We start from the raw sequence: 54,621 nt of genomic DNA on the forward strand, positions 1-54,621 counted from the left end.
TGGCAAAAAGCGGGCAATGTTGGTGCCCTCAGGTGTCACGCCACCCCCAATCATTTCGGCGATGGAGCCGGTGACCACCACGGCAGGGAGTTCGGGGTCGAGTGTGGCGTGGGCACGTTTCATGGCACCTTCGGTGCCCTCTCGGCCGAGTTGCTCTTCGGCCAGGCCCGTCACCACAATGGGCAGTTCATGCGGCGGCAGTGCATCGGTGTAATGCAGCACAGAGGTGACAGGCAAGTTTTCGCAACCCACAGGGCCGTCGATGACCACTTGCAATCCCTTGATGGCGGTGAACACATACACCGCACCCCAGTAACCGCCTGCACGGTCGTGGTCGAGGATCAAGGGCGACTTGGGCAGATTTGGCTGGCTCATGACCCCATCTCCTCGGCTTTGCGTTTTTTCAACAGCTTGTCCAGCTGGCGGCGGGTTTCGGTCTTGAACTCTGGGCGATCTTTGGGCACGGACTCCCAGATGCCCGCCGCATGGCCTGCGCCCACGTCGCCAAAGAAACTCTTCATCGCGTCGAAGCGGCTTTGGTTGCCCATAGCCGCCTGCACCACCTGCACCAAGGAACCCGCACCCGCCACGCCCATCAGAGGACGCGCAGAAATCAGGTTGGTGAAGTACAGCGAGGGCACGCTGTTTTGCTTGGCGATTTGCACCACCGGTGTCGTACCAATGGCCAACTGGGGCCGGTACTCGTACATGGCGTGAAGGTCTTGCTCCAGTGAAGCGCGCATTTGCACTTGCACGCCCTTGGCCTGTAACCAAGCGATGTCGTGCGCGTTCCACTCTGTGGCCGGACACGCCGAGCCCACGTAACGCAAGTCGGCACCGCACTCGATGAGCAAGCGGCCCACCAGCAATTCAGAACCCTCGTAGCCACTGAGCGTGATGCGGCCTGAAATTGGCTTTTGCATCAAGAGGCCACGCATTTGCGTCAGGGCTTGGTTGCGCGACAAATCAATCTGAGACTGCGCCAAACCAGCGGCCTGCCCAATGTTTTGCAACCAGTCTTGCGTGCCTTCTAGACCCACAGGCGCGGAGCCCACCACGGGGCGTCCCGCAGCTTTGAACTCGCGCACACTGGCGGTGTAAAAAGGGTGGATGGCGGCAGCCACGCTGCAGTCGAGCGCGGCATACAGCTCACGCCATTCGCGTGTGGGGACCACGGGGCCTGCGGCCAAGCCCATGGGTTCGAGCATCTGCCCAATGATGACGGGGTCGGCCGGGAACATTTCGCCCAGCAATGCAACGGTGGGCTTGCTGCCACGTCCGGCGCGCGGTGCGGCCACCGGGCCACTGATGATTTCTTCGCGGGCGTATTTCAACATCGCACCCGCCAGCACATCTTTGGCCTCTGCGTGGGTGGGCACACCAAAGCCCGGCACATCGATGCCGATGATGCGCACGCCGTTGATCTCTTTGGGCAACAGTTGCAGAGGCACCCCACTGGCGGTGGGGACGCACAGGTTGATGATGATCACCGTGTCGACCTGAGCCGGATCAGCTTGCGCATGCACGGCCTCACGAATGTCTTCAAACAGTTTGCCCGTGACGAGTGACTCAGAGTTGAAGGGCACGTAGCCCACGCTGCGGCGCGCACCGTAGAAATGCGAGGTGAACGTCAGGCCATACACACAGCATGCCGAGCCCGACAAGATAGTCGCCGTGCGTTTCATGCGCAAGCCCACGCGAAGCGAACCAAAAGCGGGGCACATGCTCTGTGGCTGATCGTGCGGACCAGCGTCTGGCTGGCGCGGGTAATCGCGTGCGTATTGATCGAGCACGTCGGATTTGCCTGCCTCTTTGGCAGCGGCCACCATGGCCTCGGTGCCAGCATGGCAACCCATGCCGTCGCCTTGCAGGCCTGCTGGGTTGGCAGCTTGCGGGCTTGGGTGAATCGGGATGGTGCGTGTCATGAGCTGTTCCTGTGAGGTGTCTTGTATTGCTGCGTTTAGGCAGCGTCGTAGACCACTTCCAGCGAGGGTTTGATGTTTTCGTCTTTGCCCACCATGTCAAACACGGTGGCAGGTTCAAGCACCACATTGCGGCCCACCACATCGGCGCTGAACAAGCCCAGCAATTGGTCTTGCGTTTGTGGCTTGGGACGCTGGGGTGGCGCCTCGGCCACGTTCTTGGCCAACTCGGCAAACAGCGGGCCCCATTCACCATCAGGGCGGCCAATGATTTCGTAGCTGGCGCTCTTGCGGCGGATGTCTTCGTTGGCCGGAATGGAGGCCAGCACCGGAATGCCAGCGTTGCTGGCAAAGGCCTGGGCTTCGCCCGTGCCGTCGTCCTTGTTGATGACCATGCCTGCCACGCCGACGTTGCCACCGAGCTTGCGGAAATACTCCACCGCCGAGCACACGTTGTTGGCCACATACAGGGACTGCAAGTCGTTGCTGGCCACCACGATGACTTTTTGGCACATGTCGCGGGCAATCGGCAAACCGAAGCCACCGCACACCACATCGCCCAGAAAATCGAGCAGCACGTAGTCAAAGCCCCAGTCGTGAAAGCCCAGTTTTTCGAGCGTTTCAAAGCCGTGGATGATGCCGCGTCCGCCGCAGCCACGACCGACTTCAGGGCCGCCGAGTTCCATGGCAAACACACCATCGCGCTTGAAGCACACGTCGCCAATGCTGACCGCTTGGCCCGATAGCTTCAGACGCGAAGAGGTCTCGATGATGGTGGGACAGGCCTTGCCGCCAAACAGCAAGCTGGTGGTGTCGCTCTTGGGGTCGCAACCGATGAGCAGCACTTTTTTGCCTTGCTGGGCCATCATGTAAGACAGGTTGGCCAGCGTGAAGCTTTTGCCAATACCGCCCTTGCCGTAGATCGCAATGATTTGCGTCTCTTTGGTCACTTCGCTCGTGCTCACGGTGTCGGGCTCGACATCGGCCTCACGGCGCAGAACTTCTACGAACTTGATGGGTTGTGTGGTGGTGTCGGTGTTCATGCGGAAGCACTCCAATCCAGGATCATCTTGAGACAGCTCGCATCTCCGAAGGCGGTCTCGTAGGCAGAACCAGCTTGTGTCGATGGCTGGGTGTGGGTGATCAAACCGTCAAGGGACAAACGACCGGTGTGCACCAGCTCGCTGACGGCCAGTAAATCGGGGCGCTTCCACTCGGCAGCGATGCGCATGCGTGCTTCACGCATGAAGGCTGGGGCGTAGGCAAATTTCAGGTCTTGTTTGTAGAAACCAGCCAGCACCAGTTCGCCGCCGGGGCGCAAGCGCTGGATCAGACTGTCAAGCAGGCTGCCGTCACCGCTCACGTCGTAAATCGCGGCATAGTCGCGACGCGGGTCGTCTTGCGGTTGAATCACGGTGTAGCCCTGGGCACCCGCAAAACGCGCGGCCTGGGTTTCCCACACGGTAGGTGCTGGCAGCCCGGCAGCCACGGTCAGACGCGCCAGCAAACGGCCCATGACGCCATGGCCAATGATCAGCTCTGGCGCAGCAAAGGGTTCTTGCTGCCCACCACCAGACACCGCGTGGTAGGCCGTGGCAGCCAGCGCCAGCAGCACAGCCTGGGCACCCAAATGGTCGGCCACTGGCATGACTTTTTGAGCCGTGACCACCAAGCGTGAAGCCGCACCCCCAAACAAACTTTTGACACCAGAAAAACAGTTGGCACCTGGCACGAAGACGCGCTGCCCTTCTTGCACGCCGGTGTCTGTGGCCGAACGAACCACACGACCCACCGTTTCGTAGCCCGGCACCAAGGGGTATCCCATGCCTGGAAATGGCGGCATGCTGCCGTCCCAAAGCATGCGCTCGGTCCCGGTGCTGATGCCGCTGTATTCGACGGCGACCTCCAGTTGCCCAGCCTGCAAATCAGGCAAGTCCAAGGCCTGCAAGCTCAATTGCTTGGGGCTGTTGAAAACGACGGCTTGAGATTTCATAGCTGTATTCTTTACCTTACATTGTCATATGTCAAAGTTAATTGACACTTTTTTCAATACCAACGGGTAAACACTTAGATTTACGCCCCAAAAGTATCTGGGCGTGTATGGGCATGGCGTTGGGCACCCGCTCGACATGGGTGAAGCCAGCCGCTTTGATCATGTCCATCAACTCTTGCGGGGTGCGCAGGCGTCCATCCCCCATGGCCAGCAGATAAAAATGGAAATAAGCATCGACCGAGGCGTCGTTTGAGCCCCCTCCAGGCTCGGACAGGGCCATCGGCTCGGCCACCAAAATAGTGCCCCCGACAGGCAAGGCGTCGTAGGCTTTTTGCAAAATCTGACGCACCACGGCATCGGGGTGGTCGTGGGCCACACGGACCAAGCTGATGAGGTCAGCCCCTTGAGGCAAAGGGTCATCCAGAAAACTTCCCGGGTGCAGGCTGACCCGATCACTCAAGCCCTTGGCTTGAAGGTTTTCGCGCGCCAACGACAGCACGGGGGGCAAGTCAAACATCATGAAGTTCAGGTGTGGCGCATGCACGGCCAACTCGCTCACAAACCGACCCCGGCCTGCCCCCACGTCGAGTACGCAGCGGTGTTCGCCAAAAAAATACGACGACAAAATCTCTTGCACCACAAAGCCTTGAGAGGCCGCCATCAGCTCGGAGTACCGGGTGAACTTGTCTACACCGTTCGCGTCAGGTGTGGGTGCGGATTTGACATGCGCATAGGGCCAGTAATCGGCCATGCCACCGCGCCAAGCGTCGCCCAAGAAGTGCAATGGGTCCTGCATGTCTTGGTAGAGCAAATGGTTGTGCTCAATCATTTGAGCAATGCCCTCATGTTGTGCGAGTGGCACGCCCAAGGGACCGAGGCCATAACGCCCATGACTGCGTTGCTCTAACAGGCCCAAGGCCACGGCAGACAGGAGCAAGCGCTGCAAAACACTGGGAGCGAGCTTTGTGCGACGCGCTAGCTCTGCCAGATCGGCGGGAGCATGGTGCAAGGCCCGAAACAAGTCCAGACGCACACACGCCAGCAGAACTTGGCTGTGCACAAAACCGGACATGAGGTCAAACAGCTTGTGTGTGCGCCGGCGCGTGAGCCAGCGGGTCAAAGGGTTGCTCAAAGACCACCGGTACAAGCCCGGATGCGCATACCAGCGCTCAAGCTGGGCTTGCCAGAGGTCTTTGAATGTGGTCCTCGCACGATGGCCGGCGACAGTGGTCAGATCGAGTGGCTGAGACATGTGGATTCTTTCGCGTGAGGAGGTATTCAGCCCGCGCTCAGTGCGGCGTGCTGACTCGGCCAGAGGCCAAGCTCGCATGAGCTTTGAAATAACCATCGCACAGCGCCTTGGGCACCAAGCGTTCAGCTTCGTGCTGCACCAACTGACACAACATGTCACGGTAAGAGCAAGGAGGGATAGATGAAGCCGCTTGGTCAATCAGGCGGTCAAAATGTGCGATGGCCCCTTCCAGGCCTAGCGCTTGTGCTGAGCTGGGCCGCGCATGCAACACGTCCTGACCAACTGGCTTGCCCAAGCTGGCAGCATCGGCGATCACGTCCCGGATATCGTCTGCCACTTGATACGCCTCACCCAAATACGCCCCCAGGGGTGTCCAAGGTTCGGGGGGATGGCCACTGCTGAGTGCGCCCGCGCGGGTCGCTGAAACGAACAACGCTCCGGTCTTGGCCCTTTGATATCGCCCCAGGTCGGCACTGATTTCGCACTCCCAGGCCTGACCAGCCACGATGCCATGGGGCAAGCCCACGCCCTGCGTCAAGTTGTTCATCAAGGTCAAAAGTCGCTCGGTGTGCGGAGCTCCGGCTTGCAGCATGACCCGATAGGCCATGACGATCAGTCCGTCCCCAGCCAGCAACGCCAGCGGTTCGCTGAATGCCTTGTGCACAGAGGGGCGACCGCGCCTGGTGTCGGCATTGTCAAAAGCAGGCATATCGTCGTGTACCAGCGAAGCGCAATGCATCAGCTCCAGGGCCACCGCAGCGGCATTGGTCAACTCGGGCGCATCGTCACCGCATGCAGCAGCCACCGCCATGCACAACTGGGGCCGAATGCGGGCTCCTCCCGAAAAAACCGCATGCCGCATCGCGGCGACCAAACGCGGCGGGGCCCCGTCCCCCACCGCTTGCTCGAAATGGATGCGCAAGGCTTGCTCGGTGCGTGTCAATAAACTCATGGAACCTCCGATACGGAAGACTTGTCAACTGAAACTGACAAATACAAGTGTCAATATAGTCTTAATATTTTTGCTGTCAATCCTAATTGACACCAACCCTCATGATGAACACAAAATTACAGAATCACCATGCGCGACCAAGCCCAGCTACCATGCCCACCCAAGGGGGCGCACCATGGGCATTTGGTTGGAGTTAGGTATTTTTGGGTTGGTATTTGTGTTTGCTTTTTGGCAAATGCACGATGTGCGCAAGGCACAAGAAAAAACTCGTCAGCAGCGGGCTTTGGAGCAAACTCGCAAGGAGGCGGCATCGACGCAAACGACAGACGCCAACACTCAAAACGAAACCACCTAAGCTTAGGGTGAGCAGCGAATTGCGGTCAACGCAGTACGGTTGAGGACAAACAACTTAGTTGAGCGACGATTGCATGCCGAGCCCCCCCGATCAGAGATGGAAAGGCGGCTTCACATACATGTGGGGACAGCAAAGAACTGTTTGTATGTGCTGGTTGAGATGGACTTGTCCTCTCGACCTTTCATAGTTTGGCCGTTTTAATCACAGCCAAACTCATCTCTGAAATTCAGTGACATCCATCGTCACATGGAGAACGGCCAAAAGAAAAGCACTTAGGCGTTTCCGCTCTAAGTGCTTGCTTTATTTGGGGTGGCTGATGGGGCTCGAACCCACGACAACAGGAATCACAATCCTGGACTCTACCAACTGAGCTACAGCCACCGTAGAGGCAATATTATAACCGAGGAGTTTTGATCTCCACCTTGAATTTTTCTTTCAATAAGCCGTAATAGGCCAAACCTTCTGCCGATGCCCACCACTGGGCGTATTGCGCACGTTCTCGATCACGATTCTGAGCTGCGGCCCCCTCACGTGACATGATTTTTTCCACTTTAACAACGGCATACCCACTCGTGCCGAGGTCCACACCCACCCAAGCTGGCAGTTTTTGAGCATCAGCGCGCAAGGCGGCTTCAACCAGCGCACTGGGCTGTTGCTGAGTTTGCTCACGCGAGATCACCAGTGCAGCAGGCAGTTTGGCCGTGTCTGCATTGGCCTTCCACTCAGCCAACTTGGCAATGCCCTCTTGGCGAGCGCGTGCAGCAGACTGCTCTGCCACCCATTGTTGACGTACACGGGCTTTGACCTCATCCAATGGCAGTGTGCGTGCCGGGCTGTACTGAATCACACGCGCAGCAGCCAACTGGTTGGCTCCAACTTCCACCGCTTCGGTGTTGCGCTTTTTCTCAATTGAATCAGCAGAAAAAACGGCCGCCAACAGTTTGGGATTATTCAAAGGCGCGGTAGCTGTTTCTGCAGGCTCACGGCTTAAGTTTTTCGCCGTCAACACGTCAAGTTTCAAGCGCTCAGCAACGGGCTTGAGGCTGTCCGACTGCTCGTACACCATGTTGGTGAATTGCTCGGCCACCTCAGCAAATTTGCGTTGTGCCAACTGACGGCGCACCTCAGCTTCCAAGCTCGGGCGTTGCTCTTCAAAGCTCTTGACTTTAGGTTGCTTGATGTCTGTCAAACGGATGATATGAAAACCAAACTCTGTTTCCACCACCCCACTGGTCTCACCCTTTTTCAAAGAGAAAGCGACATCTTCAAAAGCCTTGACCATGGCACCACGGGCAAAGAAATCCAAGTCGCCCCCTTTGGCTGCAGAGCCAGGGTCTTGTGAGTTTTTACGAGCCAAGTCTGCAAACTTGTCAGGCGACTGTTGAACCAAGGCCAACAACTCTTGCGCTTTGGCGCGGGCTTTGTCGCGCTCAGCAGAAGGCATGGATTTGTCTGCACCAATCAAAATGTGGCTAACCCGACGCTCTTCGAGTGCGGCCAAACGCGACTGGTTTTGTTCGTAATAGGTTTTGAGCTCAGCTTCAGGCACTGCAATGCCTTTTTGCAAAGCAGCCAAGTCCAGCAACACATATTCCACATCGGCACGCTCCGTGGATTGAAAACGATCTGCGTGGGCTTTGTAATACGCCTGCAAGTCCTCATCGCTTGGGCTGACCTTGGTCACAAAATCAGCAGCAGCAAAGCGCACAATTTGCACTTGGCGTTGTTCATAAAAAGCATTCAGCGTCACATCGGCCAATGCAGCAGGCGCAAAACTCGTCACCCCTACACCTGCCATGACCTGGCGTGATGCCAAGTCAACCCGGACTTGGTTTTCAAAAGACTCTGGCGTCATACCCTGACTGCCCAATAGCTGGCGATAGCGCTCCATGTCTAACGTGCCATCGGCGCGACGCAATGCGGCAATGCTGGGGTTTTGTTGCAACTCAGTGGCCAAACGCTGGTCACTGGCGCCGAGTCGCAATTGACTGGCCGCAGCTTGCAACAAGCGATCTCGCACCAAGCGCTCCAGCGTGCTGTATTTGGCCTGGGGGCTGTCAAACACCTTCACGTCCACGTTGGGCATGCTCGCTCGCATGCGTTCGACCTGCGCACGATGCGCGTTGTCCCACTCGGACTGGGTGATCTCTTGTCCATTCACGTAAGCGACGGCCTCGCCTTTTTCACGAAAACGGTTGTAGCCATCGATGCCAAACAAAACAAACGATGGAAAGATCAGCAGGAACAGCAAAAACTGCATGATCCGGGTGTGGCGACGGACAAAATCAAACATGCTGTGAACTCGACATACTTTGGGTATCAATAAAAAAGGCGAACTGTGGTGTTCGCCTTATTCGAAAGTGGTGGGTGCTGACGGGGTCGAACCGCCGACCTACTGCGTGTAAGGCAGCCGCTCTGCCAACTGAGCTAAGCACCCATCCTTGATCCGAAGATCAGTTCAAAGCGTCTTTCAGACCTTTGCCTGGACGGAACTTTGGCACCTTGGCTGCTTTGATTTTGATCGCAGCGCCAGTACGGGGGTTACGACCCGTACGTGCAGCACGCTTGCCCACAGCAAAAGTACCAAAACCAACCAAAGAAACCGTGCCGCCTTTTTTCAAGGTGGTCTTCACAGCACCAATGGTGGACTCCAAAGCACGGGTAGCCGCAGCTTTGGAAATGTCAGCGTGCTTGGCAATGTGCTCAATCAGTTCAGTCTTATTCACAAAAATCCCCTCTCAATGAGATGTGATGTTGATCAAAATTTACAGCTGGTTTAACCCTAAGAAAAGATCACTGATCTTGTCTCAGAAACAGTCTGCGTTGGCAGTGACGCTGCTGTTGGCATTAGAGCCATGGCCCTTGTGGGTGTCAATCAGACAAACACCGGGCATCGCAGCGTGGCAGCGGATTCTAGTCGTTTTTTTAAGTGATTTGATGAAATTGCGAATGATAGAAATCTCACAAAACTTCAGCAATTGCTTTGCCCACATCGCTGGTGCGCGCGGTCCCACCAATGTCTGGCGTCTTAGGCGCACCACTCTTGGGATCGAGCACTTTTTCGATCGCGGCAAGCACTGCATCGTGCGCATCTTTGTGTCCTAAGAATTCCAACATCATGGCACCGCACCAAATTTGACCAATCGGATTGGCCAAACCTTTGCCTGCAATATCGGGGGCAGAGCCATGCACAGGTTCGAACAGCGAAGGAAATTTTCCTTCTGGATTCAAGTTGGCACTGGGCGCAATACCGATGGTACCGGTACATGCGGGGCCCAGGTCACTCAAGATGTCGCCAAACAAATTGCTGGCAACCACCACATCAAAGAAATCAGGACGTTGCACAAAGTGTGCGGTCAAGATGTCGATGTGAAATTTGTCGACGTTGATACCGGGGTAGCCCTTGGCCATCTCCACCACACGCTCGTCCCAGTAAGGCATGGTGATCGCAATGCCGTTGGATTTGGTGGCACTGGTCAAATGCTTTTTGGGGCGGCTTTGCGCCAATTCAAATGCGAACTTCAGCACACGGTCCACGCCAATGCGCGACATCACCGTCTCTTGCATCACGATTTCGCGCTCTGTCCCTGGGTACATGCGCCCACCAATGCTGGAATACTCACCCTCGGTGTTTTCACGCACGATGTACATGTCAATCTCACCCGGCTGACGTGGCGTGCCATCGCGACGTACCACGGGAGCAATGATGCCGGGCATCAAGCGCGCTGGGCGCAAGTTGATGTACTGGTCAAACTCACGACGAAACATCAGCAAAGAGCCCCACAGCGACACATGGTCTGCAATCTTTTCAGGCCAGCCCACGGCACCAAAGTAAATGGCATCGTGGCCACCGATTTGGTCTTTCCAGTTGTCAGGCAACATCTGGCCGTGCTTTTCGTAATAGTCCCAGCTCGAAAAATCGAAATGGTCAAACTTCAAATCAATGCCAAATTTGCGCGCAGCAGCATCCATCACACGGATACCCTCAGGCATCACCTCTTTGCCAATGCCGTCGCCAGCAATGACCGCAATTCGTTTTTGACTCATCTTCAACCTTTAAAAATCAAGCGTCAATTTTAGGTGGACGCACCACCAAGCTGACGCCCAAAGCCGTCAGCGCAATGCCAGCGATTGTCACGAAGGTGATCGCTTCACCAAACAAAAACCAAGCAATCACCGCCGTGGTGGGAGGCACCAGATACATCAGACTTGTCACAGAAGCCGCAGCGCCGCGTTGGATCAGCATGTACAGCAGTGAACTCCCGCCAAGAGTCAGCCCCACCACAGACCAAGCCATCGCGCCAACCATCTCGCCATTCCATTGCGCCTGCTCTGTTTCCATCAATGCAATCGGCAAAGTCACCAACAAAGCGGCCATCAGTTGCACTGTGTTGGCACTGCGCACATCACACGGCGTGACATAGCGTTTTTGGTACAAGGTTCCGGTGGTGATGGACAGCAAAGCCATGGTGGCCATCGTCAAACTCCATGCACTCACCTCCACGCCACCTTCAAATTTGCGCGCCAAAACCAGTGCCAAACCTAAAAATCCGAGCAACAAACCTAACCACTGCCGACGTGACACATGACCACCGCGAGAGGACAACCACACCGCCGTCAGCACGGGTTGCAAGCCGACAATCAAGGCAGACAAGCCCGATCCCATCCCCACTTTGACGGCAGCCCACACGCCCCCCAAGTAGCCTGCGTGCATCAACACGCCCGTGACAGCCAAGTGCCCCCATTGCGCCCGCCCTTGAGGCCATTGAACACGAGCCACGCGGATCCACACCAAGAAACAGGCAATCGAGAAAAAGTAACGCCACGCCAAAAAGGTAAACGGCGGCGAATTGGGCATGCCATAGCGCGCCACGATAAAACCGGTGCTCCAGATGCCCACAAACACGACGGGCATGACACGCAACCAGGCCAGCTTGTGCTGATCTCCCATAAAGATTATTTGGCGTGGCGCAATATGTCTGGCCAGGCTTTTTGCAGGTAGTACACCATCGACCACACGGTCAAGACACCGGCAATCCAAATCAGCACCAAGCCCCACATCGCCGTGTCAATGACGCCAAACAACATGCCATCAAACAGCAAAAACGGAATCGCCACCATCTGTACCGTCGTCTTGAGCTTGCCCAGCACATGCACGGCCACGCTGCGCGAGGCGCCAATTTGTGCCATCCACTCACGCAAGGCCGAAATGGCAATCTCACGACCAATGATGATCAAAGCCACCAACACATCAGCACGCCCCAAATGAACCAACACCAGCAAACTGGCACACACCAAAAACTTGTCGGCCACCGGGTCTAAGAAGGCACCAAAAGCAGATGTTTGATTGAGCTTGCGCGCCAAGTAACCATCCAGCCAATCGGTCAAGGCGAACACCACGAACATCACCGTCGCCCAAAGGTTTTGATCTGCCTTGTCCATCGGCAAATAAAACAGCCCCACGATCAGCGGAATCGCCACGATTCGGGTCAAAGTCATCAAAGTGGGAATGGTCCACATAAGCGTCACTCGTAAACGATTTGGGCCTGACCCTGGTGGGCCTGAGCCATCCAGCTGGCCAGTGCCGCATCGCTGGGGAAAAATTTGGCGTTGTCGCCAAGTTGTATCTCGGCCTTGGCGCCCTCGCGCAACAGCCGCAAGCGTACACCCATGCCACGCACCAACTCGCCCTGCTCCGATTGCTCCACCTTGGCGGGGTGCTCACGCAGCAAACGGGCAATGTCGGGGGCCGTGCCGTTGACCAACACGCGCAGGTATTTGCCAAAGCGGCAACGGGCCTGCGCCAAATCCCACACCTGGGTGATCGAAAACCGCAAGCCGCCCGAGAAACGATCTGGCGTGGCCTTGCCCATGACAATCACCAACTCATCGTCTTTCAAGGTATTGCGGTAGGTGTTGATGGTGGCCTCGTCGGCCGTGGCTTCAATCACCGCCGACTTGTCGTCGAGCTTGAAGATGGCCAACTTGCCGCGCTGGCCATTGATCACCCGCATGTCACTCACAATGCCCGCCAACAACTGTGGCTCACGTGAATCCATCAGGTTTTCAATGCGCTGCTTGGCAAACTGGCGCACCTCACGCTCCACTTCGTCAAACAAGTGGCCTGAGATGTAAAAACCCAAAGCCACTTTCTCGTGTGTCAAACGCTCTTTGACGCCCCATGGCAAGGTCTCCACCAAATCGGGCTCTTGCGTGCTCGAACCGTGGGTGTCCTCACCCATCATGTCAAACAAGCCTCCCTGATTGGCATTGGCCTCGCTGGCACTGGCAAAGTCAAACGCGCGTTCCACGCTGGCCAGCAGGGCCGCACGGTTCAAATGCAAGTTATCAAACGCACCGGCTTTGATCAACGCCTCCACCGTGCGCTTGTTCAGGCGGCTGCGGTCCACACGGCGGCAAAAATCGAACAAGCTCGTGAAAGGCCCCTCGGCCTCGCGTGCGGCCACGATGGCCTCGATCGCTTGCTGGCCCGAACCCTTGATGGCTCCCAGGCCATAACGAATCACTTTGTCTGAAATCGGTTCAAACCGGTAGACACCGCGGTTGACGTCGGGCGACTCGAACGACAAGCCCATCTTCTGCGCATCTTCAAACAAGACCTTGAGCTTGTCGGTGTCGTCCATCTCCACCGTCATGTTGGCGCAGAAAAACTCGGCCGTGTAATGCACCTTCAGCCAACCCGTGTGATAGGCCAGCAGCGAGTAAGCAGCAGCGTGCGACTTGTTGAAGCCGTAGCCCGCGAACTTCTCCATCAAGTCGAAAATCTCGTCGGCTTTTTCTTGGGGAATATTGTTCTTGGCTGCACCGGCGCGGAAGATTTCGCGGTGCTCGGCCATCTCTTCGGCCTTCTTCTTACCCATCGCACGGCGCAACAAGTCGGCGCCGCCCAGTGAATAGCCACCCAAGATCTGCGCGGTCTGCATCACCTGCTCTTGGTAGACCATGATGCCGTAGGTCTCCGACAACATCTCAGACACCAAAGGGTGCGGGTACTCGATCTCTTCGCGCCCGTGCTTGCGCGCCACAAAGCTCGGGATCAGGTCCATCGGGCCTGGGCGGTACAAGGCGTTGAGCGCGATCAGGTCTTCCAGGCGCGTCGGGCGCGCGTCGCGCAACATGCCTTGCATGCCACGACTTTCAAACTGAAAGACGGCTTCGGTTTTGCCGTCTTGGAACAAGCGGTACGTCGCCGCGTCGTTGAGTGGAATGTTCTCAAACGCGAAGTTTTCTTGGCCTTTGTGGCGTTGGATGATGAAGTCGCGCGCAATCTCCAAGATGGTCAGCGTGGCCAAGCCCAAAAAGTCGAACTTCACCAAGCCAGCGGCTTCCACATCGTCTTTGTCGTACTGGCTCACCGCCGAGTCACTGCCAGGCTGCTGGTACAGCGGACAAAAATCTGTCAGCTTGCCCGGCGCAATCAATACACCCCCAGCATGCATGCCCACGTTGCGGGTCATCCCTTCAAGTTTTTGCGCCAACGCCAGCAAAGTTTTGACTTCGTCTTCTTTGTCCAGACGCTCGGCCAAGATGGGCTCGGCCTCAATGGCCCCTGCGATCGTGATGTGCTGACCCGGTTTGTTCGGAATGAGTTTGCTGATGCCGTCGCAAAAGGTGTAGCTCATATCCAGCACACGTCCCACATCACGGATGGCCGCACGTGCGGCCATGGTGCCGAAAGTGGCAATCTGGCTCACCGCATCACGACCGTACTTGTCTTTCACATAGTCAATCACGCGGTCGCGGTTGGTCTGGCAAAAGTCAATGTCAAAGTCGGGCATTGACACCCGTTCAGGGTTCAAGAACCGCTCGAACAGCAAGTTGTATTGCAGCGGGTCCAAGTCGGTGATCTTGAGGGCATACGCAACCAACGACCCGGCACCCGAACCACGGCCCGGCCCTACGGGACAGCCGTTTTTCTTGGCCCAGTTGATGAAATCGCCCACGATCAAAAAGTAGCCCGGAAAGCCCATCTTCAAAATCGTGCCGATTTCGAACTCCAAGCGCTCCACATAACGTGGGCGCTCTTTGTCTCGCACACCCACATCAGGGTACAGATGGGCCAAGCGTTCTTCCAGCCCTTCGTGCGAGGCAAAACGGAAATACTCGTCAATCGGCATGCCGTTGGGCGTGGGGTAATTAGGCAACTGCGGCTTGCCCAGCGACAAGGTGAGGTTGCAGCGGCGCGCGATCTCCACCGTGTTGGCCAAGGCCGAGGGCACATCGGCAAACAAGGCCTGCATTTCAGCCGATGACTTGAAGTACTGATCGCGGGTGAAGCGTCGCACACGACGCTGGTTGCCCAAAATCTCGCCCTCAGAAATACACACCCGCGCCTCATGAGCCTCGTAGTCGTCAGGCAAGGTGAACTGCACCGGATGCGTGGCCACCACTGGCAAGCTCAAGCGCGCAGCCAACTGCACCGCGGCCAGCACATGGGCTTCGTCTTCGGGCCGCCCGGCGCGTTGCAACTCCACATAAAAGCGGTGCGGAAAAATACCCGCCAACTGCAAAGCCACTTCGCTGGCCCGCGTGGTGTCGCCTTGCACCAAGGCCTGGCCCAATGCACCCGCCTGGGCGCCTGACAAGGCAATCAAGCCTTGCGACAGCTCCTTGAGCCATTCCAGTTTGATGACACCCACCGCCTTGATGACGTTTTGCGTCCAGCCACGGCTGATCAATTCGCACAGATTCAAATAGCCTTGGTGGTTTTGCACCAACAAAATCATGCGCGAGGTCTGCGCTGCGTCTTGGGTCAGGCTTTCCAGAAAAATTTCTGCCCCCACCAAGGGCTTGACGCCTTTGCCACGCGTCTCTTTGTAGAACTTGATGGCACCGTACAGGTTGTTGAGATCGGTGATGGCCAAGGCTGGCTGCTCATCGGCCGCGGCAGCCTTCACGATCTCGTCAATGCGGTTGGTTCCATCGACGACAGAAAACTCGGTGTGAAGGCGCAGGTGAACAAACATGCCGCAGATTGTAGGGATTCAAACGACCGCACGACCTCTTTAAAATCGTTGGGTGAACACGATTTTGAATATTTCTTGCTACAAGTTTGTCGCCATGCCCGACGCGGCCGACTTGCACCAACCTTGTCTTGACCAAGCGCTCGCGCGTCAACTCAAAGGCACGATTTTGATTGCCGAAGAAGGCATCAACTTTTTTCTGGCGGGCTCTGCTGAAAGCGTGCGCGGTTTTTTGGACTGGCTGCGCCTAGACCCGCGCCTGGCAGATCTCAACCCCAAAGAGAGTTGGTCAGCCACACAGCCCTTTCGCAAAATGCTGGTCAAGGTCAAGCGCGAGATCATTCGCATGAACCACCCCAGCATCCGCCCCGAACAAAGCCGCGCTCCTGCGGTCACACCGGCCACTGCCAAACGCTGGCTCGACCAAGGCCATGACGACGAAGGCCGCGCAGTGGTGACACTGGACACACGCAACCAATTTGAAATTGACCACGGCACGTTTGACAACACCCTCAACTGGGGTTTGTCCAAATTCACCGAATTCCCAGATGCTGTGCAAGCGCACAAAGCGGCGCTGCAAGACAAAACCGTGATCAGCTTTTGCACCGGTGGAATTCGCTGCGAAAAGGCCGCCATCTACATGCGCAACGCCGGTCTGGAACACGTCTACCAGCTCGAAGGCGGCATTCTCAAATACTTTGAAGAAGTGGGCGACGCGCACTACAACGGAGGTTGCTTTGTGTTCGATGAGCGCGAAGCCCTGGCACCTGACTTGAGTGCCGTCAAATAAACACCTGGGCAGTCACGCCTGCAACAAATGCAGCACGTCTGAGCGGAACTCGCGGGTGTACAAGATGGCCACCACCAGCATGGTGGTCAACACAAAAATCAACGGTGAAAAAAACCAGCCCATGGCGGCGAATGAAAAATAATAGGCTCGTAAGCCACCATTGAATGTTTCTGCGGCCAAGCCCGTCATGGCAGCAGCCCGGTTGGCAAACACCACCGGATCAGCCAGCCCTTGCTCAAAGTCTTTGGCAGGTGGCATTGAGCCGATCAACAACGAGACAAACGTGTATTGACGCATTGACCACGAAAAGCGGAAAAACGCGTACACAAAAATCACCACCAACACCAAGATCTTGAACTCAAACACCAAGGTGGGGGTTTGTTCGGCAAACGGTATCTCGCGCACCAGTTCTGCGGCTTTGTCGGTGGTGCCTAACAAAGCAAACAAACCACCCAAAATCAAAATGGTGGTGGAGCAAAAAAACGAAGGGGTGGCCGACAGGCTTTGCGTGATGATGCCGTCGAGCATGCGTGGATCACGCGCTGTGGCCTGGAGCATCCACAGATGACGGTAACGATTCGTCAGGACGAGGATAGAAGTTTGATCATCGCTCCAGTGCTTGGCAAACAACGCGTAGCCCGCCCACAGCACCACAAAAAATCCGAGTGCAAACCAATCGGCCCAGGGGAGGAGTTGAATGATTTTCATGGAATCATGCTAACCCCAATCCTCCCCTCTTCAAACACTCAGCCGCGCAACTTGGCAGCCACTTGGGCCACACGTTCGCCATAGGCTTTGGCGGTGTCCAAGTCACCTTGGGGAATGTCGGCTGCGGGGCTGGTGGGGCCAACTTGCGCCATCAAACCCGAGTTAGAACCGATGCGGTTGATGTTGCCATCGTTCAGTGCGGGTTGACCCACCCAGATCATGCCGTTTTGCATGGCCAAGGTGATGAAGTACTGAATGGTCGACAACTTGTCGCCGCTTGGGCTGGCCGAGATGGTGAAGCCACCCGCCACTTTGTCTTTCCAAGCACTGGTGAACCAACGCTTAGACGTTGCGTCAGCAAACTTCTTGAACTGCCATGACGCCATACCCATGTAGGTGGGCGAGCCAAAGATGATGGCGTCAGCCGCATCCACCACCGCCCAGTCGGCATCGCTCAAATTGCCATCGGCGTCGATGGTGATCAGATCCGCTTTGGCACCTTCGGCCACAAATTGAGCCACGCGCTGGGTATGGCCGTAACCGGAATGGAAAACAACAACAGTTTTTGTCATGAGAGGGTCCTAAGTAAACGAAAGAAAAAGAGTGACTATGTTTTGTCGGTACGAATTATTCCGCGGCCTTTTTGGCGTCCAGGCTGAAAGCACCGGCACCCGCAGAAGCCAACACCAACAAGCCACCGACAACAGCCACGTTCTTGAAGAACAACAATTGCTGCACAAAAGCTTGGTCAGGCGCAGCCGCCCAGAAAGCGTGGAAGAAGAACGTCGCGACCAAAGTAAACAAGGCCAGCACTGCCGCTGCAATGCGGGTTTGGAAGCCCACGATCAGTGCCACAGAGCCCACAATTTCGACCGCCAGGGCCAAAGCCGCACCGACCTGAGGCAAGGGCAAACCGACCGAAGCGATGTAACCCACAGTGCCTTCGAAGCCCGTGAGTTTGGACAAACCTGCGGGCAAAAACAAAGCAACAAACAGCAAACGACCGACGAGATTGAGAACGTTGTTCATGAAAATTTCCTTTAAGAAGAGAAGTGAAAAATAAAAAATCAAGATGCCAGGTCAAAGACCAGCACCTCGGCTTCTGTTCCCTGATTCAGGGTGATGTTCGATTCGCCATCCAGCATGGCGGCGTCGCCAGCATTCAATGCCACGCCGTTGACGTGTACGCTGCCGCGCACCAGATGGACATAACCTTTGCGATGAGGGGCCAACACCAGCGTTGCGGTTTCGGCACCGTCAAACAAACCGGCGTACAAGGCGGCATCGGCGTGGATCTTGACCAAGGCACCCTCTGGCCCGGCAATGCGGCTCAAGGCACCGCGTTTGCTGGCGGGTGGCACTGTGTGCTGCTCGTAACTCGGTGCAATGCCGCGTACATTGGGTTCGATCCAAATTTGAAAGAAATGGGTGGTTTGCTCAGGCGCGTGATTGAACTCGCTGTGCATCACGCCACTGCCTGCGCTCATGCGCTGCACGTCGCCCGGTGGAATGCCTTTGACATTGCCCATGTTGTCTTTGTGCGCCAACTCACCGCTGAGCACGTAGCTGATGATTTCCATGTCACGATGGCCATGGGTGCCAAAACCCGTGCCGGGTGCAATGCGGTCTTCATTGATCACACGCAAATTGCCCCAGCCCATGAACTCGGGATCATGGTAATTGGCGAATGAAAAACTGTGGAACGAGCGCAACCAGCCGTGGTCGGCGTAGCCGCGATCTTGGGATTTGCGAAGGGTCAGCATGGTTTGATTTCTCCTGTGACCTGAACTGTAGGCCTGACCAACACCTGGCAAGTGCATCTCATTTGATGGCATCATTCAAATAATTTGAACGATCAGGCCCAACCCCATGCCCTCTCCCCGTGACGTCCTGACCCCAGATTCGCTGGCCATGCTCCACGCCATTGAAAAAGCAGGCAGCTTTGCCGCCGCAGCGCGAGGCCTCGGCCTGGTGCCCAGCGCTCTCACCTACCGTGTGCGCCAAATCGAAGACGCGCTGGATGTGCTGCTGTTTGACCGCAGTTCACGCCACGCCAAACTCACCGCCGCAGGCCATGAACTGATGCGTGAGGGTGAGCGACTGTTGGCCGACATGGACGCCATTGCCAACCGCGTGCGCCGCGTGGCCACAGGTTGGGAGAGTCAGTTCACCATTGCAGTGGACGGCATCATCGATCGCATCACCGTGATGGAGCTGTGCGAAGCCTTCTTGGCGCAATCACCCCCTACCCGCTTGAAGCTGCGCGACGAAACCCTCACCGGCACCCTGGAGGCACTGACCAACGGCCAAGCGGACTTGGCCCTTGGCATTCCCGGCAACCCCGGCGGCAGCGGCACTGCAGCGGGCATCCACAGCCACCTTCTGGGCCCAATGCGTTTTGTCTTTGCCGTGTGTCCACAGCATCCGCTGGCAAAAGCCCCGGAGCCCTTGAGCGATGTGCTGATTGGCCAACACCGCGCGGTGGCCGTGGCCGACTCGGTGCAACGCGGCAGCGGCATGACGATTGGCTTGCTGCCAGGGCAAGACGTATTCACCGTCCCCAACATGATCGCCAAGATTGACGCCCAGGTGCGCGGTTTGGGCGTGGGTTTTGTCCCCGAGTCTCTGGCCCAGCCCTTGATCGATGCCGGACGCCTTCAAGTGCGCGAGGTCGAGCGCCCACGACGCGAAGCGCAACTCAGCTACGCCTGGCGCATTCCCGATGGCAGCGAAGGCGAACGCGGCGGGCGCGCCTTGCAGTGGTGGCTCAAGCAACTCAAGAGCCCGGCCACGCGTGCTGCCTTGTTGGTGAACCCCCGACGTCCAAAAGCCTCTCGCAGCGTGTAGAGTGCAGCTATGACACTTCACATCGCCATCATCGGCGCCGGCATGGCCGGCATCACCGCCGCACGCACCCTGACCCAAGCAGGACACCAGGTGCATGTGTTTGAAAAAAGCCACGGCGCGGGCGGACGCATGTCCACCCGTGACAGCGCGTTTGGCAACTTCGACCATGGCACGCAGTACTTCACTGTGCGCGACGCCCGTTTTTCGTTGGCGCTGCAAACCGTGCCCGGCACCACGGAAATTTGCCGCCCCTGGAGCGCCAACGCCGTGCGCGTGCTCGACCCACTGGGCCATGTGTTTGAAGCCGCACGCCCCACCAAAGAAGCCCACTTTGTAGCCAGCCCAGGCATGAACGCGCTGGTGCGCCACTGGGCACAACCGCTGGGCAATGCCTTGCATTTTCAAAACCAAGTGCAACGCCTGGAACGCAACGCCAAAGGTCAGTGGACCGTGCACAGCCTCAACAGCAGCACGGGCAAAGACGTGGCAGAAAAGCACAGCGGCTACGACCGTGTGTTGTTGGCCATGCCATCGGTGCAAGCCCAACAGCTGTTGCGCAACTCAGGCAGCGCTGTCGCCAAGACGCACTTCATGGAAGCCATGGCCAAGGTGCAAGTGGCTCCTTGCTGGACGCTGATGCTGGCCTTCCCCAACGCGAGCCAACCCAACCTGCCCCACCTGGGGCCGCAGTGGAACGCCGCGCGCAGCACCCACCACCGTGTGGCTTGGTTGGCGCGTGAATCGTCCAAACCCAAACGCAGCAAGATCGAGCGCTGGACCGTACAGGCCAGTGCCACCTGGTCGCAAGAGCACCTGGAAGACGATGCACCCCGCGTGCAAGCCAAACTCTTGCGTGCGTTCTCTGAACTCACAGGCATCCGCGCAGAGCCCAGCCATGCCGAAGTCCACCGTTGGCGCTATGCCCAAACCTTGGTGCCGTTGGGTGTGTCCCACCAGTACCACGCAGGCACAGGCCTGGGCACCTGTGGCGACTGGCACTTGGGCCACCGCGTTGAAGACGCCTTTGTGTCGGGCCTGGAGTTGGCTTTGACCGTGTGTCAATCGGCACACCGTTTGTAATTGCCCTACATCGGTCGTTTCGCTCCCTCTCCCACGGGCCCGCTGCATGCGGGCTCGTTGGTTGCTGCCCTGGCCAGTTGGCTCGACGCACGCGCACACGGCGGGCAATGGCAGGTGCGCATCGAGGACGTGGACACACCGCGCTGCATACCTGGTGTCGACCAGCTCATCTTGCAACAACTGGTGCGCTGCGGCTTGGTGTCCGATGGACCGGTGTTGTGGCAATCCACGCGCGATGACGCCTACCAAACGGCGCTGAACCACCTCATGGCCCAAGGCTGGGCTTACCCCTGTGGCTGTTCACGCAAAGACATTGAAACCGCCCAGGCCCTGCAAGGCCACGCACGCCAACGTCACGCAGCTGCCGTCTACCCCGGTACTTGTCGCCACGGCCTGAACGGCAAAGCCGCACGCGCCTGGCGCTTGAATGTGCAGCGCGTGATCGACGACTTGAAACTCACCGTGCCCTTGACCTGGCAAGACCGTGCATTGGGCCCTCAAAACCAAGACGTGGCGCAAGAGGTGGGCGACTTCGTGCTGCGTCGTGCCGATGGCCTGTGGGCCTACCAACTCGCCGTGGTGGTGGACGATGGCGCGCAAGGCATCAGCCACATCGTGCGTGGTGCAGACCTCACCGACAACACCGCCCGCCAAATCGTGCTGCAACAGGCCTTGGGCTTGCCCACACCCAGCTACCTGCACACGCCCTTGGTGTTGGGTGAGAACGGTGAGAAATTGAGCAAACAAAACGGGGCGCAAGCTTTGGACTTGCATGATCCACTGGCGGCCTTGAATGCAGCGGCGCAAGTGCTGGGTCTTGCGGCCTGCACAAGCTCTATAGAAGACGCTTTACGTCAGTGGACGCAAGCCTCACTCTCGCCAAGCTTCGTACCCCAAAGGTAAAAGCATTTAATTTTTGATTCAACTTCGGTAAAATTTAAACGTTCACCATACAACGCTGCAACATGATCAAAACCACCGCACTCAAACACAAACAGCCGAGCCTAAAGGCTGTGATGCGTGCTGTGGCTAGCTCCACCGCTGTGGAAACAGGTCAAAACATTGCGCAGCTAGAACAAAAACTACGCCCCCCCCAAAACCGTTTTGCGCACATCAAGCTGGCTCGTTAAGGTTGTCGTCACCCGCAACCATCGCCGCGCGTACAAACTCGCACATTGGCTCGTAGTTTCCAGAAAAACCAGCGTGAATCGCGTTGATGTAATCCGTCTTGCGAAGTTCCCAAGCGCTGTAATCTAGCGGCCCATGGTCGGCCTGCACGGCCATCACATCAGCCAACAAGCGCGACAAACGGCCGTTGCCCTCGCGAAATGGGTGAATAAGGATGAACTCCACATGCGTCACTGCGATGGACATCACTAACTCGTCTTCCGAAAGTTGGCTACACGGTGTATGGAGCGCCAAACAATGCGTCGCAAGAGGCCCAAAGGGAGGAATACAGGTCGGATTTTTTAATGGCCATAGCCGATGATTATCAGTGCCTATCCTCGGTGAAACGTCGATGACAACACCCGCCAGCCTTGGGGAAGCTGTATCAGCTGGTACGACTGTCGCCAACGCCGAACGAGTGATCCGTCCTCACGCAGCATGAGCCAGTCAAACGACACCAAGCAGCTATCGCAGCCCATGCGCAAGATATCAAAGTCCTGCATCTCAAACCGAGCATAGCCTTCGCTTCGCCAAGTTTGTGCCACTGCTGCATACAAGCGCGCACCCTCTGCATGCGTGGCGATGGTCATGACCGATCCATCCCCACGAACGCTGAGCGCGGGCTCATGAAAAAGCGCAGCAAATGCTGTCCAGTTTTGTTGGTCAAACAAAGACTGGTAGCGTTGAAAAAATTCAGTTACTTCTTGCATCAAACATCGCTCCAACAGTTTTAGAGGCTTGAGTGATATGAGCATAAGCCACGTACCCACGATAATCTGCGTTTCGATCAAACACGTTCCGCCATGACCACGCCCGATACCCCACAGCCCGACGCCCCCTTCATGCGCGTCATCAAAACCTATGTGCTGCGCGCAGGGCGCATGGGGCCCGGTCAGACCCGTGCCTTCGATCAATTCGGTCCACAATTTTTGGTGCCTTACCAGCCCGAACGTCTCGATGCCACCGCTACGTTTGGCCGCGCTGCCCCGCTGATTTTGGAGATTGGTTTTGGTATGGGCGACGCCACCGCCAAAATTGCACAGACTCGACCTGATGACAATTTTTTGTGTTGCGAAGTGCATGCGCCGGGCGTGGGTGCCTTGCTCAAGCGCTGCGGCGAAGAAGGCATTGGCAACATCCGCATCGTGCAACATGATGCGATAGAGGTGATGGACCACATGCTGGGCGACAACAGCCTGGACGGCGTGCATATTTTCTTTCCTGACCCCTGGCACAAAAGCCGCCATCACAAACGCCGTTTGATCCAAAGCCCATTTGTGAACCGACTGGCCCACCACATCAAGCCCGGTGGCTATTTGCACTTGGCCACCGACTGGGAACCCTATGCCGAACAAATGCTGCAAGTGGTGAGCGCAGAACCTTTGCTGAAAAACACAGCCACCGATGCCAGCGGCTTTGCCCCCAAGCCCAGCTACCGCCCGCTCACCAAGTTTGAAAACCGAGGCCTCAAGCTCGGCCACGGTGTGTGGGACTTGGTGTTCACCAAAGTCTGAGCGCCGCACCGGTTGGTCGCCATGGCTCGCCCACCCAGCGTGCGCACCATCCCCACCCGCGACGGCGTGAGCCCGAGTTGTGTCGCCTTACCCCCCGGGCCCTGGGCCACGGTGTTGGACTTTTTGGCGGAGCGTTTACCCACCGTACCTCGACTGGAATGGTCCAAGCGCTTGGCCAATGGCGAAGTGCTGGACGAACACGGACACGCGGTACACGCCGAACAGCCTTATGCCAGCGGCACCCGCTTGTTCTACTACCGACACATTGCCGATGAGCCTGATTTGCCGGTGCAAGAGCGCATCGTGTTTCAAGACGATCACTTGGTGGTGGCCGACAAGCCCCACTTCATGCCCGTCACACCGGGCGGGCAGTATGTGCGCCAGAGTTTGCTGGTGCGCTTGAAGCGCCAGCTGGGCATCGACAGCTTGAGCCCCGTGCACCGCATCGACCGCGAAACCGCAGGCCTGGTGCTGTTGTGTGTGCGCCCACAAGACCGCAACGCTTACCAAGCCTTGTTTCGGGAGCGGCAGGTGCACAAGGTGTACGAAGCCGTCGCGCCTTACCGCGCCGAGTTGACGCTGCCACTGACACGTCGCAGCCGCATCGAAGCCTGCACCACACAGTTTTTTCGCTCCGAGGAAATAGAGGGCACACCCAACAGCGAAACCACGCTGTCGCTGCTCCAGGTGCAAGGCAACAGCGCGCTGTACCGCCTAGAGCCCGTCACAGGCAAGCGCCACCAACTGCGCATCCACATGCAAGCACTCGGTTTGCCCATTGAGGGTGATCAGTTCTACCCGCAGGTGCTGCGCAACGCGGGCGCAGCCGAAGACTTCAGCCAGCCACTGCAACTGTTGGCGCGCAGCCTGACCTTCACCGACCCCGTCACGGGCAAGCAGCGCAGCTTCACCAGCGGGCAAAGCTTGCGCATGGCGGTCTGATCCAGCACGCGCCATCAGCGCTGCGAATCAGGCTCCGAATCAGACGCCGATTTCGCGGGCGGTGATTTGGTACTTGAAGCTGTCTGGCGCGTAAGAGTCCAGGCGACCGTCGGCGGTCTCTGCCACCGGGTACATCAAAAAGCCCAAGCGGTCTTCCTGGCTGCCCGGCAGGGCCACGTCGTGGGCCGTGTTCCAGCCCAACCAGTTGCCTTCCCAGCCGCCAAACAAGGTGCTGTAGACGGGTTTGACCACCGGGTTGTCGGTGCGTTTGATCCACTCGGGCGTTTCCAGGCGCATGACCTTGGCCACATCGGCTGGGTCCATCGCCACCCAACCATGGGCTTGCAAGTACACCTCGGCACGGCAGTGCTGCGCACCTTTCAAGCTGGTGGGGTTGCCCGAAAGCTCTTTGTAGCCAAAAGCCGAAGGCACCAAACGAATGCCATACACGTCGCGCGCAGGCACGCCCACCGAGCGGCACAGCCCCACAAACAAGGCGTTGATGTCGGCGCATTTACCGCCCAGATTACCGGTCTCCAGCATGGCTTTGATGTCGCCCTCGCCGCAACCGCGCACCTTGGGTTCGCGCCACGCATTGGCCACCACCCAGTTGTAGATGGCGCGGGCTTTTTGCACATCGGTGTGGGCACCTTGGGTGGCTGCGAGCGCGGTGGTGCGCACAATGCCGTCGGTCGGCAGCAAGTGCGTGGCACGGGTGTAGAAACGCTGCGTGCCTGCGTCTTCACGGGTGAAGGCTGGGCTTGCGGCAAGGTCTAAATTGACTTGGCGGTTTTGCGTTTGCACGCGGCTGGTGATTTCCACAAACGGCTTGCCCACATTGGCTGAAAACTCGGTGTAGAGCATGCGCGCGCCTTCAGCGCCATCGCTGGTCATGCGCGAGGTGCCGTTGCTGGCAAAGCTGCTCTCCAGCGAACGCTGCCAGTCGGAGTTGATGCTCGGCACGGGCAGCCACACACGCGTGGGGCCTTTGGCTTCGGCAACGTCCACACGAGTGGTCACCTCAAAGGTACGCCACTGGCCCGCTTGGGGCGCAAAGCGGCGCTCGGTAGTGATAGGAGAAGTGGCAGGGGAAGTGGTTTGGGCACGCACAAAGCTGGGCACACCGGCAAGGGTGGCCAACGCAGCGGCCCCCTTAAGAAGGGAACGACGCACGGGGGTCATGAAGAGATCTCCGAAATAGGATGAAGACCTGTCGGCACACACGAGGTGCAATCGCTGCTGCACCAATGCCCCGAAGGCAGGTCACTCTGCACAACCGCGCAAGAGCGGGTGGATTATCGCTTGGGGACCGAGGCAGGTGCCTGAAGGCGAGGCACTTGCGCCAATTGGGTCAGCCAAGTCTGCGCCTCACGCCCGCTCCAGTCCACATCGCCCATCACGCGCCAGCGGGCTTGTCCATCGGGGCCGATCAGCACAGTGGTGGGAAACACCGTCACACCCCAGCGTTTGGCCAAATCGCCTTTGGGGTCGAGCATGACCGGAAAAGTCAGTCCGGTGGCTTGAACGTAACGTGCCACGCGCAACGCAGGCTCGCGCACATTCACGCTCAGCACCAAGGTGCTGCTGTCGCTGATGTCGTGCAGGGTTTGCAAGGTCGGCAACTCTTCTTTGCAGGGCGCACACCAGGTAGCCCAAAAGTTCAGCACCACCGTGTGGCCCAGCAAGTCGGCTTTGGACCAGACCTTGCCTTGCATGTCCACCACTTCCAGCAAGGGCGTTGCGGTGTGAGCCGGCCAAGCCGACTTGTCAAACTGCGCAAGCGCTGGCTGAAAACTCAAAGCCAGCAGCACCGCTGGCAGCCAGCGCATCAAGTCACCCATCAAAGACGTTCAGCCACCCAGGCCTGCACGCTGGCCAAGGCCTTGTCCACGCCTGCGGGCTGGGTGCCACCGGCCATGGCCATGTCGGGCTTGCCACCGCCCTTGCCGCCCACTTGCTGGGCCACAAAGTTCACCAGCTCGCCTGCTTTGACACGGCCCATGGTGTCGGCGGTGACGCCAGCGCTGAGGTGCACTTTCTCGCCATCGACCGAGGCCAGCACGATGGCGGCTGTTTTGAGCTTGTCTTTGAGCTTGTCCACGGTGTCACGCAAGGTCTTGGCATCGGCCCCTTCGAGTTTGGCGGCCAACACCTTGACGCCTTTGATGTCCACGGCCTGCGTCATCAACTCGTCGCCTTGGAACGATGCCAACTTGCCTTTGAGGGACGACAGTTCTTTTTCCAGCGACTTGACTTGGTCCAGCACCTGACCAATGCGGTGGTTGAGTTCCGCCGTAGGCGCTTTGAGTGCGCCAGCGGCATGGGCCACGGTGTCTTCCAGGGTTTGCAAATAGTGCAAAGCGTTCTGGCCCGTCACCGCTTCGATGCGGCGCACACCGGCGGCCACACCGCTCTCGCCCACCACTTTGAACAAGCCAATGTCGCCCGTGGCTTTGACGTGGGTGCCCCCGCACAGCTCGCGGCTGGAGCCGATGTCGAGCACGCGCACGGTCTCGCCGTACTTCTCGCCAAACAACATCATGGCGCCGGTTTTTTGGGCTGACTCGATGTCCATCACGCGCGCAAGCGCAGCGGCATTGGCCAAGATCTCGGCGTTCACACGGGCTTCGATCTCGCGCACTTGCGCGTCCGTCACGGGCGCGTTGTGGGCAAAGTCAAACCGCGTGCGCTCGGCATTCACCAAGCTGCCTTTTTGCTGCACATGGTCACCCAGCACTTCGCGCAAGGCCTTGTGCATCAAGTGCGTGGCCGAGTGGTTGCGCACCGTGGCGGCGCGGGCTGCGGTGTTCACCTCGGCCTGCACATGGTCGCCCACGGCCAAGGTGCCTTGGGTCAAGGTTCCGTGGTGGCCAAACACGTCGGCTTTGATTTTTTGGGTGTCGGCCACCGCAAACAAGGCCGAGCCGCTGCGCAACTGCCCCTCGTCGCCGACTTGGCCGCCGCTCTCGGCGTAGAACGGGGTGGTGTTCAACACCACCACGCCGCTTTGGCCGTGCTTGAGTTCGGCCACCGAGGTGCCGTCCAGGTACACCGCCACCACTTGGGCTTCTGTCTTGAGGTCGTCGTAGCCCACAAAGGTGTTGCCCGCACCCGTGTACTCCAAGGCCTTGTCCATCTTGAATTTGCCTGCGGCACGGGCCTGGTTCTTTTGCTTTTCCATCGCGGTGTGAAAACCGGCTTCGTCCACGCTCAGACCGCGCTCGCGGCACACGTCAGCCGACAAGTCGAGTGGAAAACCATAGGTGTCATGCAGCTTGAAGGCCACTTCACCGGGCAACTCTTTGACGCCACCGTCCAAGGCTGCATCCAAAATCTGCATGCCGATTTCGAGCGTTTCAAAGAAGCGCTCTTCTTCCACACGGAGCACGTCAGTGATGCGCTCTGCTTGCGACGCCATGTTGGGATAGGCCGCGCCCATGAGCTGGACGAGGTCTGGCACGAGCTTGTGGAAGAACGGTTTTTTCTGGCCCAGCAAATACCCGTGGCGAATGGCACGGCGGATGATGCGGCGCTGCACATAGCCACGCCCTTCGTTGCTGGGCACCACGCCGTCGCTCACCAAGAAGGCGGTGGCGCGGATGTGGTCGGCAATCACGCGCAAGCTCTTGTGGCCCAGGTCTTGGCAGCCTGTTTCGCGCGAGGCGGCTTTGATGAGCGCGTCAAAGATGTCGATTTCGTAGTTGCTGTGCACGTGCTGCAAGATGGCCGCCAAGCGTTCCAAGCCCATGCCGGTGTCTACGCACGGTGCGGGCAAGCGGGTGACCGAGCCGTCTTCGGCCATGTTGAACTGCATGAACACGTTGTTCCAGATCTCGATGAAGCGGTCGCCGTCTTCGTCGGGGCTGCCGGGTGGGCCGCCGGGGATGTGGTCGCCGTGGTCATAGAAGATTTCTGAGCAAGGGCCACACGGTCCGGTGTCGGCCATCATCCAAAAGTTGTCGCTCTTGTAGCGCCCGCCCTTGTTGTCGCCGATGCGAATCACGCGCTCAGGGGGCAGACCAATTTCTTTCGTCCAAATGTCGTAGGCCTCGTCGTCTTCTTGGTACACCGTGGCCAACAAACGATCTGCGGGCAGCTTGTAGACCTCGGTCAACAACTCCCAGGCCCATTTGAGCGATTCACGCTTGAAGTAGTCGCCAAAGCTCCAATTGCCCAGCATTTCAAAGAAGGTGTGGTGACGGGCGGTGTAGCCCACGTTTTCCAGGTCGTTGTGTTTGCCACCGGCCCGGAGACACGCCTGCACCGAAGCAGCACGCACGTAAGAGCGTTTGTCGGTGCCCAAAAACACGTCTTTGAACTGCACCATGCCTGAGTTGGTGAACATCAAGGTGGGGTCATTGCCTGGCACCAAGGGGCTCGAAGCCACCACGGTATGGCCTTTGGAGGCGAAAAAATCCAGAAAGGTTTTGCGAATGTCCGCGACGGTGAATTGGGGGGTAGTCATCCTCAAATTATAGGTTTGGGCATCTGCCAAACGCAGCGCCCCCAATGCACACGCTATGCTTGAACCCTTGTTTGGAGACCTGCCCATGAAGATCACCCCGCTCTCACGGCTCAACGACCCCACGCTGCTCAAAACCGATGCCCTGATCAACGGGCAATGGGTGCAAGGCAGCAGCCGTTTTGATGTGCACGACCCAGCCACAGGCGAAAAGCTGGTTGATGTGGCCAACCTGGGCACGGCTGAGGCCCAAGCGGCCATTGCAGCCGCCAATGCCGCCTGGCCTGCCTGGCGCAGCAAAACGGGCAAAGAGCGCAGCATCATCTTGCGCAAGTGGTTTGATTTGTTGATGGCCAACGTCGACGACCTGGGCCGCCTGATGACCGCCGAACAAGGTAAGCCCTTTGCTGAAGCGAAAGGCGAAGTGACCTACGGTGCCAGCTTTGTCGAGTGGTATGCCGAAGAGGCCAAGCGCGTCAACGGCGAAACCCTGCCCCAGTTCGACAACAACCGCCGACTGATGGTGCTGCGCCAGCCCATTGGTGTGTGCGCCGCCATCACGCCGTGGAACTTTCCGCTCGCCATGATCACCCGCAAGGTGGCCCCTGCGCTGGCCGCGGGTTGCCCTGTGGTCATCAAGCCCGCCGAGCTCACGCCCCTCACCGCTCTGGCTGCCGCCGAGTTGGCCCTGCGCGCGGGCATTCCTGCGGGCGTGCTGAATGTGTTGACCGCTGACAGCAGCAACAGCGTGGCCATAGGCAAGGTGTTGTGTGACAGCGATGTGGTGCGCCACCTCAGTTTCACGGGCTCCACCGAAGTGGGCCGCATCTTGATGGCGCAGTCTGCGCCCAGCGTCAAAAAACTCGCCCTCGAATTGGGCGGCAATGCACCCTTCATCGTGTTTGACGACGCCGACATCGACAGCGCCGTGGAAGGTGCCATGGCCAGCAAATACCGCAACGCAGGCCAAACCTGCGTGTGCGCCAACCGCATCTATGTGCAAGACGCGGTGTACGACGAGTTTGTGCAAAAGTTCGCCCACAAAGTCAAAGCACTCAAGGTCGGCAACGGTTTTGACGAGGGCGTCATGCAGGGCCCGCTGATCGAACCCGCAGCCATTGAAAAAGTAGAGCGCCATGTGCGCGACGCTCTCAGCAAAGGCGGCAAGCTGCTCACAGGGGGCCACAAGATGGACGGTCAGTTCTTTCAACCCACCGTGATCGCCGAAGCCCGCGCCGACATGCTGTGCGCCAAAGAAGAAACCTTTGGCCCCTTTGCGCCCGTGTTTCGCTTCAAGCACGAACAAGAAGCCATCGATGCGGCCAACCACACCGAGTTTGGTTTGGCCAGCTACTTTTACAGCCGCGATGTGGGGCGTATTTTCCGCGTCAGCGAAGCGCTGGAGTACGGCATGGTAGGTATCAACGTGGGCATCATCGCCACCGAACATGTGCCCTTTGGTGGCGTCAAACAGTCGGGCTTGGGACGCGAAGGCTCGCACCACGGCATGGACGAATATCTAGAGTTGAAATACCTGTGCATTGGTGACATCGCAAAATAAATAGAGTATTTACGTAGGCCTCTAAACATCTGTTTTAGAGACAAGGTTTCCGTATACAAAATTACAGATTGCTTATAATAGTGAGCATCACGTTTCTGTAATAAATGATATTTTCTGCATGCCTACCAAACAAATCTATCTGCGATTTTTGAACCTCATCCATGCCTTGGAAGGTGGCAAAAACGCGCCAGCCATGGACTTGGATGCCAAGAAATTGCTCGAAGTCATTGCCGTTCGGCATGCACAAGAAAAGCCTCTGACCGTGACCGATGCCATGGGCCTGGCAATCATTGCGTCGCCTGCCACCATCCACCGAAAACTCGATCAGCTGCGCGAGCTGGGCATGATTGATACCGTGTTTGAAGGCAAAAATCGCCGCACCAAATACTTGGTGCCGACGCAGGCAGCCCACGATTATTTTGAGAACATCAGCCAGGCCATGCGTCAGGCCTTGAGCCAGGCCTAAAAACCGGCTTGCATCATAAAAAAAGGGCCACGCAATGCGTGGCCCTTTTTCATGGGCGCAGCCTCAACAGCGTGTCAAAGCTTCCACTCACGACGGAACATGTCTTCCATCTCGCGGCGCACTTTGACCACTTGTTTGCTGGTATCAAAGTCCACATCGTTCCAAGACACCACTTGCCCGGCAGCCATGTCGCGCTTGAGCACCATGTGGTGCGCCAAACCAATGGGCAATCCGCCCAAGCGCAAAGAGTCTGCCGCAGGAATGACCTTGCCGTAGACGGTGAAGCCGCCCTCGCCGTCCAAGGTCTCACCTGCTTTGAGTGCACGCTTGGCCGTGGCCACCACATCGCCTCGCCAATCCCCCGTTGCCCCGGTGGCTTCGCCGCGCAGGGCGATGCTGGCCACCGAAATACCCAGCTCCAAACCAATCAGGTGATAGGGCTTGTACATCGCCGCGTAGCGGCCCGTGCTGTCGGTCTTCAAGCCGTATTGCGCAAAGCAGTCCATCACGTAGGGGCTGGGTGCCTCGAACACGGCGTACACGCCCCAGCGCAAGTCGCGAAACACCGGGCGACCGTCGCGCTCAATCGAAGACACCACCTCCACCGTGCCTTTTTGGGCCAAGATGCCGCCGTCGCTCACGGGTCGCAAGATGTGCGGCAAGTCGTCCACGCCACAGGGCGGAAACAGCAAGCCGTCACTGGGTGGCAACAAGTCGCAACCATTGGCCACGGCGGCCATTTCCAACGCCGACTTGGTGCCGTCCAGAAACGAGTTGAACATCTGGGCATTGAAGTCGCCCCCGGCCACCTGTTCTTCGCTGAAGCCATAGTGCCCCCACACCGTCTCGGGTGTGGACTGGTGGTAGATGGGCAGGTACTTGGTGCCTTTGCCCGCACACACCACCTCCAGGCCAATGGTGCGCGCCCAGTCCACCAACTCGGCAATCAAGGCAGGTTGGTCGCCCGAGGCCATGGAGTAAATGATGCCGGCCTGTGCGGCCCGACGCGCGAGCAAGGGGCCCGCCAGCACATCGGCCTCGACGTTGACCATGATGATGTGCTTGCGGTACTCACAGCACAGCAACGCGTGGTGCACGCCTGCGGCAGGGCTGCCCGTGGAGTCGATCACCATGTCGATGTGGTCGCTGGCAATCACAGCCTGCGCGTCATCCGTGATGAAGGTGGCGCCCGTCTTGCTGGCTTCGGCCAAAGACTTGGCGCTGTATTGAGCTTCTGACCAACCCACACGAGCCAACGATGCTTTGGCGCGGTCGGGCGACAAATCGATCACGGCCACTAGGTGAATGCCGGGCGTGCGTGGCACTTGCGACAAATACATGGAACCGAATTTGCCAGCACCAATGATGGCCACGCGCACCGGTTTGTGATCCGCGGCACGGGCCTTGAGTTGCTGAATCAATGACATAAACAAACTCCTGAAAACAATTGCGAATGGTTGGGCCTCAAAGATCCAACACCAAAATGCCGGATCGAGCACGCGAGACGCACGCCGTCAAACATTGGCTTTGTTCATCGGCACCCAAGATGTGGTCGTTGTGCTCCACATCGCCCGACACATAGCCAACCTTGCAGGTGCCACATAAGCCAGAGATGCAAGAGGTGGCAATCTCAATGCCCTCGCCCGCCAAAGCCTCCACCAACGATTGGTGTGCCGCCACCGCAATGGTCTGCCCAGTGCTGGCAATTTGCGCCACAAAGCTGCCATCACCTGCGGCCTGATTGGGGCTTGCCAGCGCATCGGCCACTGGCGCTTGAAAGTGCTCTGAATGAACCAGCTCTGTAGGCCAATGCGCGGTGGCTGCCTTGCAGGCTTTCATGAACCCGGGTGGGCCACAGAAATACACATGCTTGCCCTCTTGCGGCGTTTGCAGCAAGGCAGCGATGTCAAGCCCTTGGCTGGGGTCGCCCCCATCCACATGACACTGCGTGCCCGGCAGAGCGGCCAACTCGTCCTTGAACGCAATTCGGTCATCGCTGCGCACGCAGTAATGCAAGGCAAAAGAAGCCCCTGCATGCGACAAGGCATGTGCCATCGACTTCAAGGGCGTGATGCCAATGCCGCCTGCCAGCAATACCGTGTGCTGTGCGTTGGCGGCCAAGGCAAAGTTGTTGCGCGGCACGCTGACTTTGAGCAGTTGCCCTACACGGGCATTGCCCGTGAAGGTGCGCGAACCACCACGCCCCGCCTCATCACGCAAGACGCCAATCACATAGCGATGGGTTTCTTGCGGGTCGTTGCTGAGGCTGTATTGGCGAATCAAGCCATCGCCAATGTGCACATCGATGTGCGCCCCAGCGCTGAACGCTGGCAGCGCCTGGCCCTGTGGGTGCACCAGTTCAAACGCGTAGATGTCTGTCGCTTCCCATCGAATTTGTTTGATTTGAAGGTGCAGTGTGGAAGGGTTCGATGAATCGGTCATGGTCACGCGTGGTAAGTCTTCTTCACGGTTTGCTCCAGCTCTTCAAAGCGGGTCTTCACAAACTCGGTGCGCGCTGGGCCAGACATCTTGTCGCTCTCGTTCAAGATGGCAATCACCTGCTTGGACAGCATGCGGCGCTGTGCCACCTCTTCTTCCACCGTCTTGGCCAGTGGCAGGTGGAAGACGTTGCCCGAGCAAAAGCTGTTGGGCGCGCCGTTGCTGTCTTTGAGCCATTGGGCAAAACGTTCGGCACTGGCCCCTGGGTTGCTGCCACGGATGGCATCGCGCAACAGCTTGCGGAACATGTACAAACCCGCATCAAACTTGGTGGGGTTCTCCAACGCGTGCACGGCAATGGGACGCTGGCTGATGATGGCCTCGTAGTCACCCGGTGCGTACTGGGCGTCTTTGTAATTGGCGCGCTCGCGGTGGTTGGAGGGGATCGGCGGCATGTCTTCGAGCTTGTACTTGCCAAAGCGCTCGGGGCGACGCATGGCCACTTGGCCTTCCAAGAAGTCGATGGCCTCATAGCCCACCATGTTCTTGTCGCCCACACCGCGTGTGTCGATGGTGGGGCCCAACACGCGCCAGCCAATCATCTTGCTGTTGACATCGTCCACCGGCACGGTCCAGCGCACGATGTTGAAGCGGCTGAAGAGTTTTTTCTTCAAGCCATCTTCTGAGGTGTAGGCGTGCAGGCTCAGGTTAGGCAACACCTGGTGTTGCACACGCACAAACATGTGCTGATCGTCCGATCGACGCGCACCGGCACAGGCCAGGCCACGACCTTCGTGAATCGGAACAAACAACATGTCGGGTGCCACCTCCATCGAGGCAGCGCCCACTTCGTTGAAGGTCGTGCCTTGGAAGTGTCCGTCCACCACGCTGGACGCCGCATGCAGCGCTGCCGTGTGGTAGTTGTCCGCCGCGTTGTCTTGCACTTGCAGCCAGTTGCAATGCTGGAAGTTGCTGTAGGGCACCAGCTCGTCGCCCGGGGCCACGGTGAAGTCAGATTCCCACTCGGGGAATGGCGGCTCTTCTTCGGGTGGGCCCATGTAGGCAAACACCAAGCCATTGCGCTCTAGGGCTTTGTAAGCCCCTTGGCGGATGGTGCACGCAAAGCGCTCGGCTTCTTTTTCTTCGCCCTTTGGATACGGCACATGCAAGCAGGTGCCGTCCACGTCAAACACCATGCCGTGGTAGCAGCACATGATGCCGCGCTCTTGAATGGCACCGTACTCCAGCGACGCACCGCGGTGCACGCAATGCGCATGCAGCACGCCCACACGGCCACTCTTGTCACGGAAAGCGACCAGCTCTTCGTTCAAGATTTTCAAGAAGCGTGGCGTGTCGGTCAGCTCCATCGACATGCAGACCGGGTGCCAAAAGCGACGGAAATACTCACCCGCGGGCGTGCCAGGACCGGTCTCGGTCAGCTCGGGATCATGGGCCAGTGTTTGCTTGGCGTAATAGCCGCCATAAGGGATGAGTTTTTTCACCGGAGCCGATGCAGCGCTTGCGCTCTTGGCTTTGTCCATTTGCTCTTCTTTTTTCATATCAGGCCTCTTTTTTGTCTCTTCAATCACTGGAGCATGTCAGGTTGGGTCGCCAACAGGTGTTCCCAGATCGGCTGGAAATGCAGCCAACCAATGTATTCGCTGCCCACGTGTTCACGGCTGTAGCGTGATCGCTCGGGGGACACCAAACGCGGCTTAATGCCTGTGGCCTCCACGGCCATTTGCTGCTTGCAGCAACGCTCCAAGGCAATGAACCAGAAAGCGGCTGCTTCAATGCTGTGGCGGCTCGCCGTCAACAAACCGTGGTTTTGGTGGATGGCGGCTTTCACACCTTTGAAAGCATTGGCCACTTTGTGCCCGCCTTTGACTTCCACCGCCACTTGGCCCGCCTCTTCGCTGATGACCACATGGTCTTCAAAGAAAGCTGCTGCATCTTGCGAAATAGGCTCCAACGGACGCCCCAGTGAGGCAAACGCGGTGCCGTACACCGTGTGCGCGTGGCACATGGCCACAATCTCGGGGTGTGCTTCGTGCACCGCCGCATGCAACACAAAACCGGCACGGTTGATGGCGTGTTGGCCCTCCACCACCTGACCGTTGTGGTCGGCCAAGATCAGGTTAGACACTTTCACTTGATTGAAATGCACCGCCATCGGGTTGGTCCAATACAAATGGGGACGCTCTGGGTCGCGGAAGGTCAGGTGACCCGCAAACCCGTAATCAAAACCTTCCAGCGCAAAGGCGCGGCAAGCCGCCACCAAGCGCTCTTTGCCATGTTGACGCGCTTGGGCATGGGTTTTGAACACAGGCACTTGCGGAAAAATCAAACCCTCTTGCTCGGGTTGGTAAATCGACACCCGCTTGTCGCTCAAGCTCAAAGGCGCAGACGTGTAAGAGGTTTGTTTTTGATCATCAAGCACAGCAGACATGGTTTTCCTTAGCGGCAGAAAGAAGCTGCGAATGGTGACGTCTGAATGCATGATTGACAAGCGATGATTATTCACAAAAACATGAACACGGCTCATCTAAAATTCAGTGATGCGCCGTATCCCCAAATTTTCTTTGCTGCATGCCTTTGAAGCCGCCGCTCGCACCGAGAGCTTCAGCATGGCCAGCGACGAACTGTGCATCACCCCCTCGGCGGTGAGCCATCAGATTCGCGAATTGGAAAGTTACTTTGGGCGCAAACTGTTTGTGCGGCAAAACCGCCGGGTTGAACTCACCTCTGAAGGCCGACGCTTGCTGGAGAGCTTGAGCCGCGTGTTTGAAACCATTGAGACCGCTTGCGACGAAGTGCGGCTTGCCCCGCAAGAACAAATCTTGGCCATCTACTGTGCCGCCAGCTTTGCGGTCAAGTGGCTGGGCCCCAGGCTGCCCGAATTCGTCAAAGCCTGCCCGGACATCACCCTTCGTTTGACCTCAGGGGCCGAGCAAATTGACCTCTCACGCACCAAAGAACTGGATGTGGTGATTTCGTACAACGAGCCCCCTCCGCGCAAGGGCGTGGTGTCGCACGCTTTGGGGCAAGAAAAAATTGTGCCCATGTGCGCACCCTTGCTGCTGTCGCCCGAGCGCACAGCACGCCAGCAAATGCCCGAGCTGGTGTTGATTGAATCGCAGCTCAATCGCGTCAAATGGTCCAACTGGTTTGCACTCAATGGGCTTGCGTTACCTACGCGGCCGCGCCCTTCGTTTGACCGAGCTGCCATGTCGATTTCGGCTGCAGCCGATGGCATGGGCGTAGCGCTGGAGAGCACGCGTTTGGCAGAGCGCGAGATCAACCGAGGCGATTTGGTGGTGGTCGGCGTCGATGAGTTTGAACCCATCTTGCAAGAGACACACTTCCTGTCGTACCGCGCGGTGGAAAAAAACTTAGAGAAGGTGCGTGCGTTTCGTGAATGGCTGTTGAGTCAAACCGACATCGCTCCAGCCACCCACTGAATCGTTACAATTGCATCTACGCGGGTGTAGTTCAATGGTAGAACTTTTGCTTCCCAAGCAAATAGCGTGGGTTCGATTCCCATCACCCGCTCCACATTCAGTGTCACACCACAAGCCTCTAAGGAAACCGAGTACTTAGGGGCTTGTTGCTTTGTGCAATCATCATTGAATGCATGACCAAGTCACTCACACCTCCTCCGGCGCGCTGCGCCAACGATTTCAACAACCTGGCTTAGTCGTCGCCCCTGGCGTGTTTGACATGGTGTCTTTGCGTCTGGCCGATGCCATGGGCTTTGACGCGCTCTACATGACGGGCTTTGGCACGGTGGCATCACACCTGGGTCTGCCTGACGCGGGATTGGCCACTTATTCGGACATGCTCAACCGCGTGCAAGCCATGGCCGGTATGGCCCGCACACCGCTGATCGCCGATGGCGACACCGGCTACGGCGGCTTGCTCAACATCCGACACACGGTGCAAGGTTATGAACGCGCAGGCGCTGCGGCGATTCAACTGGAAGACCAAGAGTTCCCCAAGAAATGCGGCCACACACCCGGGCGTCGTGTGATCCCCATGCAAGACATGGTGCGCAAAATTCAAGTGGCTGTGGACAGTCGCCACTCGAAAGACTTCTTGATCATCGCCCGCACCGATGCACGCACCTCACTCGGGCTGGACGAAGCACTGCGTCGGGCTGAGGCCTATGCCAAAGCTGGTGCCGATGTGCTGTTTGTCGAGTCGCCCGAGTCCGAAGAAGAAATGCGCCGCATTGGTCAACACTTTGACTTGCCGTTGGTGGCCAATATGGTGGAACATGGACGCACGCCGGTCTTGAGCCAGGCCGAGCTGGAATCGTTGGGCTACAAACTGGCGATCTTTCCGGTCAGCGCCATGCTCGCAGCCGTACAGGCCATGACCAGCGTGTACCAGCAAATTCGACACACCGGATCTTCTGCGGGTGGCAACACGCCCCTGTATGACTTTGCAGAACTCACACGCCTAATGGGCTTTGAAGAGGTGTGGGCGTTTGAAAAAACATACCCCGAAACACCCTGAACAAGCCGCTTTGAGGCCCCCTATGTCACCACACACCACACGCTCACCCCTTGCTCTCAAGCGACGCCATCTGCCAGCGACTTTGCTGGCACTCAGTGCCACATGCCTGGGGCTGATGGCCCCCAGCAGCCACGCGCAAAGCAACTACCCGACCAAGCCCATTCGCCTGATCGTGCCATTCACCCCTGGTGGCGTGACCGATACCAGTGGTCGGTTGATTGCAGAGCAACTCTCCAAACGTCTGGGTCAACAGGTGGTGGTCGACAACAAACCCGGTGCCTCGGGCAACATTGGCACGCAGATGGTGACAGCCGCGGAACCCGATGGCTACACCTTGCTGCTGGGTTTTGATGGCACCTTGGTCATCAACCCCCACGTGTTTGCCAAGGTGGGCTATGACACCGTGAAAGACTTGGCCCCCATTGGCAAGATTGGTGATGCGGTGTTGATCTTGGTGTCCCACCCCGGCTTTCAAGCCAAGACCCTCAAAGACGTGATCGCCTTGTCCAAGAGCCAGCCGGGCGGCTTGTCATACGGCACATCGGGCACCGGCGGCACACCCCACATCGCAGGCGAGCTGTTGAAGATGCGCACCGGTGCCAACTTGGTTCACATTCCCTACAAAGGCGGTGGTCAAGCCATGACCGATGTGCTGGGTGGCAATATTCCACTGGTCTACACCGCCATTGCAGGAGCCATTCCACACGTCAAGTCAGGCAAGCTGCACGCCGTTGCGGTGTCCAGCGCACAGCGTGCCCCCTCACTGCCCGAGGTGCCCACCTTCATCGAAAACGGTGTGGCGGACTTCGACATCAACTCTTGGGTCGGCCTGCTGGGCCCCGCCAAGATGCCCAAAGCCATCGTGGACAAACTCAACGCCGAACTCAATGTGGTGCTGCAAGATCCTGAAGTGCGCGAGCGCTTGAGCGGCATGGGCATCACGGCCACACCTGGCAGCTCTGAAAAGTTTGGCGAAGACATCAAACGCGATCTGGCACGTTTTGGCACCGTGGTGAAAGCCGCCAACATCAAGGCCGACTGACCGCTAGCCCCCCCTTCAATCCGCCCCTTCAAGCAAAACGCCCGACTGTGTCGGGCGTTTGTCATGGCACAGCATGCGTACACGCCATGCGCGGGCGTGAGCTTTAGATCAGCTGCACGCCGGTCTTGCTCTGCACAAACTCACGCGACACGCCGGGCGCCAGCTCAACAATCTTGAGGCCTTCGGGCACCACGTCCATGATGGCCAAGTCGGTGATGATGCGGTCCACCACACCCAGACCTGTCAAAGGCAAGGTGCAGCTGGGCAAAATTTTCAGGTCTTCGGTGCCATCTTTTTTCTTGGCCACATGCTCCATCAAGATGATCACGCGCTTGACGCCCGCCACCAGGTCCATCGCGCCGCCCATGCCCTTGATCATCTTGCCGGGGATCATCCAGTTGGCCAAGTCGCCCTTCTCGCTCACCTGCATCGCGCCCAGGATCGAGAGGTTGATCTTGCCGCCACGGATCATGGCAAAAGATTGGTCGCTGCCAAAAATGGCCGAGCCCTTCATGGTGGTCACAGTTTGCTTGCCCGCGTTGATCAAGTCGGCGTCAACCTCATCCTCGTAGGGAAACGGGCCAATGCCCAACATGCCGTTTTCGCTTTGCAGCCACACTTCCACGTGGTCGGGCACGTGGTTGGCCACCAGCGTTGGAATGCCAATGCCGAGGTTCACATAAAAACCATCTTGCAGTTCGCTTGCCGCACGTGCGGCCATTTCGTCTTGAGTCCAAGCCATGTCAATTCCTTATTTGCGGTCGCGGGTGGTGCGCTTTTCAATGCGTTTTTCGGGATTCGGGTTGTGCACGATGCGGTGCACATAGATACCCGGCAAATGGATGTCATCCGGGGCCAACTCACCCGTGGCCACAATGCGCTCGACTTCCACCACACAAATCTTGCCAGCGGTGGCCGCTGCAGGGTTGAAGTTGCGTGCCGTCATGTTGAAGCGCAGGTTGCCCGAGCGGTCAGCCACATCGGCCTTGATCAAGGCAATCTCGGGCACCAACGAGCGCTCCATCACATAGGTTTCGCCGTCAAACTCACGCAGCTCTTTGCCTTCGGCCACCAAAGTGCCCACACCGGTTTTGGTGAAGAAGGCGGGAATGCCTGCACCGCCCGCACGCAGCTTTTCAGCCAAGGTGCCTTGGGGCGTGAACTCCAACTCCAACTCACCGGCCAAATACTGACGTTCGAACTCTTTGTTCTCGCCCACGTAGCTGGAAATCATTTTTTTGATCTGGCGTGTTTCCAGCAATTTGCCCAGGCCAAAACCGTCGACCCCTGCGTTGTTGGAAATCACCGTCAGGTCTTTCACGCCAGAGTCGCGCAAGGCGTCAATCAGCGCTTCAGGAATGCCGCACAGGCCAAACCCACCAACGGCCATCAGTTGACCGTCGGCCACGATGTCCTTGAGTGCCGCCTCAGCGGATGGAAAAACTTTGTTCAAGAGATGCTCCAAAAGGTTCTACAAGATGGCGCTACGATACTACGTAAGACGCTACGTAGTTTTCCGTAAGCACAGACCCCCGCTCGCCATGAAGATTGATTACCGCCTCGCCTTTGACCTCGCCCCGATTGGCTTGGTGCTGTCACGCAACCGCACGATGGTGGACTGCAACCAACGCCTGTGCGACATGTTTGGTGCACCTCGCGAGCAGTTGATTGGGCAATCGTTCCAACTGCTCTATCCCAGTGCCGACGAGTACGAACGCACAGGCGCACGCATTGAACCCATCTTGAACGCCAAGGGTCTGTACGCCGACGACCGGGTGATGAAGCGTATCGACGGTCGCTTCAAAGGCGAGCCCTTTTGGTGCCATGTCACCGGTCGCGCACTCAACCGCGAAGCCCCGCATGAAGCGGGCATTTGGAGCTTTGAAGACTTGAGCGCCCACCGCCCGGTACGCGCCGAGTTGACAGCCCGCGAGCGCGAAGTGGCCGCCTTCTTGATGGACGGCATGACCTCCAAAGAAATTGGCAAAGCCCTGGCCATCAGCCACCGCACCGTTGAGATTTACCGCGCCAAGCTGATGCGCAAATACAAAGCGTCCACCACAGCAGACTTGGTGCACAAGCTGTTGGTGGGATAAGAAAGCAGCGTGACAAGAGCTACAAAACCTTGTATTCTTACCAAAGTCCGATCGATAAAAACACCATGCAAACCATCACTACCACTCTGTCGAGTAAGTTCCAAATCTCTATCCCCAAGGCAGTTCGAGAAGAACAGCATTGGGAAGCAGGCCAAGAGTTTGTTTTCATCCCTAAAGGCAAAGGCATGCTGATGATGCCCGCACCTGAATTGAAACAATTGCGGGGCATTGCCAAAGGGGCCAAGACGCATAACGTACGTGACCGCAAGGACCGGGTTTGAGCACCTCCTCGCCACTTTGTGTGGTCGATACCTCTGCGTGGGTGGAATGGTTGATCGACAGCCCCTTGGGCAGAAAAATTGGCGCTCATTTTCCGGATCAAAAGCATTGCGTCGTGCCAACCATGGTTCAGTTGGAACTTGCCAAGTGGATGGCTCGCGAAGTGGGCGAAGATGAAGCCGATCAAGTGCTGGCCTACACCCAGAAGTGTCTAGTCGTTCCACTCGACACCAACATTGCCTTGCTTGCTGCGTCGCTACACCGCGAACACAAATTGACAACAGCAGATGCCATTGTGTACGCCACGGCGCAATACAAAGGTGCACAGCTCATCACTTGCGACGCGCACTTTGCCAAGTTGCCACAGGTCACTTATTTCGCCAAACCTTAAACCCTCAACTGCGCCCTGAGCACACCACCACATGCACCGCTACCCCCACCCCGAACTCACAGACCTGCCCGAAGACATTCGCACCAAGATCTTGGAAGTTCAAGACAAAGCGGGCTTTGTGCCCAATGTGTTTTTGGCCCTGGCCCGTCGCCCCGCCGAATGGCGTGCTTTCTTTGCCTACCACGATGCATTGATGCTGCCAGAGACCGTGGGACGCGACAGCAACTTGACCAAGGGTGACCGAGAGATGATCGTCACCACCACCAGCGCGGCCAACAACTGCCTGTACTGCGTGGTGGCACACGGTGCCATCTTGCGCATTTACGAGAAAAAGCCCTTGGTGGCAGACCAAGTGGCCGTCAACTACCGCAAGGCCGACATCACGCCACGCCAGCGCGCCATGCTCGACTTTGCGATGAAGGTGTGCCTGCACAGCCACACCGTAGAAGATGCCGACTTTGCTGCCCTGCACGCCCATGGGTTCAACGACGAAGACATTTGGGACATTGCAGCCATCACCGCTTTTTTTGGCCTCAGCAACCGCATGGCCAGCTTCAGCAGCATGATGCCCAACCCCGAGTTCTATCTGTTGGGTCGCGCGCCCAAGCAAAAGTAATGCAGTGCCGTAGCGGCTGTGGCGCGTGCTGCATTGCACCGTCCATCACCAGCCCACTGCCTGGCATGCCACACGGCAAACCAGCAGGTGTGCCCTGCGTTCAGTTGCTGCCCAACATGCGCTGCGCCGTGTTTGGCACCCCGCAACGCCCAGGGTTTTGCGGTGGGCTGCAACCTTCTGCGGAGATGTGCGGCACTGACGCCACAACGGCCATGCTGTGGCTCACGCAACTTGAGGCAGCAACAACGCCTAGGGCGTGACGATCGCGCGCACCCAATCTGGCAATTCAATTGCTTTTTGTTTGGGGAAATCCACCCATATCGTGGTGGCACCACCCGCCGCATAAATCACCCCAGGCTGATCCACCAACTCCATGGTGGCCCACGACTCAAAAGTGGTGCGCCCGGGGTCGCTGGTGTACATCTTCATCAGCACATCGCCCGGGTATTCAAGCTGTTTGTAAAAGTTGCAAAACGCATTCACGATCACCGGGCCACAGCCTGTGGGGTCGGGGCCTGTGCCAATGGCATGAAACCAGTCGATGCGAATGGTCTCTAGGTAGCGGAAATACGTGGTGTTGTTCACATGCCCCATGGCATCCATGTCGCCCCATCGGATGGGGATCGTCATTTGGTGCACCAGTTTTTTGTGTGCTGGAATTTCAAACTTCATAAAGAAAACCCATCATCCGCCGTCATGATGGCACCGTTGATGAAGTTGCTTTCAGCGCTGGCCAACATCACCAGCAAGGCATCCAGATCTTGCACCTGACCCACACGTTTGCGCGGAAACATATTGACCAACTTTTGGCCTTGTTCGGTTTCCCAGTGGTGGTGGTTGATTTCGGTGTCGATGTAGCCCGGGCAAATGGCGTTGACGTTGATGCCAAAGCGCCCCCACTCCACGGCCAACACCTTGGTCATTTGCACCACGGCTGCTTTGCTCATGCAATAAGCGCCAATTTGCGGCAAGGCCTTGAGCCCACCCACCGAAGCGATGTTGATGATGCGCCCACCGGTGTAGCTGCCAGGCGCCGCGCCCTTGGCACGCGCCAACATGCGCTTGCCCACTTCTTGCGCCACAAAGAACGAGCCTTTGACGTTGGTGTCAAAGATGAAGTCAAAGTCTTCTTCGCTGATGTCTTGCACCCGCTGCATGGTGCTCACACCCGAGTTGTTGACCAAAATGTCGATGCTGCCGACCTCGGTTTCAGCGTGTGCGACCGCAGACTTGATGCTGTCTAAATCCGTGACATCCAGCACCACCACGTGAGCGTCGCCACCCTCGGCCTCGATCTCGGCTCGCAGCGACTTGAGCTTTTCAACCCGGCGACTGGCCAGCACCACGGCGGCCCCTGCACGCGACAAGGTTTTGGCAAACTGCATACCCAAGCCGCTGGATGCGCCGGTGACCAAGGCCACGCGACCCGATAAATCAATGCTGTACGCCATGAATGTCTCCTGCTGATGTGTCGTTTCATTATGACAAGCGCCCATGAGGGGCACGCTGAGACACCGCATAAAATCAGTCGCAATTCTGACAACTGCTTGAGACTCTCCACATGACCCCACAAGACATCCTCGCCCAGTTCGGTCCGCGTGAAGCCATGGAATACGACGTGGTCGTCGTCGGTGGCGGGCCCGGCGGTTTGGCCACGGCCATTCGCATCAAACAACTGGCCAACGAAAGCGGCCAAGACGTGTCGGTGGTGGTGCTCGAAAAAGGCTCAGAGCCCGGCGCGCACATCTTGTCGGGGGCGGTGATGGACCCCCAAGCACTGACCGAGTTGATTCCCAACTGGAAAGAACTGGGTTGCCCCCTGAACCAAGAGGTCACAGGCGACGATTTGTTGATGTTGACCGAAACAGGTGCCACCCGCACCCCAAACTGGTTGATGCCACGCAACTTCCACAACGACGGGTGCTATGTGGTGTCGTTGAGCAATGTGGTGAAGTGGATGGCAGCACACGCCGAGTCGATTGGCGTGGAAATCTTTCCAGGCTTTGCCGCTGCCGAGGTGCTCTACAACGACGATGCTGCCGCACATGGTGGTGTCGCTTCAGTCAAGGGCGTGGCCACCGGCAACCTAGGCATTGGCAAAGACGGTGAACCCACCGACAACTTCCAGCTCGGCATGGCGTTGCATGCCAAATACACCGTGTTTGCAGAAGGCGCACGGGGTCACCTTGGCAAACAAGTGATTGCCAAATACAAACTCAACCAAGGTCGCGATGCGCAGACCTACGCCATCGGCATCAAAGAGCTGTGGGAAGTGGACCCCGCCAAAGCCAAACCCGGTCTGGTGGTACACACCTCGGGCTGGCCCATGCAAGACGACACCTTTGGTGGTGGCTTTCTGTACCACCTGGAAGACAACAAGGTCACCCTGGGCTTCGTGCTCGGTCTCGACTACAAAAACCCCTGGCTCAGCCCATTCGAAGAAATGCAGCGCTGGAAAACGCACCCTGCGATTCGCGCCCACCTGGAAGGCGGCAAACGCATTGGCTATGGCGCACGCGCCATCAACAACGGGACGCCTCAGGCCTTGCCCAAAACGGTGTTCCCAGGTGGGGCATTGATCGGCTGCGATGCGGGTTACCTCAACGCCGCACGCATCAAAGGCAGCCATGCCGCCATCAAGAGCGGCGCCTTGGCCGGTGAAGCGGCGTTCGAAGCTGTGACCGCAGGCCGCAGCAGCGACGAATTGAGTGCCTACCCCCAGGCCTTTGAAGCCAGCTGGCTGGCCCGTGAGTTGGACAAGTACCGCAACTTCAAACTGTGGTTCAAAAAAGGCATGGCCGTGGGTACCCTGATGACCGGCATTGAGCAGTGGCTGTTGCCCAAGATCGGCATCGACACGCCGCCGTGGACCCTGCATGGCCACAAGCCGGACCATCTGAGCCTCAAGCCCGCCGCCGAATGCGCCAAGATTGATTACCCCAAACCCGATGGTCAGCTCACCTTTGACCGTCTGAGTTCGGTGTTCATCAGCAACACCAACCACGAAGAGAACCAGCCCGCGCACCTGACACTCAAAGACGCCACCGTGCCCGTGCACATCAACCTGGCGCAATACGCAGGGCCCGAGAGCCGCTACTGCCCGGCCGGTGTGTATGAGTTTGTCAAGAACGACGACAACTCGGACCGCTTGCAAATCAACGCACAAAACTGCGTGCACTGCAAAACCTGCGACATCAAAGACCCCACCCAAAACATCGTCTGGGTCACACCCGAAGGCGGTGGCGGCCCCAACTACAGCGGCATGTGATTGTTATGACCCACAAATACCACCAAGAACATACCTGGGTTCGCATCGACGGCGGCTCGGCCACGGTCGGCATCACCACCCATGCCCAAGATACTCTCGGCGACATCGTGTTTGTCGACTTCGCAGAGGTGGGTAAAACCTTTGCCCAAGGCAGCGTGGCCGGTGTGGTGGAGTCGGTCAAAGCGGCCGCTGACGTGCACATGCCAGCCAGCGGCACAGTGACAGAAGTCAATGAAGCCTTGCGCGCCGACCCGTCATTGGCCAACAGCGACCCAGAAGGCGCAGGTTGGTTTTACAAAGTGCAGTTGAGTGCCCCACAAGAACTCGACAGCTTGATGGACGCCGCAGCCTACCAAGCACACACGGGTTAAACACCCACGCCTTGAGCTTGAATCAGCTCTGCGAGCACGGCCAAACCACGCTCGGTTTGTGCTTCGTTGGCATGGCTGAAATTCAAACGAAGCTGGCCTGTGCCCTGCGTGGGGGCGGGCATGAACGGCTCTCCCGGCATAAACGCCACGCCGCGCTCAATCGCCAACGGCAGCAACGCACGCGTGTCGATGGGCTGGCGCAGTGTGAGCCAAAAAAACAAGCCGCCTGCTGGCTTTTGCCAAGTCGCCAGATGCCCCAAGTGCCGATGCAGCGCAGCATCAAACGCATCACGGCGCGCGCCATAGCGCTGGGCCAAGGCCTCCAAGCGCAGGCCGCGTGCAGGATCGCGCAATTGCTGCAACACCAACCACTGGCTCATGCGGTTGCTGTGCAAATCGGCGGCTTGCTTCAACCGGGTCAGCAGCGGTAGCAAAGAAGGTGACGCCACCAAATACCCCAGCCGCAAGCCCGGTGCCAGGCTTTTGGAGAACGAGCCCTGGTACACCCAAGGTGCTTTTTGAAGACGCGCACACACGGGGCTGCGGTCACAAGCGTCGTACACCAAATCACGGTACGGATCGTCTTCGAACAAAGGCGTGTCAGAGGCATCGCATGCATTGGCCAAGGCCTCGCGCTCGTCGTGGCTGAGGCAGCGCCCCGTGGGGTTTTGAAAGGTAGGAATGGCATACGCAAATGCAGGCTTGTCGGCACGCCATGCTTTGGCATTGATCATTGCAGGGTCGTAGGCCACAAAGCGTGCGCCAAAAAAGCGAAACACCTGCAACGCAGCTAAGTAGGTGGGTGACTCCACCGCCACGGGTGTGCCTGGATCGATGAACAACTTGGCGACCAAGTCAATGCCCTGCTGTGAGCCAGACAGCACCAGCACCTGCTCGGGATCACAAGGCAAGCCCTGGGTGTTCAAGTCACGCGCAATGTGTTGGCGCAAATCCCACTCGCCCTCGCTCCCACCGTACTGCAACACGTCGGGTGGCATACCTTCAAGACTGAACGACGGAAAACTATCGGGTGCGGGCAGGCCACCGGCAAAAGAGACCATGCCCGGTTGGTCGATAACCGCCAGAATTTCGCGGATCGGAGAAGCATGTAAATCTTGAACACGTGCAGACAGGTGGAGGTTCATGGCAATGATCCGATAAATGTCAATCTTATTGACCTTTTATCTTAAAGCAAACCCACTTATCATGTCAACATGATTGACCTATCCAGTACGCCATCCAGTCAAGCCATTGAGCAGATGTATTTTGCGTACCGTGCTTTCACTGAGCAGCCCGACCGCATGCTCGACAAGCGCGGACTCAGCCGGGTGCACCACCGCATCTTGTACTTTGTGGGGGCACGACCGCACACCACGGTCAACGATCTGCTGGCCACGCTCAAGGTCAGCAAGCAAGCCTTGAACGCGCCCTTGCGTCAACTCATTGAAATGGGACTGATCGCCAACAACACTGCCGCCCATGATGGGCGCGTGCGCCAATTGGTGCTGACCAAAGCAGGCGCGCAGCTAGAAGCACAACTGACCGGCACCCAAGTCAAGCAGTTGCAAGCGGCTTTTGACCAAGCAGGCCCGAAGGCCCAAGCCGGTTGGCTGGCAGTGATGGGTGTTTTGAGCAACCAAGCCAACAGTTAACACCTAGCGCGTGGCAAGTTTCGAACGCGTCCAAGCGGGGTCACGTCTTGTGTCTAAAACTGCGATCACAGTGACCGCATCACTTTGAACAAGGTAGTAAATAGCGTAGGGGAAACGGCTTCCAAGACTACGGTAAACACCATTGCTGTTGGCATGAACACCCGCATGAATGATGAGCGAGTCAATGTCTGCCGATAAGCTATCAAGAAAGTAGGCACCCAAACCCGCAAGCTGAGCCTGATAAAACCAAAAGCCAGCCAATAAATCGTCTTGCGCAGCATCTGTGATGCTGATGCTGTTACAACCATTCAAAAGGATTTCTCCTCTTTGCCAACACGGATCAGGTAGCAGCTCGGGTCAGCTCACGCAGGCGGTCTTTTGCGGTCTGCCATGGCGTTGTTTTTTCAACCCCAGCTTGCATGCGGGCCATTCGGTCATTCAGCACTTGCTGATGCCATGCTGGAATCAGATCAACGCCTTGTTGCTCTGAGAACGACTGCCATAGCAACTCCATCGCCTGTAGGCGATCTTGCGTTGAGAGTTGGGTTAATTCGTGAAGTTCCATGGCGTCCCCTCGTGTGCGAATCATCTTAAATCACAGCGCCGTTCCCAACCGCGCAATGCCTTCTTGAATTTTGGCCACATCGGCGGTGGCAAAGCTCAAGCGAATGGCGCTGGTGTCTGGGTCGTTGGCAAAGAACGGCGCGCCTGGCACAAAGGCCACGCCTTTTTCAATCGCACGCTTGGCCAATTCGTTGCCATCTTTCACTTTGCCACCTGCCCCGGTGAGGTTGGCCCAGAAGAACAGGCCACCCTGCGGTTGGGTGAAGGTCAAGGCGTCGCCCATCTCACGGCGCAGCGCTTCGCCCATGGCATGCGCGCGCTCACCATACACACGACGCACCGTGGCCAGCGTGGCGGGCATGCGGCCTGCCTTGAGGTACTGCGCCGCCGTGGCTTGCGCAAAAGTCGACGTGTGAGCGTCGCTGAACTGCTTGCACATGGTGGCGCGTGCCAACAACTCGGGCGGCGCAATCATCCAGCCCAAACGCAAGCCGGGTGACAGCACTTTGCTCAGCGAGCCGCAGTGCACCAACCAATCACGGCTGCCCGACACGCGGTCGCTCAAGGCCAGCAACGAAGGCGGCGGCGCGTCACCGAAGTACAAGTCACCGTAGGGGTCGTCTTCCACCACCACGGTTTGGTATTTCACCGCCAGTTCGAGCACACGCAAACGACGCTCCAAACTCAGCATGGCTCCGCTGGGGTTGCCAAACGTGGGGATCAAATACACCAGCTTGGGTCGGTGCTGCACGATCATCTCTTCGAGTTTGTCCACTTGCACACCGTCGGCATCAATGGGCACACCCAACACGTGCGGACCATACAAACGGAAACACTGGATGGTGGCCAAAAACGTAGGACCTTCCACCAGCGCCACGTCGCCTGGGTTGAGCAAGGTCTTGGCAATCAAGTCGAGCGCCTGCTGGCTGCCCGTGGTCACGATCAGGCCTTCGGGCGACAAACCCGTCACGCCCTTGCTGGCCATGAAGTGGGCCAACTGTTCGCGCAAAGGGTTGTAGCCCTCGGTAGCGCCATATTGCAAAGCAGCACCGGGCTCTTCGCTCAAGGCACGGGCACTGGCTTCGCGAATGCCCTCCACATCAAACATGGCGCTGTCTGGAAACCCACCGGCAAAACTGATGATGCCGGGCTTGCCCAACAGCTTGAACAGTTCACGAATGGCAGAGGTTTCTACGTTGTTGAGGCGGTCGGCAAATTGCATAGGAAGATAATTGGGTTCTGACCCCAATTGATTCGATGGAATATGAAAAAAGAGCACATTGAGCCATTTTTTGCGACGCTGAAAGCAGCCAATCCGCAGCCCAATACCGAGTTGGAATATACCAGCGTGTTTGAGTTGCTCACCGCTGTGCTGCTGAGTGCGCAAGCCACCGATGTGGGGGTGAACAAGGCCACGCGCAAGCTGTTTCCGGTGGCCAACACGCCGCAACAAATTTTGGATTTAGGGCTTGAAAGTTTGGAGCGTTACATCCAGACCATTGGTCTGTACCGCAGCAAAGCCCGTCACCTGATGGAGACCTGTCGCCTCTTGGTGGAACAACACTACGGCGTGGTGCCGCGCACACGTGAAGCGCTGGAAGCCCTGCCGGGCGTGGGCCGCAAAACCGCCAACGTGGTGTTGAACGTGGCGTTTGGCGAAGCCACCATGGCGGTGGACACACACATTTTCAGAGTGGGCAACCGCACCGGGCTGGCCCCCGGCAAAACACCGTATGAGGTGGAGATGAAGCTGATGCAGCGCATTCCACCCGAATACTTGGTGGACGCGCACCATTGGTTGATCTTGCATGGCCGCTATGTGTGCCAAGCCCGCAAGCCCTTGTGCTGGCAGTGCGCGGTGTCTGACTGTTGCAGCTTCAAACCCAAGACGGCGAAGCCTTAAACCAACTCTTTCTCGTGCATCCAAGCGGCGTGTTTGGGCGCGCGTTTGGTTTGGCTCCACTCTTCGAGCATCGCCCATTTCACCTCGTCGAGCTTTTTGTACATCTCTGGCGTGCCAATGTCACATGCCAATTCGAGGCGGTGACCGTTGGGGTCAAAGAAGTAAATGCTCTTGAAGATGGTGTGGTCGGTCACACCCACCACGGCAATGCCTGCCGCTTGCAAGCGGGCTTTGGCTTCTTCTAATTCAGCCACGGTGTCGACTTTGAAGGCCAAGTGCTGCACCCACTCAGGCGTGTTGGTGTCACGCCCCATCGCGGGTGAGTTGGGCAACTCAAAAAACGCGAGCACATTGCCGTGTCCCGCATCGAGGAACACATGCATGTAGGGGTCGGGCGCGTGGGTGCTGGGTACTTGGTCTTCGGCAATGGCCAAGACAAAGTCCATGTGGAGGTGCTTGACGTACCACTCCACAGTGGCTTTGGCGTCAAGGCAGCGGTAGGCCACGTGGTGAATGCGGTTGAGCTTCATGCGAGTTCTCCTGTCAAGGTTGAATGTCTGCGGCCACATCGGCACGTGCAAGGGTCAGGGCTTCACGCAACACGTGCATATCACCCACATGGTTGGCCAACAGCAAGATGAGCTTGGCGTTGACCAAGGCGCTTTGTGCGTCACTCAGGCCCCGGTGGGTGTCGATGAGGGCTTGGTAAAAATCATCGCCCGGCGTGAAATCGCGAAAGTAGCGCTTGCCGGCTTCGTTGAAGTTGGGGGCGAGGTTCAGGGTCTGTGTCATGGTCGGCTCCTGGCGTCACACATTACAAATGGCACGGTCACGCGCGGCGGCAATCGCGTCGCGGTGGACGCCGCGCCAACGCGCCACCACATGTTGGTCAGGACGCACCAGCCAGGCACTGCCAGGCTGTGCGTCGTAGCGCTTGGCAAACAGGCCTTGCGCATCGACCAGCACGGTCACGCCGTCCACCGCACCCGCCTGACGGCTGACCACGATGGGCTCTACCGCCACCGCATCTTGCGCCAAGCGTTGCAGATCACGCAAGGTCTGGGCATCGAGTTGCGCCACCTCGTCCACATACACCAAGCACTGAAACCGATGACCGAGTTGGTCGAGCAACCAGTTGCTTTGGCCGTTGCAGGTGATGGGCGCATCGTCCATCGGTGCGCCCGGCAACATGTCGCCCGCAAACACATCAACGTCGGGGGTATTGAGCACCGAGTGGGTGATGAAGCTCGGCACCGACAAACGGCCCGAGTTGACCAACTTGCGGGCAAACGGGTGATGCCGCGCCAACTCCAGCGCCGCTTGCCTGAACAGCACGCTGGTGGGGCTCTTGGGCGTGATGAAGTCGGTCGAGCGGGTCGAGTTCAAGATGTTTTCGTCAGCAGCGTAGACACGCTCGTCGTTGTAGCTCTCCAGCAATGACTCGGGGGCCAAACCCTTAATGACCAGCGCCAGCTTCCACATCAGGCCATCGGCGTCTTGCAGGCCTGAGTTGGCACCGCGTGCGCCAAACGGCGACACCTGGTGCGCGGCATCGCCCGCAAACAACAAACGCTGGTGCTTGAACTTGTTCATGCGCCGGCACTGGAAGGTGTAGATGCTGACCCACTCCAACGCGAACGGACGCTCGTCACCCAGCATGGCTTGGATGCGCGGCACCACCCGCTCGGGCTTAGTTTCTTCCTCGGGGTCGGCGTCCCAGCCGAGTTGAAAGTCAATGCGCCACACGTTGTCGGCCTGCTTGTGCAAGAGCACACTTTGGCCCCGGTGAAACGGAGGGTCAAACCACAAGCGACGCTCGGCGGGAAAGTCGGCTTTCATCACCACATCGGCAATCAAGAAGCGGTCTTTGAACACCTGGCCTTCCATGTCCAAGCCCAACATGCGGCGTATCGGGCTGCGTGCCCCATCGGCCACCACCAGCCAGTCGGCCTCGATGCTGAACTCACCCTCGGGCGACTCGATGCGCACCACCGCATGGTCGGCCTCGGAGGTCACGCCCACCGCTTTGCACTTCCAGCGGATGTCCACGCCCAATTCCAGCGCACGCGCCACCAAGGCTTCTTCCAAATAGTATTGCTGCAGGTTGATCATGCCGGGGCGCTTGTGCCCCGGCTCTGGAACCAGGTTGAACTGGTACACCTCATCTTCTTGCAAAAAGGTGCGCCCAATGTTCCAGCTCACGCCTTTGTCGCACAAGGGTTGGCCTATCCCTAAGCGGTCCAAAATTTCCAAGGTGCGTTTGGCGTAGCACACGGCACGCGAGCCCACCGACACCGAGTCGTCCTCGTCAAACAGCAACACCTCCAAGCCCTGCAAACGCGCATCCACGGCGGCAGCCAAGCCCACAGGCCCGGCACCGATGACCACCAGAGGCCGGCGCTGCGGCGGCGTGGTCATCAAATCGGTGGGCGGCACGTAAGCGAATTTCGGGTAGGTGTAAGACCCCATGGGGCATGTCTCCTGCTTTTTTTAGATGTGCTAATGTCTCACGCAGAAGTTTAACATTGGTAAATTCGTTTCTCTAATCGAAATTTCAAAGAGATCAAACCAAGTAACACCGAGCTTACGCTTTTGTACTCAAAGAATGAAAAAAGAGATTTGGGTCAGCGTGTCGCCTTGAAGCAAGCTCATTGGATGTCAATCTTGAAAATTATTTTTTTGCTTTGACAGCAGGGATTGTGATGCTGCTCAATTTTTTTATTTCGTTCATTCCCACGAGCGAACGCATCTGACGGATAGCAATACCGTTGAGCTGCACCAAACAAGGCTACGTTCAACAAATCTGCCTCACTGGCATACACAGTTACCGTCTGTGCCTTGGTCAGTCGCGGGGGGATCAAGTGCGCCTTGATCGCATCGGTGTGGATTTTGTAGTTCACCTTGGTCAAGGTGCGTTGAAAGTTCCACTCCAACGCGGTGCTCTTCGCTTCTTCGTCTTTGAGACGTTGAAACTCTTTAATGAGGTATAGCTTGAACTCCGGGCTCAGCCATGATCCAAATTCGAATGCAATGTCTTTGTGTGCAAACGTACCGCCGTATCGCCCTGCTTTTGCCAAAAGGCCAATGGCCCCTGTGGCATCAATCCATTTCTTGGTCGACAAGTAGAAACTGTTTCGCCCCGCTTCGTTTTTAATTCCCTCGAATTCGAGGGAATTAAAACCTGGGTTGTTGATCTGCCAACAAATGCAAAAAAGCCACCCGAAGGTGGCTTCAGCCAAAGCACTGCCCGCTCAATCCGCTGACACACCCGCCTTGCGAATGATCGGGTCCCACTTGGCGATCTCGGCCTCCAAGTGGGTTTTCAAACCTTGGGGCGTGATTTTTTCCAGCGGTGGAATGTCTGAGCTGAGGTCTGCCATGCGTTGTTTGACCGTGGGGTCTTGCATGGCAAAGCGCAAGGCGGCGTTGATTTTGTCAAGCACCGGTGCGGGTGTGCCTTTGGGCGCGTACATGCCGTGCCAGACCTTGACTTCAAAGCCTTTGAGTCCTTGCTCGTCGAGCGTGGGAATGTTGGGCAACGCGGCCAGCCGCTTGGTGGTGGTGACGCCATACACCTTGACGCGGCCCTCTTTGATCATGGGCACGGTCTGCGTGGTTTGGTCGCACAGCATGTCGACCTGACCACCCAGCAAGTCATTCATGGCGGGGCCTGTGCCTTTGTAGGGAATGGTGTTGATGTCCACACCGATCATGCTCTTGAACAACAGGCCGCACAGGTTAGACACCGCGCCCAGCCCAGCATCGGCCAAAGACACTTTGTCTTTGTTGGCCTTGATGTAAGCCAGCAACTCGGGGAAGGTGTTGGCGGGCATGTCTTTGCGCGCCAACAAGGTCATGGGCACATCCAGCACTTGGCCGATGTACTCGAAGTCTTTGAGCGGATCGAACGGCAGCTTTTTGTACAAGGCAGGCGCGGTGGCCATGCCCATGTGATGCAAGTAGATGGTGTAACCGTTGGGTGCCGCACGCGCCACCCGGTTGGAGGCAATGGTGCCGCCTGCCCCGTTGACGTTTTCCACCAGCACCGACTGCCCAAGCGATTTGCCCATGGGGATGGCCATCATGCGTGCCACCACATCGGTGGGGCCACCCGCAGCGAACGGGATGATCAAGGTGACAGGTTTGTCGGGATAGCTCGGCACGGTGGTTTGGGCTTGCGCCCAGCCGCCAAACAGGCAACAAACCAACAGACAAATGGAACGTGTGTTTTTCATCCAGGGTCCTCAGGTGTGCGACATCGCAGGGGTGCATGGTGAATCACACACACCCTCATGCACATCCCGGTTAACCCGCCCTGCCCTTGCAGATGAAGCTCAGAGAGGCGGCAGCGTCAGCCCCAACTCTTGCAGAATCGCCTCGGTGTGTTGGCCCACCGAGGGAATGTCATCCATGCGGTAGTCAAAGCTGCTTTGCTTGCCCGGCGGCAACAACGCAGGCATAGGCCCGGCGGGTGAACCCACCGAGGT

Annotated in this window: 61 protein-coding genes and 3 tRNA genes (2 of these 64 only partly in view); 23 read left to right on the forward strand and 41 right to left on the reverse strand. The window is 57.8% G+C overall.

The window, feature by feature from the left end; genetic code table 11:
• The 6 genes in view from bchZ to B9Z41_RS06185 are tightly spaced (at most 37 nt apart) and all read right to left on the reverse strand, a layout consistent with a single transcriptional unit that may run on beyond the window.
• Positions 1-375, reverse strand: the 5' portion of a protein-coding gene (gene bchZ, locus B9Z41_RS06160) for a chlorophyllide a reductase subunit Z (protein WP_100146166.1). It extends 1,131 nt beyond the left edge of the window; 375 of the gene's 1,506 nt are visible here — the first part of the coding sequence; it begins with the start codon at positions 373-375; its stop codon lies beyond the left edge, outside the window.
• The gene (gene bchY, locus B9Z41_RS06165; RefSeq protein ID WP_100146167.1) at positions 372-1,925 is read right to left on the reverse strand and encodes a chlorophyllide a reductase subunit Y; all 1,554 of its coding nucleotides are present in this window, start codon (positions 1,923-1,925) and stop codon (positions 372-374) included. The genes bchZ and bchY overlap by 4 nt, the downstream gene beginning before the upstream one ends.
• A gap of 35 nt (positions 1,926-1,960) precedes the next feature.
• Complete coding sequence (locus B9Z41_RS06170; protein WP_100146168.1) at positions 1,961-2,965, reverse strand: chlorophyllide a reductase iron protein subunit X; 1,005 nt, start codon at positions 2,963-2,965, stop codon at positions 1,961-1,963.
• Entirely contained in the window at positions 2,962-3,915 is a 954-nt protein-coding gene (gene bchC, locus B9Z41_RS06175) for a chlorophyll synthesis pathway protein BchC (protein ID WP_100146169.1), read from the reverse strand. Before bchC ends, B9Z41_RS06170 begins: the two co-directional genes overlap by 4 nt.
• A gap of 37 nt (positions 3,916-3,952) precedes the next feature.
• Positions 3,953-5,167 carry a methyltransferase gene (locus tag B9Z41_RS06180; RefSeq protein ID WP_100146170.1) on the reverse strand — a complete coding sequence of 405 codons (1,215 nt, stop codon included), beginning with the start codon at positions 5,165-5,167 and terminating at the stop codon, positions 3,953-3,955.
• 37 nt (positions 5,168-5,204) lie between these two features.
• On the reverse strand, positions 5,205-6,119 hold the full coding sequence (locus B9Z41_RS06185; RefSeq protein WP_100146171.1) for a polyprenyl synthetase family protein: 915 nt from the start codon (positions 6,117-6,119) through the stop codon (positions 5,205-5,207).
• 175 nt (positions 6,120-6,294) lie between these two features.
• Between B9Z41_RS06185 and B9Z41_RS06190 the strand changes: the two genes are divergently transcribed.
• Positions 6,295-6,474 carry a hypothetical protein gene (locus tag B9Z41_RS06190; RefSeq protein ID WP_100146172.1) on the forward strand — a complete coding sequence of 60 codons (180 nt, stop codon included), beginning with the start codon at positions 6,295-6,297 and terminating at the stop codon, positions 6,472-6,474.
• Positions 6,475-6,779: 305 nt separating this feature from the next.
• On the opposite strand, the gene B9Z41_RS06195 is transcribed toward B9Z41_RS06190, so the two are convergent.
• The 8 genes from B9Z41_RS06195 to dnaE form a co-directional block, all read right to left on the reverse strand.
• Positions 6,780-6,855: transfer RNA gene (locus B9Z41_RS06195), tRNA-His, on the reverse strand.
• Positions 6,856-6,868: 13 nt separating this feature from the next.
• Positions 6,869-8,767 (reverse strand): SurA N-terminal domain-containing protein, encoded by a 1,899-nt coding sequence (locus B9Z41_RS06200; protein WP_100146173.1) that lies wholly within the window; start codon positions 8,765-8,767, stop codon positions 6,869-6,871.
• Positions 8,768-8,835: 68 nt separating this feature from the next.
• Positions 8,836-8,911 (reverse strand) — tRNA-Val (locus B9Z41_RS06205).
• A gap of 16 nt (positions 8,912-8,927) precedes the next feature.
• Positions 8,928-9,200, reverse strand: coding sequence for an HU family DNA-binding protein (locus B9Z41_RS06210; RefSeq protein WP_100146174.1), 273 nt, complete (start codon positions 9,198-9,200; stop codon positions 8,928-8,930).
• Positions 9,201-9,435: 235 nt separating this feature from the next.
• On the reverse strand, positions 9,436-10,521 hold the full coding sequence (locus B9Z41_RS06215) for a tartrate dehydrogenase (RefSeq protein ID WP_100146175.1): 1,086 nt from the start codon (positions 10,519-10,521) through the stop codon (positions 9,436-9,438).
• Between the two features lie 16 nt (positions 10,522-10,537).
• Complete coding sequence (locus B9Z41_RS06220) at positions 10,538-11,425, reverse strand: DMT family transporter (protein WP_100146176.1); 888 nt, start codon at positions 11,423-11,425, stop codon at positions 10,538-10,540.
• A 5-nt stretch (positions 11,426-11,430) separates the two neighbouring features.
• Entirely contained in the window at positions 11,431-11,994 is a 564-nt protein-coding gene (gene pgsA, locus B9Z41_RS06225) for a CDP-diacylglycerol--glycerol-3-phosphate 3-phosphatidyltransferase (RefSeq protein WP_100146177.1), read from the reverse strand.
• 5 nt (positions 11,995-11,999) lie between these two features.
• Complete coding sequence (dnaE, locus tag B9Z41_RS06230) at positions 12,000-15,461, reverse strand: DNA polymerase III subunit alpha (protein ID WP_100146178.1); 3,462 nt, start codon at positions 15,459-15,461, stop codon at positions 12,000-12,002.
• Between the two features lie 52 nt (positions 15,462-15,513).
• On the opposite strand from dnaE, the gene B9Z41_RS06235 reads away from it, so the two are divergent.
• Positions 15,514-16,248: a sulfurtransferase gene (locus B9Z41_RS06235; protein WP_100146179.1), complete on the forward strand. Its 735-nt coding sequence runs from the start codon at positions 15,514-15,516 to the stop codon at positions 16,246-16,248.
• Positions 16,249-16,260: 12 nt separating this feature from the next.
• Here the strand turns inward: B9Z41_RS06235 and B9Z41_RS06240 are convergent, their stop codons facing one another.
• The 4 genes from B9Z41_RS06240 to B9Z41_RS06255 are packed head-to-tail and all read right to left on the reverse strand — an operon-like array spanning position 16,261 to position 18,719.
• Positions 16,261-16,956 carry a DUF599 domain-containing protein gene (locus B9Z41_RS06240; protein ID WP_100146180.1) on the reverse strand — a complete coding sequence of 232 codons (696 nt, stop codon included), beginning with the start codon at positions 16,954-16,956 and terminating at the stop codon, positions 16,261-16,263.
• A gap of 38 nt (positions 16,957-16,994) precedes the next feature.
• Positions 16,995-17,528 (reverse strand): flavodoxin family protein, encoded by a 534-nt coding sequence (locus tag B9Z41_RS06245; protein WP_100146181.1) that lies wholly within the window; start codon positions 17,526-17,528, stop codon positions 16,995-16,997.
• Positions 17,529-17,583: 55 nt separating this feature from the next.
• On the reverse strand, positions 17,584-17,985 hold the full coding sequence (locus B9Z41_RS06250; RefSeq protein ID WP_100146182.1) for a DoxX family protein: 402 nt from the start codon (positions 17,983-17,985) through the stop codon (positions 17,584-17,586).
• A gap of 38 nt (positions 17,986-18,023) precedes the next feature.
• Positions 18,024-18,719 (reverse strand): pirin family protein, encoded by a 696-nt coding sequence (locus B9Z41_RS06255; protein WP_100146183.1) that lies wholly within the window; start codon positions 18,717-18,719, stop codon positions 18,024-18,026.
• Between the two features lie 106 nt (positions 18,720-18,825).
• Here B9Z41_RS06255 and B9Z41_RS06260 point away from each other — a divergent pair, with 106 nt between their 5' ends.
• The 4 genes from B9Z41_RS06260 to B9Z41_RS17130 all read left to right on the forward strand — a co-directional run bounded on the left by B9Z41_RS06260 (position 18,826) and on the right by B9Z41_RS17130 (position 22,013).
• Complete coding sequence (locus B9Z41_RS06260; RefSeq protein WP_100146184.1) at positions 18,826-19,803, forward strand: LysR family transcriptional regulator; 978 nt, start codon at positions 18,826-18,828, stop codon at positions 19,801-19,803.
• A gap of 9 nt (positions 19,804-19,812) precedes the next feature.
• Positions 19,813-20,883, forward strand: a complete 1,071-nt coding sequence (locus B9Z41_RS06265) for an NAD(P)/FAD-dependent oxidoreductase (protein WP_108300450.1) — start codon at positions 19,813-19,815, stop codon at positions 20,881-20,883.
• Positions 20,884-21,786: a tRNA glutamyl-Q(34) synthetase GluQRS gene (gene gluQRS, locus B9Z41_RS06270; protein WP_100146185.1), complete on the forward strand. Its 903-nt coding sequence runs from the start codon at positions 20,884-20,886 to the stop codon at positions 21,784-21,786.
• A 62-nt stretch (positions 21,787-21,848) separates the two neighbouring features.
• Complete coding sequence (locus B9Z41_RS17130; protein ID WP_199172947.1) at positions 21,849-22,013, forward strand: hypothetical protein; 165 nt, start codon at positions 21,849-21,851, stop codon at positions 22,011-22,013.
• On the opposite strand, the gene B9Z41_RS06275 is transcribed toward B9Z41_RS17130, so the two are convergent.
• On the reverse strand, positions 21,997-22,458 hold the full coding sequence (locus B9Z41_RS06275) for a Fic family protein (protein ID WP_369823294.1): 462 nt from the start codon (positions 22,456-22,458) through the stop codon (positions 21,997-21,999). The genes B9Z41_RS17130 and B9Z41_RS06275 overlap by 17 nt on opposite strands.
• Entirely contained in the window at positions 22,383-22,760 is a 378-nt protein-coding gene (locus tag B9Z41_RS06280) for a nuclear transport factor 2 family protein (protein ID WP_100146187.1), read from the reverse strand. The genes B9Z41_RS06275 and B9Z41_RS06280 overlap by 76 nt, the downstream gene beginning before the upstream one ends.
• A 93-nt stretch (positions 22,761-22,853) precedes the next feature.
• Between B9Z41_RS06280 and trmB the strand changes: the two genes are divergently transcribed.
• Both trmB and B9Z41_RS06290 read left to right on the forward strand, forming a co-directional pair.
• Complete coding sequence (gene trmB / locus B9Z41_RS06285) at positions 22,854-23,564, forward strand: tRNA (guanosine(46)-N7)-methyltransferase TrmB (protein WP_100146188.1); 711 nt, start codon at positions 22,854-22,856, stop codon at positions 23,562-23,564.
• Positions 23,565-23,585: 21 nt separating this feature from the next.
• Positions 23,586-24,506: a pseudouridine synthase gene (locus tag B9Z41_RS06290; RefSeq protein ID WP_100146189.1), complete on the forward strand. Its 921-nt coding sequence runs from the start codon at positions 23,586-23,588 to the stop codon at positions 24,504-24,506.
• Positions 24,507-24,545: 39 nt separating this feature from the next.
• Here B9Z41_RS06290 and B9Z41_RS06295 read toward each other — a convergent pair whose 3' ends face one another.
• The 3 genes from B9Z41_RS06295 to alaS form a co-directional block, all read right to left on the reverse strand.
• On the reverse strand, positions 24,546-25,688 hold the full coding sequence (locus B9Z41_RS06295) for a transglutaminase-like domain-containing protein (RefSeq protein WP_100146190.1): 1,143 nt from the start codon (positions 25,686-25,688) through the stop codon (positions 24,546-24,548).
• Between the two features lie 113 nt (positions 25,689-25,801).
• A complete protein-coding gene (locus B9Z41_RS06300) occupies positions 25,802-26,347 on the reverse strand; it encodes a TlpA disulfide reductase family protein (protein ID WP_100146191.1) in 546 nt (181 codons plus the stop codon).
• Entirely contained in the window at positions 26,347-28,971 is a 2,625-nt protein-coding gene (gene alaS / locus B9Z41_RS06305) for an alanine--tRNA ligase (RefSeq protein ID WP_100146192.1), read from the reverse strand. The genes B9Z41_RS06300 and alaS overlap by 1 nt, the downstream gene beginning before the upstream one ends.
• An 85-nt stretch (positions 28,972-29,056) precedes the next feature.
• Here alaS and B9Z41_RS06310 point away from each other — a divergent pair, with 85 nt between their 5' ends.
• Together B9Z41_RS06310 and B9Z41_RS06315 are read left to right on the forward strand one after the other, a co-directional pair.
• The gene (locus tag B9Z41_RS06310; protein WP_199172948.1) at positions 29,057-30,529 is read left to right on the forward strand and encodes an NAD-dependent succinate-semialdehyde dehydrogenase; all 1,473 of its coding nucleotides are present in this window, start codon (positions 29,057-29,059) and stop codon (positions 30,527-30,529) included.
• 118 nt (positions 30,530-30,647) lie between these two features.
• Positions 30,648-30,995: a hypothetical protein gene (locus B9Z41_RS06315; protein ID WP_100146193.1), complete on the forward strand. Its 348-nt coding sequence runs from the start codon at positions 30,648-30,650 to the stop codon at positions 30,993-30,995.
• A 74-nt stretch (positions 30,996-31,069) separates the two neighbouring features.
• Here B9Z41_RS06315 and B9Z41_RS06320 read toward each other — a convergent pair whose 3' ends face one another.
• From B9Z41_RS06320 to B9Z41_RS06335, 4 genes are read right to left on the reverse strand one after another with little or no spacing between them, the layout of a single operon-like run.
• Positions 31,070-32,422: an NAD(P)H-dependent oxidoreductase gene (locus tag B9Z41_RS06320; RefSeq protein ID WP_100146194.1), complete on the reverse strand. Its 1,353-nt coding sequence runs from the start codon at positions 32,420-32,422 to the stop codon at positions 31,070-31,072.
• 37 nt (positions 32,423-32,459) lie between these two features.
• Positions 32,460-33,437 (reverse strand): PDR/VanB family oxidoreductase, encoded by a 978-nt coding sequence (locus tag B9Z41_RS06325; RefSeq protein WP_100146195.1) that lies wholly within the window; start codon positions 33,435-33,437, stop codon positions 32,460-32,462.
• Positions 33,438-33,439: 2 nt separating this feature from the next.
• Entirely contained in the window at positions 33,440-34,993 is a 1,554-nt protein-coding gene (locus B9Z41_RS06330) for a Rieske 2Fe-2S domain-containing protein (protein WP_100146196.1), read from the reverse strand.
• Between the two features lie 26 nt (positions 34,994-35,019).
• Positions 35,020-35,883, reverse strand: coding sequence for a class II aldolase/adducin family protein (locus tag B9Z41_RS06335; RefSeq protein WP_100146197.1), 864 nt, complete (start codon positions 35,881-35,883; stop codon positions 35,020-35,022).
• Between the two features lie 109 nt (positions 35,884-35,992).
• On the opposite strand from B9Z41_RS06335, the gene B9Z41_RS06340 reads away from it, so the two are divergent.
• The 4 genes from B9Z41_RS06340 to B9Z41_RS06355 all read left to right on the forward strand — a co-directional run bounded on the left by B9Z41_RS06340 (position 35,993) and on the right by B9Z41_RS06355 (position 38,994).
• Entirely contained in the window at positions 35,993-36,895 is a 903-nt protein-coding gene (locus B9Z41_RS06340) for a LysR substrate-binding domain-containing protein (protein ID WP_100146198.1), read from the forward strand.
• Between the two features lie 20 nt (positions 36,896-36,915).
• Positions 36,916-36,989 (forward strand) — tRNA-Gly (locus tag B9Z41_RS06345).
• Positions 36,990-37,064: 75 nt separating this feature from the next.
• The gene (locus B9Z41_RS06350; RefSeq protein ID WP_100146199.1) at positions 37,065-37,952 is read left to right on the forward strand and encodes an oxaloacetate decarboxylase; all 888 of its coding nucleotides are present in this window, start codon (positions 37,065-37,067) and stop codon (positions 37,950-37,952) included.
• Between the two features lie 115 nt (positions 37,953-38,067).
• Positions 38,068-38,994: a Bug family tripartite tricarboxylate transporter substrate binding protein gene (locus B9Z41_RS06355; protein ID WP_369823297.1), complete on the forward strand. Its 927-nt coding sequence runs from the start codon at positions 38,068-38,070 to the stop codon at positions 38,992-38,994.
• Positions 38,995-39,097: 103 nt separating this feature from the next.
• Here B9Z41_RS06355 and B9Z41_RS06360 read toward each other — a convergent pair whose 3' ends face one another.
• Both B9Z41_RS06360 and B9Z41_RS06365 read right to left on the reverse strand, forming a co-directional pair.
• Positions 39,098-39,736 (reverse strand): 3-oxoacid CoA-transferase subunit B, encoded by a 639-nt coding sequence (locus tag B9Z41_RS06360; RefSeq protein ID WP_100146201.1) that lies wholly within the window; start codon positions 39,734-39,736, stop codon positions 39,098-39,100.
• Positions 39,737-39,745: 9 nt separating this feature from the next.
• Entirely contained in the window at positions 39,746-40,447 is a 702-nt protein-coding gene (locus tag B9Z41_RS06365; protein ID WP_100146202.1) for a CoA transferase subunit A, read from the reverse strand.
• 88 nt (positions 40,448-40,535) lie between these two features.
• Here B9Z41_RS06365 and B9Z41_RS06370 point away from each other — a divergent pair, with 88 nt between their 5' ends.
• The 5 genes from B9Z41_RS06370 (at position 40,536) to B9Z41_RS16915 (ending at position 42,636) form a co-directional block, all read left to right on the forward strand.
• Positions 40,536-41,090 (forward strand): PAS and helix-turn-helix domain-containing protein, encoded by a 555-nt coding sequence (locus tag B9Z41_RS06370; RefSeq protein WP_100146203.1) that lies wholly within the window; start codon positions 40,536-40,538, stop codon positions 41,088-41,090.
• A gap of 65 nt (positions 41,091-41,155) precedes the next feature.
• Positions 41,156-41,371 (forward strand): AbrB/MazE/SpoVT family DNA-binding domain-containing protein, encoded by a 216-nt coding sequence (locus tag B9Z41_RS06375; protein ID WP_100146204.1) that lies wholly within the window; start codon positions 41,156-41,158, stop codon positions 41,369-41,371.
• A complete protein-coding gene (locus B9Z41_RS06380) occupies positions 41,368-41,760 on the forward strand; it encodes a type II toxin-antitoxin system VapC family toxin (protein ID WP_100146205.1) in 393 nt (130 codons plus the stop codon). The genes B9Z41_RS06375 and B9Z41_RS06380 overlap by 4 nt, the downstream gene beginning before the upstream one ends.
• A gap of 31 nt (positions 41,761-41,791) precedes the next feature.
• The gene (locus tag B9Z41_RS06385) at positions 41,792-42,376 is read left to right on the forward strand and encodes a peroxidase-related enzyme (protein WP_100146206.1); all 585 of its coding nucleotides are present in this window, start codon (positions 41,792-41,794) and stop codon (positions 42,374-42,376) included.
• A complete protein-coding gene (locus tag B9Z41_RS16915) occupies positions 42,376-42,636 on the forward strand; it encodes a YkgJ family cysteine cluster protein (protein WP_158236144.1) in 261 nt (86 codons plus the stop codon). Before B9Z41_RS06385 ends, B9Z41_RS16915 begins: the two co-directional genes overlap by 1 nt.
• On the opposite strand, the gene B9Z41_RS06390 is transcribed toward B9Z41_RS16915, so the two are convergent.
• Positions 42,626-43,048 (reverse strand): thioesterase family protein, encoded by a 423-nt coding sequence (locus B9Z41_RS06390; RefSeq protein ID WP_100146207.1) that lies wholly within the window; start codon positions 43,046-43,048, stop codon positions 42,626-42,628. The genes B9Z41_RS16915 and B9Z41_RS06390 overlap by 11 nt on opposite strands.
• On the reverse strand, positions 43,045-43,827 hold the full coding sequence (locus tag B9Z41_RS06395; RefSeq protein ID WP_100146208.1) for an SDR family oxidoreductase: 783 nt from the start codon (positions 43,825-43,827) through the stop codon (positions 43,045-43,047). Before B9Z41_RS06395 ends, B9Z41_RS06390 begins: the two co-directional genes overlap by 4 nt.
• A gap of 110 nt (positions 43,828-43,937) precedes the next feature.
• Here B9Z41_RS06395 and B9Z41_RS06400 point away from each other — a divergent pair, with 110 nt between their 5' ends.
• The gene (locus B9Z41_RS06400) at positions 43,938-45,644 is read left to right on the forward strand and encodes an electron transfer flavoprotein-ubiquinone oxidoreductase (RefSeq protein WP_100146209.1); all 1,707 of its coding nucleotides are present in this window, start codon (positions 43,938-43,940) and stop codon (positions 45,642-45,644) included.
• 5 nt (positions 45,645-45,649) lie between these two features.
• On the forward strand, positions 45,650-46,015 hold the full coding sequence (gene gcvH, locus B9Z41_RS06405; RefSeq protein ID WP_100146210.1) for a glycine cleavage system protein GcvH: 366 nt from the start codon (positions 45,650-45,652) through the stop codon (positions 46,013-46,015).
• Here the strand turns inward: gcvH and B9Z41_RS06410 are convergent.
• Entirely contained in the window at positions 46,012-47,160 is a 1,149-nt protein-coding gene (locus B9Z41_RS06410) for a PLP-dependent aminotransferase family protein (RefSeq protein ID WP_199172949.1), read from the reverse strand. The two genes, gcvH and B9Z41_RS06410, sit on opposite strands and share 4 nt — an antisense overlap.
• Positions 47,161-47,229: 69 nt before the next feature.
• Here B9Z41_RS06410 and B9Z41_RS06415 point away from each other — a divergent pair, with 69 nt between their 5' ends.
• Positions 47,230-47,667, forward strand: a complete 438-nt coding sequence (locus B9Z41_RS06415) for a MarR family winged helix-turn-helix transcriptional regulator (protein WP_100146211.1) — start codon at positions 47,230-47,232, stop codon at positions 47,665-47,667.
• A gap of 3 nt (positions 47,668-47,670) precedes the next feature.
• Here the strand turns inward: B9Z41_RS06415 and B9Z41_RS06420 are convergent, their stop codons facing one another.
• Genes B9Z41_RS06420 through B9Z41_RS06430 form a run of 3 tightly spaced genes read right to left on the reverse strand, consistent with a single transcriptional unit; the run spans position 47,671 to position 49,453 of the window.
• Positions 47,671-47,979: a type II toxin-antitoxin system RelE/ParE family toxin gene (locus B9Z41_RS06420; RefSeq protein WP_199172950.1), complete on the reverse strand. Its 309-nt coding sequence runs from the start codon at positions 47,977-47,979 to the stop codon at positions 47,671-47,673.
• 28 nt (positions 47,980-48,007) lie between these two features.
• Positions 48,008-48,232 (reverse strand): addiction module protein, encoded by a 225-nt coding sequence (locus tag B9Z41_RS06425; protein ID WP_158236145.1) that lies wholly within the window; start codon positions 48,230-48,232, stop codon positions 48,008-48,010.
• A gap of 30 nt (positions 48,233-48,262) precedes the next feature.
• Positions 48,263-49,453, reverse strand: a complete 1,191-nt coding sequence (locus tag B9Z41_RS06430) for a PLP-dependent aminotransferase family protein (RefSeq protein WP_100146213.1) — start codon at positions 49,451-49,453, stop codon at positions 48,263-48,265.
• A gap of 42 nt (positions 49,454-49,495) precedes the next feature.
• On the opposite strand from B9Z41_RS06430, the gene nth reads away from it, so the two are divergent.
• On the forward strand, positions 49,496-50,134 hold the full coding sequence (gene nth / locus B9Z41_RS06435; RefSeq protein WP_100146214.1) for an endonuclease III: 639 nt from the start codon (positions 49,496-49,498) through the stop codon (positions 50,132-50,134).
• Here nth and B9Z41_RS06440 read toward each other — a convergent pair.
• The 6 genes from B9Z41_RS06440 to B9Z41_RS06465 all read right to left on the reverse strand — a co-directional run.
• Positions 50,131-50,664 (reverse strand): VOC family protein, encoded by a 534-nt coding sequence (locus B9Z41_RS06440; RefSeq protein WP_100146215.1) that lies wholly within the window; start codon positions 50,662-50,664, stop codon positions 50,131-50,133. The two genes, nth and B9Z41_RS06440, sit on opposite strands and share 4 nt — an antisense overlap.
• A 13-nt stretch (positions 50,665-50,677) precedes the next feature.
• Positions 50,678-50,926 carry a DUF2783 domain-containing protein gene (locus B9Z41_RS06445; RefSeq protein ID WP_100146216.1) on the reverse strand — a complete coding sequence of 83 codons (249 nt, stop codon included), beginning with the start codon at positions 50,924-50,926 and terminating at the stop codon, positions 50,678-50,680.
• Between the two features lie 15 nt (positions 50,927-50,941).
• Positions 50,942-52,603: an FAD-dependent oxidoreductase gene (locus B9Z41_RS06450; RefSeq protein ID WP_100146217.1), complete on the reverse strand. Its 1,662-nt coding sequence runs from the start codon at positions 52,601-52,603 to the stop codon at positions 50,942-50,944.
• Positions 52,604-52,782: 179 nt separating this feature from the next.
• A complete protein-coding gene (locus tag B9Z41_RS06455) occupies positions 52,783-53,373 on the reverse strand; it encodes a KilA-N domain-containing protein (RefSeq protein WP_199172951.1) in 591 nt (196 codons plus the stop codon).
• Between the two features lie 12 nt (positions 53,374-53,385).
• Positions 53,386-54,369 (reverse strand): tripartite tricarboxylate transporter substrate binding protein BugD, encoded by a 984-nt coding sequence (locus B9Z41_RS06460; protein ID WP_100146218.1) that lies wholly within the window; start codon positions 54,367-54,369, stop codon positions 53,386-53,388.
• 99 nt (positions 54,370-54,468) lie between these two features.
• Positions 54,469-54,621, reverse strand: partial view of a CaiB/BaiF CoA-transferase family protein gene (locus tag B9Z41_RS06465; RefSeq protein WP_100146219.1) — the final stretch only. The gene runs 1,032 nt beyond the window's last position; the window shows 153 of its 1,185 coding nt (coding positions 1,033-1,185); the start codon falls outside the window, past its right edge — the gene reads right to left on this strand; its stop codon occupies positions 54,469-54,471.

This window comes from Limnohabitans sp. JirII-31, assembly GCF_002778315.1.
Taxonomy (GTDB): domain Bacteria; phylum Pseudomonadota; class Gammaproteobacteria; order Burkholderiales; family Burkholderiaceae_C; genus Limnohabitans.

Bases quoted from the DNA above. Each gene is read 5' to 3' on its own strand.
- bchY (WP_100146167.1), bottom strand. From the start codon at position 1,925: ATGACACGCACCATCCCGATTCACCCAAGCCCGCAAGCTGCCAACCCA.
- B9Z41_RS06170 (WP_100146168.1), bottom strand. From the start codon at position 2,965: ATGAACACCGACACCACCACACAACCCATCAAGTTCGTAGAAGTTCTG.
- bchC (WP_100146169.1), bottom strand. From the start codon at position 3,915: ATGAAATCTCAAGCCGTCGTTTTCAACAGCCCCAAGCAATTGAGCTTG.
- B9Z41_RS06180 (WP_100146170.1), bottom strand. From the start codon at position 5,167: ATGTCTCAGCCACTCGATCTGACCACTGTCGCCGGCCATCGTGCGAGG.
- B9Z41_RS06185 (WP_100146171.1), bottom strand. From the start codon at position 6,119: ATGAGTTTATTGACACGCACCGAGCAAGCCTTGCGCATCCATTTCGAG.
- B9Z41_RS06190 (WP_100146172.1), top strand. From the start codon at position 6,295: ATGGGCATTTGGTTGGAGTTAGGTATTTTTGGGTTGGTATTTGTGTTT.
- B9Z41_RS06200 (WP_100146173.1), bottom strand. From the start codon at position 8,767: ATGTTTGATTTTGTCCGTCGCCACACCCGGATCATGCAGTTTTTGCTG.
- B9Z41_RS06215 (WP_100146175.1), bottom strand. From the start codon at position 10,521: ATGAGTCAAAAACGAATTGCGGTCATTGCTGGCGACGGCATTGGCAAA.
- B9Z41_RS06220 (WP_100146176.1), bottom strand. From the start codon at position 11,425: ATGGGAGATCAGCACAAGCTGGCCTGGTTGCGTGTCATGCCCGTCGTG.
- pgsA (WP_100146177.1), bottom strand. From the start codon at position 11,994: ATGTGGACCATTCCCACTTTGATGACTTTGACCCGAATCGTGGCGATT.
- dnaE (WP_100146178.1), bottom strand. From the start codon at position 15,461: ATGTTTGTTCACCTGCGCCTTCACACCGAGTTTTCTGTCGTCGATGGA.
- B9Z41_RS06240 (WP_100146180.1), bottom strand. From the start codon at position 16,956: ATGAAAATCATTCAACTCCTCCCCTGGGCCGATTGGTTTGCACTCGGA.
- B9Z41_RS06245 (WP_100146181.1), bottom strand. From the start codon at position 17,528: ATGACAAAAACTGTTGTTGTTTTCCATTCCGGTTACGGCCATACCCAG.
- B9Z41_RS06250 (WP_100146182.1), bottom strand. From the start codon at position 17,985: ATGAACAACGTTCTCAATCTCGTCGGTCGTTTGCTGTTTGTTGCTTTG.
- B9Z41_RS06255 (WP_100146183.1), bottom strand. From the start codon at position 18,719: ATGCTGACCCTTCGCAAATCCCAAGATCGCGGCTACGCCGACCACGGC.
- B9Z41_RS06260 (WP_100146184.1), top strand. From the start codon at position 18,826: ATGCCCTCTCCCCGTGACGTCCTGACCCCAGATTCGCTGGCCATGCTC.
- B9Z41_RS06265 (WP_108300450.1), top strand. From the start codon at position 19,813: ATGACACTTCACATCGCCATCATCGGCGCCGGCATGGCCGGCATCACC.
- B9Z41_RS17130 (WP_199172947.1), top strand. From the start codon at position 21,849: ATGATCAAAACCACCGCACTCAAACACAAACAGCCGAGCCTAAAGGCT.
- B9Z41_RS06280 (WP_100146187.1), bottom strand. From the start codon at position 22,760: ATGCAAGAAGTAACTGAATTTTTTCAACGCTACCAGTCTTTGTTTGAC.
- trmB (WP_100146188.1), top strand. From the start codon at position 22,854: ATGACCACGCCCGATACCCCACAGCCCGACGCCCCCTTCATGCGCGTC.
- B9Z41_RS06290 (WP_100146189.1), top strand. From the start codon at position 23,586: ATGGCTCGCCCACCCAGCGTGCGCACCATCCCCACCCGCGACGGCGTG.
- B9Z41_RS06295 (WP_100146190.1), bottom strand. From the start codon at position 25,688: ATGACCCCCGTGCGTCGTTCCCTTCTTAAGGGGGCCGCTGCGTTGGCC.
- B9Z41_RS06300 (WP_100146191.1), bottom strand. From the start codon at position 26,347: ATGGGTGACTTGATGCGCTGGCTGCCAGCGGTGCTGCTGGCTTTGAGT.
- alaS (WP_100146192.1), bottom strand. From the start codon at position 28,971: ATGACTACCCCCCAATTCACCGTCGCGGACATTCGCAAAACCTTTCTG.
- B9Z41_RS06310 (WP_199172948.1), top strand. From the start codon at position 29,057: ATGAAGATCACCCCGCTCTCACGGCTCAACGACCCCACGCTGCTCAAA.
- B9Z41_RS06315 (WP_100146193.1), top strand. From the start codon at position 30,648: ATGCCTACCAAACAAATCTATCTGCGATTTTTGAACCTCATCCATGCC.
- B9Z41_RS06320 (WP_100146194.1), bottom strand. From the start codon at position 32,422: ATGTCATTGATTCAGCAACTCAAGGCCCGTGCCGCGGATCACAAACCG.
- B9Z41_RS06325 (WP_100146195.1), bottom strand. From the start codon at position 33,437: ATGACCGATTCATCGAACCCTTCCACACTGCACCTTCAAATCAAACAA.
- B9Z41_RS06330 (WP_100146196.1), bottom strand. From the start codon at position 34,993: ATGAAAAAAGAAGAGCAAATGGACAAAGCCAAGAGCGCAAGCGCTGCA.
- B9Z41_RS06335 (WP_100146197.1), bottom strand. From the start codon at position 35,883: ATGTCTGCTGTGCTTGATGATCAAAAACAAACCTCTTACACGTCTGCG.
- B9Z41_RS06340 (WP_100146198.1), top strand. From the start codon at position 35,993: ATGCGCCGTATCCCCAAATTTTCTTTGCTGCATGCCTTTGAAGCCGCC.
- B9Z41_RS06350 (WP_100146199.1), top strand. From the start codon at position 37,065: ATGCATGACCAAGTCACTCACACCTCCTCCGGCGCGCTGCGCCAACGA.
- B9Z41_RS06355 (WP_369823297.1), top strand. From the start codon at position 38,068: ATGGCCCCCAGCAGCCACGCGCAAAGCAACTACCCGACCAAGCCCATT.
- B9Z41_RS06360 (WP_100146201.1), bottom strand. From the start codon at position 39,736: ATGGCTTGGACTCAAGACGAAATGGCCGCACGTGCGGCAAGCGAACTG.
- B9Z41_RS06370 (WP_100146203.1), top strand. From the start codon at position 40,536: ATGAAGATTGATTACCGCCTCGCCTTTGACCTCGCCCCGATTGGCTTG.
- B9Z41_RS06375 (WP_100146204.1), top strand. From the start codon at position 41,156: ATGCAAACCATCACTACCACTCTGTCGAGTAAGTTCCAAATCTCTATC.
- B9Z41_RS06385 (WP_100146206.1), top strand. From the start codon at position 41,792: ATGCACCGCTACCCCCACCCCGAACTCACAGACCTGCCCGAAGACATT.
- B9Z41_RS16915 (WP_158236144.1), top strand. From the start codon at position 42,376: ATGCAGTGCCGTAGCGGCTGTGGCGCGTGCTGCATTGCACCGTCCATC.
- B9Z41_RS06390 (WP_100146207.1), bottom strand. From the start codon at position 43,048: ATGAAGTTTGAAATTCCAGCACACAAAAAACTGGTGCACCAAATGACG.
- B9Z41_RS06395 (WP_100146208.1), bottom strand. From the start codon at position 43,827: ATGGCGTACAGCATTGATTTATCGGGTCGCGTGGCCTTGGTCACCGGC.
- B9Z41_RS06400 (WP_100146209.1), top strand. From the start codon at position 43,938: ATGACCCCACAAGACATCCTCGCCCAGTTCGGTCCGCGTGAAGCCATG.
- gcvH (WP_100146210.1), top strand. From the start codon at position 45,650: ATGACCCACAAATACCACCAAGAACATACCTGGGTTCGCATCGACGGC.
- B9Z41_RS06410 (WP_199172949.1), bottom strand. From the start codon at position 47,160: ATGAACCTCCACCTGTCTGCACGTGTTCAAGATTTACATGCTTCTCCG.
- B9Z41_RS06415 (WP_100146211.1), top strand. From the start codon at position 47,230: ATGATTGACCTATCCAGTACGCCATCCAGTCAAGCCATTGAGCAGATG.
- B9Z41_RS06425 (WP_158236145.1), bottom strand. From the start codon at position 48,232: ATGGAACTTCACGAATTAACCCAACTCTCAACGCAAGATCGCCTACAG.
- B9Z41_RS06430 (WP_100146213.1), bottom strand. From the start codon at position 49,453: ATGCAATTTGCCGACCGCCTCAACAACGTAGAAACCTCTGCCATTCGT.
- nth (WP_100146214.1), top strand. From the start codon at position 49,496: ATGAAAAAAGAGCACATTGAGCCATTTTTTGCGACGCTGAAAGCAGCC.
- B9Z41_RS06440 (WP_100146215.1), bottom strand. From the start codon at position 50,664: ATGAAGCTCAACCGCATTCACCACGTGGCCTACCGCTGCCTTGACGCC.
- B9Z41_RS06445 (WP_100146216.1), bottom strand. From the start codon at position 50,926: ATGACACAGACCCTGAACCTCGCCCCCAACTTCAACGAAGCCGGCAAG.
- B9Z41_RS06450 (WP_100146217.1), bottom strand. From the start codon at position 52,603: ATGGGGTCTTACACCTACCCGAAATTCGCTTACGTGCCGCCCACCGAT.
- B9Z41_RS06460 (WP_100146218.1), bottom strand. From the start codon at position 54,369: ATGAAAAACACACGTTCCATTTGTCTGTTGGTTTGTTGCCTGTTTGGC.